Source organism: Nocardia sp. NPDC057455, from assembly GCF_042802775.1.
Taxonomy (GTDB): Bacteria; Actinomycetota; Actinomycetes; order Mycobacteriales; family Mycobacteriaceae; genus Nocardia.
In genome coordinates, this window is the sequence record NZ_JBHVDM010000021.1 from 1 (window position 1) to 55,851 (window position 55,851).

Below are 55,851 nucleotides of genomic sequence, written 5' to 3' on the forward strand. Positions count from 1 at the left end.
GTGGCGGTGGTCGTGGTCGCGCTGGCCGCCGCGGCGGCCGGATCTCTCGAACCGCTGCCCTGAAGGGCCGGCGGCCCAGCAAGGTTGGCCGAGACGACAGGAGGACGACAATGAGCACAGCGAGCGAGCCGAGCGGCTTCATCGTCGCGGAGCACGAGCGGGCGACCGCCGCACTGCCCTTCGCCGACACGGCCGATCCGGCCGACTCCGAGCGCGGTTTCATCGCCGCGCTGGAACCCGGCGTGGTCACCTCCGAAGACGGAACCGTCGTGTGGGACAACGACTCCTACTCGTTCCTGAGAGCCCCATGCCCGGCCTCGGTCCATCCGAGCCTGTGGCGGCAGTCGGGTCTCGCGATGCGACAAGGGTTGTTCGAGGTTTGCGAGGGCGTCTATCAGATCCGTGGTCTCGACATCTCCAATATGACGCTGGTCGAAGGCGAAACCGGCGTCCTCGTGATCGATCCGCTGATCTCGGCCGAGACCGCGGCGGCCGGTCTCGCGCTCTACCGCGCCCATCGGGGCGACCGGCCGGTGACCGGTCTGATCTACACGCATTCGCACATCGACCACTTCGGCGGAGCGTGCGGGGTCACGACCGCCGCGGCGGTCGAAGAAGGGCGCTGTCCGGTGCTCGCGCCCGTCGGTTTCCTGGAACACGCGGTGGCCGAGAACATCTACGCGGGCACGGCGATGGCGCGCCGCGCCGGGTACATGTACGGCGCGGTGCTGCCGCGCGGACCGCTGGGTGCGGTGGGCTCCGGGCTCGGTCAGACCACGTCGGTCGGCACGGTCACGCTGATCCCGCCGACCGTCGACATCACGGCCACCGGCCAAGAGGAGACGATCGACGGCATACGGATGGTCTTCCAGCTCACCCCCGGCACCGAAGCGCCCGCGGAGATGAACTTCTACTTCCCCGACCGCCGCGCCCTGTGCATGGCGGAGAACGCGACCCACACCCTGCACAACGTGCTCACGTTGCGCGGCGCGCTGGTCCGCGACGCACATATCTGGGCTCGATATCTGACCGAGGCGATCAACCTGTTCGCCCGCGATTCCGACGTCGTCTTCGCCTCGCACCATTGGCCGACCTGGGGCACCGCGCGCCTGGTGGAATTCCTCTCGCTGCAACGGGACCTGTACGGGTACCTGCACGACCAGACCGTTCGCCTGCTGAATCAGGGTTACGTGGGCGCGGAGATCGCCGAGCTGGTCACCCTCCCGCCTGCCATCGAGCAGGCCTGGCACGCGCGTGGATACTACGGTTCGGTCAGTCACAACGTGAAGGCCGTCTACCAGCGCTATATGGGCTGGTTCGACGGCAACCCCGCGCATCTCTGGGAGCACCCGCCGGTCGAATCGGCCCGTCGGCACGTGGAATTCATGGGCGGCGCCGACGAAGTAGTGCGCAAGGCCCGGGCTTCCTACGACGCCGGAGATTACCGTTGGGTGGCGCAGGTGCTCAATTACGTCATCTTCGCCGATCCGGACAACGATGCCGCGAAAGAATTGCAAGCCACCACGTTCGAGCAATTGGGCTATGGGGCGGAGAACGCGACCTGGCGCAATTTCTATCTCAGCGGAGCCTACGAGTTGCGCTACGGCTCGTTCGGCACGCCCACCAAGAGCGAATCGCCGACCATGGTGGCGGCACTGAGCATCGACCAGATCTTCGACGCCCTGGCGTTGCGCGTCGACGGCCCCAAGGCGTGGGACCATCGGCTCGTGACGGACTGGATCCTCACCGACCAGAACCGCACCCACCGGCTCGAACTACGCAACGGCCGCCTCACCCACTTCGACGTCGCGCCCGGCATGACCCTCCCGGAATCCGATGCCACCTTCACCCTGGCCAAGGCCACCCTGATCCGAGTGCTGCTGGCGGGCGACGACTTCGGGGTCGCGGCGGCCGCGGGGGACATCGTGATCGAGGGAGATGTCACCAAGCTCGCCGAACTGGTCGGCATCTTCGACGCTCCCGATCCCGATTTCGCGATCGTCACACCGTAACCCCGGCCTTTGCCGGGCACGGCCCAGTGGGTGGGCAAGCCTTCGGTCGGACCATCGGAAGATCGGCGCCGGAAGCGAACGGCTCGATCTCTGTGCGGCTGCGGCGCTGTCCGGGTCAGGCAGACGTCGGCAACGTCGCGAGATATCTGCCCGCGACGAAACGCTGGATCAGCCGTACCGCGGGTCCACCGAGGCGGGTGTACCAGGTCGCGGGGCGGGAAAACGCGACGATCAGTCCATAGACCGTGTCATCGACGGGGTCGTACTCGACGGCGAACAATTCTTCGCCGGACGCCGGATGTCCGGGCAGGGTTCCGTACGCGAACCCCAGCCGGTCCGGCTCGTCGAGTACATACACAACGCGGCAGGGAGCCGTGATCCCGAATGGCCCCACCCCGAGCCGCACTGTGAGGCGGGTCCCGGGTTCAGCCGTCGGGGTGTCGGCCGATCGAAAGATCCCGGTGCCCTTCTGCACCCGGTAGGCCAGGATCTCCGCGCCCGCGCGTCGGAACAGCGCGCGTCCCCGGCCGATGCGCCGCCGCAGCCGTAACCCGTGATATCCCTCCGGCAGCACCCCTCGGGTCGCCCCGACCTGGGAATATGTGAACGACGACCGCTCGAGCCCATCCGCCATGCCCTGAATCTTCGCCCCACCCCGCCCGCTCTCGCCACCTCGAACCGGCGACACGCCGGTCCCGATCGAACCGGATCCTCCGAATACGCGACCCGCTGCGTGACGACGCGGCCGCAGAGCCGCACGGTGCACGAACTCGTTCACCACGGCGTCGACGGCGGCAGGTCATCCCGTGGTGATCTCCGGGCGCACCGGTTTGAGCCGCAGGGGAGTGGCGTGGAGCAGTCCGAGGGGATCCAGATACTCGCGCGTGCGGCGTGGACCACCCTCGGCGCGGGCTCCCCAGTGCAGACAGGCCGTCACGCATCCCGGGTGCCCGGACTCGAGTGTTCCGAGCCGAGTGCCGCGGCCGACCCGCCTACCGACGGGAACCTCGGCGCGAACAGGCTCGTAAGTCGTGCGCAGCCCGCCGGGGTGATCGATGGACACGACCGGCTTGTCTGCCACCGTTCCGGCGAACACGACGATCCCTTCCCCCGCCGCGAGCACGGCTTGCCCCTCGGCGGCGGCCAGATCGACCCCGCGATGCCCCGGTAACCAGTTCTGCGCGGGTTTGTCGAAGTGTCGTACCACCTCGGGGCGCGGTTGCAGCGGCCAGCCGAACCGCCCCTCGGGTCCGGCTGTCGCGCTCGGCGCCGTCGCGACGATCACGGTGATTGCGAGAGCCAAGGCCGAAGGAAGATGCCGACGAGGCCACATAGCCTTCATCCTGGTCATTCGTGCCGGGTCGGAGGTTCGATCACGCCCCGCAGAGGGGTACGGGCGGTGCGCACAGCTCGCCACCGGAGGCGGAAGACGTATCGAGTCGGTCGTACCCGCCTGCACCGAGCCCGGATTGCCGGAACGGAAGTGGCGCGCGCCGTAGCAGGCCGGACAGAGATGGCAGGCAAACGGACCCCGTGCACGCCCCGAGCACGGGTTCCGCGGCAGGCGCCACGGCTCCGACCGGCGGCGCGGCCACGACGCCGAGCACGAAGAACAGCGGGACAAGCAAGATGGTCGCGGTGGAGAACGGTTTCATGCCTCCAGCCTTCCTCGGTTCCGGCGGCGCCGAGAGCTCGATCCGCGGAATGTGGATAACTCCCTCGCCTGTGGAAAGCTGACGTTCCAGCTGGTCAAGGCTTCGGATCGGACCGATTTAGGTCTGTGTGCCACGAGGCCGTAAACTGATCGGGCGGTCTGTGCCTGCATGGACCGACTTCGCGCGCCACCCGTGCTTGTTCATAGCGGCGCTGTTCGAATCGAACTCGACATTTTTCGAGTCCGCGGCAGCGTGTTCGGAACAGGGAATCGCCGGCTGGTCCCCACCTTCGTGGTCGGGTCCGACGATTCGGCGGCGCCAGGGCAGCGGATCACCGATTCGCTGCGTCAACCGGCAAACGAAAGAGAGATACGGGAGCTATGGCTGTCGTAACCATGAAGCAGCTGCTCGACAGCGGCGCACACTTCGGACACCAGACCCGGCGCTGGAACCCGAAGATGAAGCGGTTCATCTTCACCGACCGCAACGGCATCTACATCATCGACCTGCAGCAGACGCTGACCTACATCGACAAGGCCTACGAGTTCGTCAAGGAGACCGTCGCCCACGGTGGCACCGTCCTCTTCGTCGGCACCAAAAAGCAGGCCCAGGAGTCGATCGCGGCCGAGGCGACTCGCGTCGGGATGCCCTACGTCAACCAGCGCTGGCTGGGCGGCATGCTCACCAACTTCTCCACCGTGCACAAGCGTCTGCAGCGCCTCAAGGAGCTCGAGGCCATGGAGCAGACCGGTGGCTTCGAGGGTCGCACCAAGAAGGAAATCCTCATGCTGACGCGTGAGATGAACAAGCTGGAGCGCACCCTCGGCGGTATCCGCGACATGGCGAAGGTGCCCTCGGCCATCTGGGTCGTCGACACCAACAAGGAGCACATCGCCGTCGGCGAGGCGCGCAAGCTGAACATCCCGGTCATCGCGATTCTGGACACCAACTGCGACCCCGACCTGGTCGACTACCCGATCCCGGGTAACGACGACGCGATCCGCTCCGCCGCCCTGCTGACCAAGGTCGTCGCCTCCGCGGTGGCCGAGGGTGTGCAGGCGCGCGCCGGTGCGTCCTCGGGCGACGAGAAGCCGGAAGCGGGCGCGGGCGAGCCGCTGGCCGAGTGGGAGCAGGAGCTGCTCGCGCAGGCCGCCCCCGGTGCCGAGGCCGCCGAGACTTCGGCCGAGGCCTGAGACTCGTAACCACTGCGGCGTGAGCGGGGCCCCGGAGGCGGTAGCCTGCGTAAGCACGGAGGGGTCCGTAAACGCCGCAGTCAAGACACTGTTTCAGCGGCGATCACGAGCGAGTGCCATCGTGATCGCCGCTGCCAACACTCACACTTCTCCAAAGGAGGCTCGCCGAGAATGGCGAACTACACCGCTGCCGATGTGAAGCGGCTCCGGGAGCTGACCGGCTCCGGCATGATGGATTGCAAGAACGCGCTGGCCGAGACCGACGGTGACTTCGACAAGGCCGTCGAGCTGCTGCGCATCAAGGGCGCGAAGGACGTCGGCAAGCGTGCCGAGCGGACCACCGCCGAAGGCCTGGTCGCCGCCAAGGACGGCGTCATGGTCGAGATCAACTCCGAGACCGACTTCGTCGCGAAGAACGCGGAGTTCCAGGAGCTCGCCGAGCAGGTCGTCGCCGCGGCGGCCTCCGCCAAGCCCGGCGACCTGGAGACGCTGAAGGCGCTGGACCTGGGCGGCAAGACCGTCGACGAGGCCGTGCAGGCGCTCGCCGCGAAGATCGGCGAGAAGCTCGAGCTGCGTCGTGTCATCTCGCTGAACGGCCCGGTCGCCACCTACCTGCACAAGCGTGCCTCGGACCTGCCGCCCGCCGTCGGCGTGCTGGTCGAGTACACCGGTGAGGGCGACGCCGCGGCCGAGGCCGCCCGCGCCGCCGCCATGCAGGTCGCCGCGCTCAAGGCCAAGTACGTGACCCGCGACGAGGTTCCGGCCGACATCGTGGAGAACGAGCGCCGCATCGCCGAGCAGACCGCTCGCGAGGAGGGCAAGCCCGAGGCGGCCCTGCCGAAGATCACCGAGGGTCGCGTCAACGGCTTCTTCAAGGACGTCGTGCTGCTGGAGCAGTCGTCGGTCACCGATTCGAAGAAGACCGTCAAGGCGCTGCTGGACGAGGCCGGTGTCACCGTCACCCGCTTCGCCCGCTTCGAGGTCGGCGCGAACTGAGTCTCGCCGCACCCCCAGCGTGCAGGCCCCCCGCCGACCGAACGAATGCCGGTTGACGGGGGGCCTTCTGCTGCCGCTCCAACCGAATAAGGCAGGATGGATGCCGCTCTGCCTTGCTCTGCGTCACAGGCGCCTGCCGTGTGCAACGAATCGCCGGAACAACGACAATCCCTCGCCGAAGGAGACTGGAGACCCATGACGGACCCGGGGACCGATCGCCCAGGATATCGCCGGGTACTGCTGAAACTCGGCGGGGAGATGTTCGGCGGCGGGAAGGTCGGGCTGGACCCGGATGTCGTGCAGGCGGTGGCCGAGCAGATCGCCGAGGTGGTCGCCACCGGCATGCAGGTGGCCGTGGTGATCGGCGGCGGGAACTTCTTCCGGGGCGCCGAACTCGAGGAACGCGGCATGGAACGCGCGCGTTCGGACTACATGGGCATGCTCGGCACGGTGATGAACAGCCTTGCCCTGCAAGACTTCCTGCAGCAACAGGGTGTGGACACCCGGGTGCAGACCGCGATCACCATGGGCCAGGTCGCCGAGCCCTACCTCCCGCTGCGCGCCAAGCGGCACCTGGAGAAGGGCCGCGTGGTCATCTTCGGAGCGGGGATGGGCATGCCGTACTTCTCCACCGACACCACCGCAGCGCAGCGCGCACTGGAGATCGGCGCGGACGTGGTGTTGATGGCCAAAGCCGTCGACGGGGTGTTCACCGCCGACCCGCGCGTCGACGAGACCGCGACCATGTACTCCGAGATCACCCACAAAGAGGTCATCGAGCGCGACCTCAAGGTCGCGGACGCGACCGCCTTCAGCTTGTGCATGGACAACCAGATGCCGATTCTGGTGTTCAATTTGTTGACCAAGGGCAATATCGCCCGCGCGGTCGCCGGTGAGAAGATCGGCACACTGGTTCGGTCCTGATACCCGCGGACCGCGGATCATGCATGACGACGCTGTGGAGGAAACGGTCGTGATTGAAGAAGCGCTCTTCGACGCCGAGGAGAAGATGGAAAAGGCCGTCTCGGTGGCGAAGGACGATCTCGGAACCATTCGTACCGGCCGGGCGAATCCGGGCATGTTCTCCCGGGTCGTGGTCGACTACTACGGATCGCCGACCCCGATCACCCAGATGTCCAGCATCACGGTGCCGGAGCCGCGCATGGTCGTGATCAAGCCCTATGAGGCGGGCCAGCTCGGCGCGATCGAGACGGCGATCCGCAACTCGGATCTCGGGGTCAACCCCACCAACAACGGCGACATCATCCGGATCTCGGTGCCGCAGCTGACCGAGGAGCGCCGCCGTGAACTCGCCAAGCAGGCGAAGGGCAAGGGCGAAGACGCCAAGGTCGCCATCCGCAATGTCCGTCGCAAGGCGATGGACGAACTGTCTCGTATCCAGAAGGATGGCGAGGCGGGCGAGGACGAGGTCGGGCGCGCCGAGAAGGAACTCGACAAGACCACCGCCAAGTATGTCGGCCAGGTGGATGAATTGGTCAAGCACAAGGAAGCCGAACTGCTCGAGGTCTGACGCGGATCGGTCGGCAGGCGGGACGGGTCCGGAGGAGGCCAGGTCATCGCGAGTGCCGGCGGAACAGCGTCAAGGCCCGCCCGGGCGGGGGACGAACGGAACGACGAGTTGAGCGACGGGACAATCGTGGCCGAGAACGCCGCCGCGACCGGTGCGGCAGAGGAGCCGCCGGTGAACGGGACAGCCGATGCGATGCGACAGCACCCGCACGACGCTGGGGCGTCCGGCCATGAACCGTTAGGCAGCCCCACGGCGTCCGAGCCCGCTCCCGCGTCGAGTGGTTCGCGCGCGGGCCGGAATCTGCCCGCCGCGCTGAGCGTCGGCTTCGGTCTCGGGCTTTCGCTGATCGCGATCCTGCTGTTCGTGCCGAAAGTGTTCATCGGCGTCGCGGCGGCCGGGGTCGGCGTGGCCACCTGGGAGGTCGCCAAGCGGTTGCGTGAGGCCGACGTGCTCGTCCCGCGGGTGCCGCTGATCGCAGGCGGCCAAGCGGTCTTCTGGCTGGGCTGGCCGTACGGGGCCAGCGGCGTCGCAGGCGCGTTCGCCGCCACCACGCTGATCTGCATGGTGTGGCGGCTGTTCGATCACGGCTTGCGGACCGCGCCGCGAAACTTCCTGCGCGACACGGCCATCACGGTGTTCACGCTGGCCTGGATCCCCTTGCTCGCCTCGTTCGCCACGCTGCTGCTGCTCGAACCGGACGGCAACCTGCGGGTGCTGACCTTCATGATCCTGGTGGTCTGCTCCGATGTCGGCGGTTACGTGGCGGGCGTGCTATTCGGCAAGCACCCGATGGTGCCTTCGATCAGCCCGAAGAAGTCGTGGGAGGGTTTCGCCGGTTCGCTGGTGTTCAGCGTGATCGGCGGTCTGCTCACGGTGACGCTGTTGCTGGAGGCCAACTCGATGATCGGCGTCGTGCTCGGCGTCGGCCTTGTGCTCGTGGCCACCTGCGGCGATCTGATCGAATCGCAGATCAAGCGCGAACTCGGCATCAAGGACATGGGCACCTTGCTGCCCGGGCACGGGGGCATCATGGACCGCCTCGACTCCATGCTTCCTTCGGCGTTCGTCTCCTGGCTGGTGCTGTCGACGCTGCTGTGATCCGGCGCGTCAGCTCTTCTTGGCCGCGCGGCGCAGCTGCAGGATGCGCACGCCGCCCACGGAGGCCATGACGGCTGCGCCGCCGATCACCGACAGCAGCACGGTGACGCCGAGCGGCAGCGAGAAGTCCCAGAAGAAGAAGTGCACTTGAACCTGTTCGAGGTTCTGCAGGATGAAGATCAGCAACAGGATCAGGATCAGGATGCCCGTGACGAGCCCGGTCCAGGTATATCCGGCGCGTGAGGACAGTGACTTCGTGGTAGGCGCGGACTTCTCGACCGGGACGGGAGGCGGGGCGCCCGGCGGTGTCGTGCGTGGGCGCTGCGACAGGTCGGGGTCCGGCTCCGTCGGGTATTCGGGGTGCGTGGACATATCTCGATCATGGCCGACGGCTATCGCGGCCGCAGGTATTTCCCGCGATGAACCGGGCATGTCGGGCCGCCCGCCAGTGGTCGAGTGCCGGGGTAGTTCCGGCGGATGGGACAATGGAGCAACTATGACCGTCTCCCTGCCCCTGGTTTTCGACGCTCCGCGCCGTGGCATGCCGCCGCGGCATCTCGCCGACCTCGATGCCGAGGGCAGGCGGGCGGCCGTCGAGGAACTGGGCCTGCCGAAATTCCGCGCCGATCAGATCGCGCGTCAGTACTACGCGCGGTTGCAAGCCGATCCGGCGCGGATGACCGACCTGCCCGCCGCGGTGCGGGAGAAGATCGGCGAGGCGCTGTTCCCCCCGTTGCTGAGCGTGGTCAAGCACGTGGCGTGCGACGAAGGGGAGACCCGCAAGACATTGTGGCGCGCCGGCGACGGGACGTTGCTGGAAAGCGTTCTGATGCGCTACCCGGACCGCGCGACCCTGTGCATCTCCAGCCAGGCCGGTTGCGGCATGGCGTGCCCGTTCTGCGCCACCGGTCAGGGTGGGCTGAACCGCAACCTGTCCACCGCCGAGATCGTCGACCAAGTACGTGCCGCGGCCGCTGCGCTGCGCGACGGGGAAGTGGCGGGCGGGCCGGGCAGGCTGTCCAACATCGTCTTCATGGGCATGGGCGAGCCGCTGGCCAATTACAAGCGGGTGGTCGCCGCGGTCCGCCGGATCACCTCGCCCGCGCCGGACGGCCTCGGCATCTCCCAGCGCAACGTCGTGGTCTCGACCGTCGGGCTGGCTCCGGCCATCCGCAAGCTGGCCGACGAGGGACTGTCGGTCACGCTCGCGGTCTCTTTGCACACGCCCGACGACGAACTGCGCGACACCCTTGTCCCGGTGAACAATCGCTGGCCGGTCGCCGAGGTGCTCGACGCGGCCCGCTACTACGCCGACAAGACCGGCCGCCGTGTCTCGGTCGAGTACGCGCTCATCCGCGACATCAACGACCATCCGTGGCGCGCGGACATGCTCGGCGAGAAGCTGCACAAGGCCCTCGGTTCCCGCGTTCACGTCAACGTGATCCCACTCAACCCCACCCCGGGCTCCAAGTGGGACGCCAGCCCCAAGCCGGCCGAGCAGGAGTTCGTCCGCCGCGTCAACGCCAAGGGCGTGCCCTGCACGGTCCGCGACACGCGTGGCCAGGAAATCGCCGCCGCCTGCGGGCAATTGGCCGCGGAGAACTGAGGCGCGGAGACGCGCGCCGGACGATGTGATCGTGTGAGCGGCCGCGTCGGACAAGCCGCCCACGTTTCGGGTTGCCCGGTACGGGCGTTCGGAGTGTCCTCCTCGAGGGGGGCGTCGCTAGCCGCGGTTCTTCGCCGGGCGGTTGGTGGCTGCGCGGCGTTCGGCTTCTTTCGCCTTGATACGGGCGTCCTCCGCACGGACCGCGGCGTAGTTCTCGCGCTCGCGCACGAGCCATTCCGGCGGGTCGGTGAGCAGGGCGTCGATCTCGTCGGCGGTGAGGTGGTCGGAGACCTCGGCGCGGGTCAGGCCGGTATTGGAGACGCCGAGCTTGCGCGCCACCACATCGCGGGGGAAGGGGCCGGTGCGGCGCAGTTCGGTGAGCCATGCGGGGGGATCGTCGCGCAGCGCGTCCAGCTGAGCGCGAGAGATCGGCGTGTTGCGGAAATCATCGGGCGCGGCCGGAAGATAGATGCCGAGTTTGTTCGCCGCCGTCAGCGGCTTCATCGTCTGCGGTTTCTTGTCCGGGCTCACCGGAACAGCCTAACGGGCGCGGCGGGACGGTTTCGTCCGCAGCCCCGTCTCGGCTACGCGGAGGCGGGGCGGGCGCCGCGGATACGCGGTGCTCGAGCGGGGCGGCCGTCTATCCGGCGGCGCGAGCGGCCCACATCGCCCGGTGGCATACGCTTCCACGAATGAGCCGGTTGGAGTCGATCGATGTGGTGCTTCTGCGCTGGTTCGTCGCGGTCGCGCAGGAGTTGCACTTCGCGCGCGCGGCGAAATCGCTGAACATCTCGCGGCAGAAGCTGAGTCATACCGTCATCGACTTGGAGAACGAACTCGGCACCAAACTTTTCGTGCCCGGAGCGCAACCCACCCGGCTCACCGACGCCGGCCGGGAATTGCTGGAGCAGGCGCGCGAGATCATCGGCCGGGCCGAGTCGGCGGCGCAGCGGCAGCCGGAGGCTGCGCCCGTCCTGCGGGTGGGTTTCGTACCGGGCGTCACGGTGTCCAAATGGACCCGGGTCTGGTCCGAGCGGTTCCCGCACACCCCGCTCGAAGTGATCGCGCTGGCGCAGGCGGATCAGGAAGCGGCGGTGCGCGACGGACGCGTCGACATGTGCTTCGTCCGTCTGCCGATCGACCGCCGAGGCCTGAGCGCGATCCCGCTCTATCGGGAGGTTCCCGTCGTCGTGGTGCAGAAGGAACACCCGCTCTCGGTGTTCGACGAGGTGAGCAGGAACGACCTGGCCGACGAGCGTCTGCAGGACACCTCGGACGTCGACGCGGTCGGTGGTGCACTGGAACTCGTCGCGGCGGCCGGGGGTGCGGCGATCGTGCCGCACTCCCTCGCTCGTCTGCATCATCGCCGCGATCTGGTCTACCGCCCGCTGCTCGACGTTCCCGACACGGAAGTCGCGCTGGCCTGGCCCGCCGAGCGCACCACCGACCTGGTCGAGGATTTCATCGGCGTCGTACGGGGGCGTTCCGAGCGCAGCTCACGCGCGCCGGCCCGCGCCGAGAAGAACGAGCCGCGGAAGAAGTCACCGGCCGGGAAGACGGGTGGACGTCCGGCCCGTGCCGAGAAGAAGCCCACCCGGCGCCGTGGACGCTGACCGGTCGGTGCTCGGCGGCGCGAACCCGGCCGGTCCGCGCCGCTCGCGGGGTCAGCTGTGGCAGGCCCGGTTCAGTTCGTCGGTCGCGGCGTCCATGTTCGTGACCGTGTCATCGGTGAGGGCTTGGGCGTAGGCGGTGATGGCGGCCTTCTCCGCGCCTTCGGCCTGGATGGCCGAGAGCTCGGTGGCCAGCGACTGCTGCACGCTCGGGTCCAGATTGCCGCCCGACTCGTCGATGGCGGCATTGATCGCGTCGATGGCCGCGCCGCACGCCGGTGACTGGGCGTGCGCGGGCGCGGCGGGCAGCAACAGCAGCGAGCCGAACGCGCTCGCGGCGAGCAGGGCAGCGGAACAGGTCTTGATCATTGCGTCCTAAGGGTTGCGTGGACAGAGAACCGAGGTCCGCGACCCGGGTGGGACGCGGACCTCGGACGCACACGGTACCGGCTGTTGCCGCGCGGTACAGGACGAATGAAGTTGTGCGACAGGACTTTCCGAATGGAGGACTAGCGCGGCTTGCGCTGCAGCAGCGAGTCGCGGACGAGAATGCCCGCGATCAGGACGGCGAAGCCGACCAGGAAGATGTCCTCGATCTTGCCGCTGTGGTTGCCCACCAGCATGGCCAGCAGGATCAGCGCGACGATCCAGCCCGCGATCCGGAAGGTGCGACGCGACTCGCCGCTCCAACCCCACGCGGCGGAGGGAACTTCGGCGGGGTCCACGCGAGTGACGACGCGCTCGGTGTCGGCGTGTTCGAGTTCCGTGGCGGCCACGATCGCTCCTTAGCTGTTACTTGTACCGCGATTCCGGTACACACTCGATGAGCTGCTGCCGCATATCGTGACATACGACGGTGCGTCGTTGTAAGTCGGCCCGCGCCCGGTCGAACGCGTTCCGGGGGTAGGACACAATGAAGTCGTGTCCGACATCGTGAGAGTCCTGCTGCTGGGCAGCACCGGATCCATTGGCACCCAAGCGCTCGAGGTGATCGCCGCCAATCCCGACCGCTTCGAGGTGGTCGGACTCGCCGCGCGTGGTGGCAACACCGAGCTGCTCGCCGCCCAGATGGCCGCCACCGGCACGCGCAATGTCGCCGTCGCCGATCCGGCCGCGGCCCAGCGGCTGGATCTGCCGCTGGGCGGCCCGGGGGCGGTGACCGAGCTGGTGCGCCGCACCGAGGCGGACGTCGTGCTCAACGCTCTGGTCGGCTCGCTCGGATTGGAACCGACCCTGACCGCCCTCCAGTCGGGCACCCGTCTCGCGCTGGCCAACAAAGAATCGCTGGTCGCGGGCGGTTCCCTGGTCACACGCGCCGCGGCTCCCGGGCAGATCGTCCCGGTGGACTCGGAACATTCCGCGTTGGCGCAGTGCCTGCGCGGCGGGCGCGCCGACGAGGTCGACCGGCTGGTGCTGACCGCGTCGGGCGGCCCGTTCCGCGGCTGGACCGCCGATATGCTCGAGTCGGTCGAGCCCGCTGAGGCCAAAGCCCATCCCACCTGGTCGATGGGCTTGATGAACACCCTCAACTCGGCCTCGCTGGTGAACAAGGGGCTCGAGCTGATCGAGACCCACCTGCTGTTCGGGATTCCCTACGACCGCATCGACGTCACCGTGCATCCCCAATCGATCGTGCACTCGATGGTCACCTTCACCGACGGCTCCACGCTCGCCCAGGCCAGCCCGCCGGACATGAAGCTGCCCATCGCGCTGGCGCTCGGCTGGCCGGATCGGGTGCCGGGCGCGGCCGCTGCCTGTGATTTCGGCACCGCGTCCACCTGGACGTTCGAACCGGTCGACAACGACGTCTTCCCCGCGGTCGAGCTGGCCCGCGCGGCCGGGCAGGCGGGTGGCAGCGTCACCGCGGTCTACAACGCCGCCAACGAGGTCGCGGTGCAGGCTTTTCTGGACGGCGCCATCCGATTCCCGCAGATCGTCGGCACGGTGGCCGCCGCGGTGGAGGCCGCCGAGCAGTGGCGCGCCGAGCCGGGTTCGCTCGACGAGGTCCTCGCCGCGGACACCTGGGCGCGGGAGTTCGCCGCGGCCCTGGTACGCGGCTGACACCGTCCGGCGCCGGATCGGACGCGCGGGGCGACCGCGTCCTGGCACACTGAACACATAGGACAGGACTTCGTCCGGTTAGGGTGATCAGAGTGCTCGCGGCCAGGAGCGGACGCGTGCGTGCGGGATATTCGAGCTGCGCAAACGCAGGAGGGCTGTAGAGCAAATGGTGTTCGCGTTGGGATTCGTGCTGTTCGCGCTGGGCATCACCGTGTCGATCGCGCTGCACGAATGTGGGCACATGTGGACCGCTCAGGCGACCGGCATGAAGGTGCGACGGTATTTCATCGGATTCGGACCGAAGATCTTCTCGTTCCGCCGCGGTGAGACCGAATACGGCCTCAAGGCGCTTCCGCTCGGCGGTTTCTGCGACATCGCCGGCATGACGGCGCTCGACGAACTGCGCCCGGAAGAACTCGACCGCGCGATGTACCGCCAGGCCACTTGGAAGCGGCTGGTCGTGATGTCCGGCGGCATCGCGATGAACTTCGTCCTCGGCTTCATCCTGGTCGTGGTGCTCGCCATCGGCTGGGGTCTGCCGAACCTGAAGGAACCGCCCGCCACCGCGCTGGGCGAGATGAGCTGCGTGCCGCAGGGCAAGCCGGACGGCTCGAGTGAGCCGTGCACCGGCACCGGCCCAGCACAGCGCGCCGGATTGCAGCGCGGCGACATCGTCGAAGAGGTGAACGGCGTCAAGGTGGACACCTGGCGGCAGTTCCAGGCCGAGACGCAGAAGCAGACCGGCCCGTTCACCTACCTCGTCGAGCGCGACGGCCGCACCCTCAGCATTCCGGTCACTCCGGAACGGGTAGTCCGGTACCCGGAGGGCGGTGGCGCGGGCCGCGAAGTCGGCGCCATCGGTGTGGCGCCGGAACGCTACGAACCCGTGCAACACGACCTGCTGGGCGCCGTTCCCGCCGCTGCCGTGTTCACCGGGGACATGTTCGTGCGCACCGTGGACTCGCTCACCGAGATGCCGGCCAAGGTCTCCTCGCTGTGGGACGCCCTCACCGGAGGTGAGCGGGATCCGGAGACCCCGGTCAGCGTGTACGGCGCCAGCAAGATCGGTGGCGAGACCGCGGAACGCGGCCTGTGGAACATATTCATCCTGGTGCTGGCCAGCCTGAACTTCTTCCTCGGCATCTTCAACCTGCTGCCGTTGCTGCCGCTGGACGGTGGCCATATCGCGGTGGTGATCTACGAGAAGATCCGCAACACCATTCGCGGCTGGAAGGGGCTCGCGCCCGGTGCGCCGGTGAACTACTTGAAGTTGCTGCCCGCGACATACGTGGTCGTGGTGATCGGCGGCGCTTACATGCTGCTCACCCTGGCCGCCGACATCGTCAACCCGATCAAGCTGTTCTGACCCGGGGCCGCCGACCGGTCGGCGCGGTCGGCGACGTAGTCTGTCGCGGTCAACCGGGGAAGCCTTGTCGTTGCTGTCACAGGGTGGGCGTCGTGCGCCAAGGCTAGACTCGGCACCAACCGGCCGGACACGATGAAAGTAGGCAGCCGAAGGTGACCAGCACAATCGGATTGGGGATGCCGACCGCTCCCGCTGCGGTGCTCGCTCCCCGGCGTAAGACCCGCCAGTTGATGGTGGGCAATGTCGGGGTGGGCAGTGATCACCCGATCTCGGTGCAGTCCATGACCACGACCAAGACGCACGACGTGAACGCCACCCTGCAGCAGATCGCGGAACTCACCGCGTCGGGGTGCGACATCGTGCGGGTGGCCTGCCCGCGTCAGGAGGACGCGGACGCGCTGGCCACGATCGCGGCGAAATCGCAGATTCCGGTGATCGCCGACATCCACTTCCAGCCGCGCTACATCTTCGCGGCGATCGACGCCGGATGCGCGGCGGTGCGCGTCAACCCCGGCAACATCAAGGAGTTCGACGGCCGGGTCGCGGAGGTCGCCAAGGCCGCGGGCGCAGCGGGCATCCCGATCCGCATCGGCGTGAACGCCGGTTCGCTGGACAAGCGGATGATGGAGAAGTACGGCAAGGCCACCCCGGAGGCGCTGGTGGAGTCGGCGTTGTGGGAGGCGAGCCTGTTCGAGGAGCACGGGTTCGGCGACATCAAGATCTCGGTCAAGCACAACGACCCGGTGATCATGGTGGAGGCCTACCGTCAGCTGGCCGCACAGTGCGATTACCCGCTGCACCTCGGCGTCACCGAGGCGGGCCCGGCGTTCCAGGGCACGATCAAGTCGGCGGTCGCGTTCGGCGCGCTGTTGTCGGAGGGTATCGGCGACACGATCCGCGTTTCGCTGTCCGCGCCGCCCGCCGAGGAGGTCAAGGTCGGCGGGCAGATCCTGCAATCGCTGAATCTGCGTCCGCGCAAGCTGGAGATCGTGTCGTGCCCCTCCTGCGGCCGCGCGCAGGTCGACGTGTACACCCTGGCCAACGAGGTGACCGCGGGCCTGGAGGGCATGGAGGTGCCGTTGCGGGTGGCCGTCATGGGATGCGTCGTGAACGGGCCCGGCGAGGCGCGCGAGGCCGATCTCGGTGTGGCCTCCGGCAACGGCAAGGGCCAGATCTTCGTCAAGGGTGAGGTCATCAAGACCGTCCCGGAGGCGCAGATCGTCGAGACGCTCATCGAAGAGGCGATGCGCATCGCCGAGGAGATGGGCGAGGACGCGGGCACCGGCGAACCGGTCGTCACCGTCCGCTGAGCAGCCGCTCACCAGCGCTTTCGGCGTAGCGATACCGCATCGCGCCGGTTCGTGGCAGGCTGTCATCGTGCGGAGTCTGCTGGAGCCGGCGCGAAGGGCCAAATACGCCCCTGCGCGGCAGCTCGCCAATCGTGACCTTGCTCAGGTGCTGCGTGTGCTGGATGCGGATCCGGTGGCCTCGTGCATGGTCGCCGCCCGGTTGCAGGAGTTCGGCCTGGACAGCCGGTGTGGGCAGGGTGAGCTCTGGAGCAGAGGCGGTCCCGCGGAGTCGCTGTGTTTCTCGGGTGCCAACCTGGTGCCGTTGCTGGGGGATCGTGACGCATTGCGCGCGTTCGCCGATCGGGCGATCCGCTGGCCTCGGATCTGTTCCTCGGTGGTGGGGCGCAGGGAATTGGCCCTGCCGCTGTGGGAGATGCTGTCCGGTCACTGGGGGCCGGAGCGGGAGCTACGCGGGGAACAGCCGCTGCTGGCGCTGTCCCAGCCGCCGCTGTCCACGCCCGACCAAGAGGTCCGCCGGGTGCGCCGCGATGAACTCGATCGCTACCTCTCGGCCGCGATCGCCATGTTCATCGAGGAGGTCGGTGTCGATCCGCGCGCGGGTGACGGCGGACGCGGCTATCGTCGCCGTATTCAGAGCTTGATCGAATCCGGCCGTGCCTGGGCCCGTTTCGAGGACGGGGAAGTGGTTTTCAAAGCCGAGGTCGGATCGCTGTCCCGGCGCACGGGCCAGATTCAAGGGGTCTGGGTGCATCCGGATCATCGGGGGAAGGGCCGTGGCACCGCGGGCACCTCGGCGGTCGCCAACGCGGTGGTCGCTTCCGGCCGCACCGCGAGCTTGTACGTGAACGATTACAACGCGATCGCCCGCCGCGCCTACAGCCGGGTCGGGTTCCGCCAGATCGCGACCTTCGCCACCGTCCTGGTCGACTGAGCGCGCCCGCGGGCACGATGAATCCCGGAGTGCCGCAGGCATTTGCCCGTCAGTGACTATTACGATCGGTGCCGATGTCGACTCGGATGCTCCTCTCGCTCGCCGTCGCGGCCTGCACGGTGGCCGCCGCCGGCTGTGCAAGCGAGCCGCAGGGGCCTGTCCCCGTCGCGGACGCCTTCGTCAAAGCGTTCGCCGAGCACCGGGTGACCACTGCCGCCGAACTCACCAACCTGCCGGAGAAGGCGAGTGACGCACTGCGTTCGGCGTGGGATCAGCTCCAAGCCGAACAACTCACCGCGCGTACCGGTGCGGCGCGCGTAACCGGTGACACCGCGACCGTCGATTACACCTACGAGTGGCGGTTGCCCAAGAACCGGATGTGGAAGTACTCGGGCCAGCTGCAGATGGGGCGCAGCAACGGGCGTTGGATGGTCCGCTGGACCTCTTCCGACATCCACCCCAGACTCGGCGACACCCAGACCATGGCGTTGCGGGCCAACCCGCCGCCGCGGGCACGGGTGAACGAGCAGTCCGGTAGCGACGTCATGGTGCCGGGCAAGGTTTCCCGGGTCACGTTCGTCGCGGCCGACGCCGCCGATCCCGCGTCCGTGGCCACCGTGCTGGCCGCCGCGCTGCACCGCTTCGACAGGTCGCTGACACCGCAGTCGATCCTGGACGCGGCGAACGCGGCCCGGGGCGCTTACACGGTCGCGCTGCTCAACGAGACCGAATCCGGTCAGGTGACCACCGATCTCATCGGGCTGCCCGGCGTCACGCTGACCCAGCAGTGGGATCTGGTCGCCACCGATCGGGAGTTCGCGCCCGATCTGCTCACCCAGGTACGCAAGACGGTCATCGCGGAGGTGGACGGCAAGGCGGGGTGGAGCGTGGTCACCATGAACTCCAACGGCGCCGACACCGATGTGCTGATGGAAGTGCCCTCCCAACCCGCGCCGTCGTTCTCGCTCAGCATCGACCGCAACGTGCAGAACGCCGCCCAGCTCGCCGTGCAGCCGCGTGCCGAGCAGACCATGATGGTCGTGCTGCGCCCGTCCACCGGCGCGATTCTGGCGGTCGCGCAGAACAAGGCCGCCGACCGGGAAGGCCCCCTCGCGACGATCGGCCAGTACCCGCCCGGTTCGGTGTTCAAGACGGTGACCGCGGCCGCGGCCATGTCGAACGGCCTCGCGACTCCGGATACGGTGCTGCCGTGTCCGAGCCGGATCGTCATCGGCGAGCGGACCATCCCCAACTACAACCTGTTCACCGTCGGGAATGTGCCGATGTCCACGGCCTACGAGCGCTCCTGCAACACCTCGTTCGCCGAACTCGCCAGTGAGCTGCCCGGCCCCGCGCTGCACGAGGCCGCGGCGAAGCTCGGTGTCGGACCCGCCTATTCGGTGGTGGGGCTGCCGACCGCCTCCGGCTCGGTGCCGCCCTCCGACGATCTGATCCAGCGCACCGAAGACGGTATCGGTCAGGGCAGAGTGGTGGTCAGTCCGTTCGGCATGGCGCTCATGGCGGCGACCATCGCGCGCGGCTCGGTGCCCGTGCCGTACCTGATCGCCGGGCGCCTCACGCAGATCGAAGGTGACCGTCCGGCGCTGGCTCCCGACGTCACCGACGGGCTGCGCGTGATGATGCGCAAGGTGGTCCTCGGCGGCACGGCCGAGCGCATCGCCGATCAGGGCGAGGTCTACGGCAAGACCGGCGAGGCGGAAGTGGACGGCGGGTCGCACTCCTGGTTCGTCGGCTACCGTGGCGACATCGCCTTCGCCACGCTGCTGGTCAAAGGCGGCAGGTCCGACAATGCCGTCGCCGTGACACGGGACATGTTGGCGGCATTGCCCGCCGGCTACTGACCGGTCTCCGCTCCCATGCCGGGAGGACCCAGAACGAGAATGCAGGGGGCCGCGGCACGGGAGATCGGACCGCCCGAATCACTGTCGACCGACGGTTCAACGGTGTCCTCCTGTCTCGTGCTCGGAAAGGAACCCGCCGCAGGTGCGGGAGCCGACGCGGCCCCGGCGCCCGGACAGAAACGATCGGGACTGTCCGGGGCGACGGGTATGCGCACCTTCCTTTCCGCGCTAAGCGATCAGCAAATGCTCCAAACTGGTCGTCCGGTCCGAATATTCGTCGACGCCGATGACCGCGACGAATTCCCGCTCCCCGACGCGGTGCTGGAGGGAAAGCCACGAGTTGGCGAGATACCAGCCCGCTCCGGCGGTGCCGCGTGGCCGCAAGCCGCCGCAATAGATCCAGTAACGATCGGGATGCTGATCCGCGCTCGGTCGTACTCGCGCGACGATGCCGATGTTGCGGTCGTCGTTCGAGTCGTACCGGCTTCCGTCGGTCAACTCCAGACGCACCGCCGCGATGCCGTCCTCGGTGCCGCTGTCGTGGATGGTGAACAGCGGATTGTCGACGGTGTGCGGATACAACCGGGTGCAGTTGTTGCCGCTCAGCCCGAAGCTGATGTACGGGCGGTCGTGATGGGTGACCATGTAGCGGTCGCTGCGGACCTCGGCCCGAATGCTGGTGTGGCGCTGGAGCAAGGAGAACATGTACAGCAGCCCCCGAAAATCGTTCTCCGCCACTACAGAGGGGATATCGACGGGACGATCCGGGAAACCGCCCTCCTGCTTCCCGAATATTCGCCGCCGGGAGATCCCCGCCGCCCGCAGAGCGTCCACGGACGACCTGGTCAGCTCGAACGACGGGTACACCAGAGTGGTCCCCCTGGTGCTCGTCTCCATTCCGAGAAAAGCCTCGAGCCGGACATCGGTGCCGGAATAACCCGGCCCGAGCGATCCCGTGCCGTCCGGTGTCGAGTTGGCCATCTGGAACAATCCTTCAACCGTCCAGCCGGGAAACATCCGCTCGAGCACCCGGCAGTGATAGTCGCGCGGAAGACCGATCATGCGACCGGACAACCACTGGTAGTACTGCGCTTTCGCCGGCCCATGCCCTGGGGGAATGGGCGGGTCCAGCTGCGCCGCGCATCGGTCGTACGCGACAAGAAAATCTGGATGACTTTTGAGATGCCGCTCCGCTAGCAGCATCTTCAGTACGGTCGCCAACGAAAACCCCCTTACCCCTGCAGCCTCCGTCGACGGTGACGGAGACTCTGTGTATTGGCTCGACCGCAACGAAACTGGGCCGCCGGCAAAAGCCTGCCGACGGCCCAGCCGCATCAGCCGTCAGATGTAGATGAATGGGAGACCATTACTGGTTCCTCCGGAGCTGGTTGCGGTGATTTGCACTGTTCCCGTTCCGGCGGGAGTGACGGCGGTGATCTGTGTTGCGGAATCGACGGTGAACGAAGTAGCCGGTGTGCCCCCGAAGTCGAGGGAGGTCGTGCCTGTCAGGTTCGTCCCGGTGAGGACGACTGTCGTTCCACCGGCCGCCGGTCCTACATTCGGAAGTACGACCGCGAGGGCCGGAACCGCGATGTAGGTGTAGGCGAGGCCGTTGCTGGTTCCGCCGGAGGTGGTGGCGGTGACTTGCACCGTACCGGTCCCGGCGGGTGCCACGGCGGTGATCTGAGTTGGTGAGTTGATCGTGAACGAGGTCGCCGGCGTGCCGCCGAAGTCGACCGCCGTGGTGCCGGTCAGATCCGTCCCGGTGATGACGACAACGGTTCCGCCCGCTTCCAAACCGACGTTCGGAAGCAATACGGTCAGACTGGGCACCGCGATGTAGGTGTAGGCGACGCCGTTGCTGGTTCCGCCGGAGGTGGTGGCGGTGACCTGCACGATTCCGGTTCCCGCGGGCGCTACCGCGGTGATCTGGGTGGCGGAGTCGACGGTGAACGAGGTCGCCGGTGTGGCACCGAAGTTCACCGCTGTCGTTCCGGTCAGGTTCGTTCCGGTGAGAACGACCGTAGTGCCGCCCGAAGCCGGTCCTACGCTCGGCACCGAGGTGACGAGGGTGGGAAGCGCGACGTAGGTGTAGGCCACGCCGTTACTTGTCCCGCCCGCGGTGGTGGCCGTGACTTGCACAGTCCCGGTCCCCGCCGGGGCGACGGCGGTGATCTGGGTGGCGGAGTCGACGGTGAACGAAGTCGCCGGTGTACCACCGAAGTCGACCGCGGTGACTCCGGTCAGCCCGGTGCCGGTGAGGACGACAGTTGTCCCGCCCGCTACCGAGCCGACATTCGGCACCGCCGTGGTCAGGGTGGGAACCGCGACGTAGGTGTAGAGCACGCCGTTGGTGGTCCCGCCCGGAGTGGTGGCGGTGATCTGCACGATGCCGGTCCCCGCCGGGGCGACGGCGGTGATCTGGGTGGCGGAGTCGACGGTGAACGAGGTCGCCGGTGTGGCGCCGAAGTTGACCGCCGTGGTGCCGCTCAGATTTGTTCCGGTGAGGACGACGGTCGTGCCGCCGGAGACCGAGCCCAGATTCGGCAGCGCGGTGGTGAAGGTGGGAAGCGCGACGTAGGTGTAGGCCACGCCGTTACTTGTCCCGCCCGCGGTGATCGCCGTGACTTGCACGGTCCCGGTCCCCGCCGGGGCGACGGCCGTGATCTGCGTGTCGGAACCGACGATGAACGAGGTCGCCGGTGTGGCACCGAAGTTCACCGCGGAAGCGGTGGACAGACCCGTCCCGGTGAGGACGACGATCGTCCCTCCCGACACCGGGCCGACATTCGGCACATCCGTGGTGAGCGTGGGTACCGGGATGTAGGTGTAGGCGAGACCGTTGCTGGTTCCGCCGGCCGTTGTCGCCGTGACCTGCACCGTTCCGGTTCCCGCCGGGGCGACGGCGGTGATCTGGGTGGCCGAGTCGACGGTGAACGAGGTCGCCGGTGTGGCGCCGAAGTTCACCGCGGTTGTTCCGGTCAGTCCCGTGCCGGTGAGGACGACTGTCGTGCCGCCCAATTCCGTGCCCACATTCGGCAGCGCCGTGACGAGCGTGGGCACCGGAATGTAGGTGTAGGCGACGCCGCTGCTGGTTCCGCCCGGGGTGGTGACGGTGAGCTGGACGGTCCCGGTTCCCGCCGGTGCGATGGCGGTGATCTGGGTAGCCGAGTTGACGATGAACGAGGTCGCCGGTGTGGCGCCGAAGTTCACCGCGGTGGCTCCGGTGAGTCCGGTTCCGGTGATGACGACCGTCGTGCCGCCTGCTTCCACGCCTGCGTTCGGCACCACCGCGGTAACCGTGGGCAGTACGACGTAGGTGTAGGCGACGCTATTACTGGTTCCGCCCCCGGTGGTGACAGTTACCCCCACGGTCCCGGTCCCGGCGGGAGCGACAGCGATGACCTGGGTGTCGGAGACGACGACGAACGAGGTCGCCGGTGTGGCACCGAAGTTCACCGCGGTCGCTCCGGTGAATCCGGTTCCGGTGATGACGACCGTCGTTCCGCCGGTGACCGGTCCTACGCTCGGAACCACCGTGGTGATGGCGGGCACCGCGACGTAGGTGTAGGCGACGCCGTTACTGGTTCCACCCGCGGTCGTGACGGTGACTTGCACGGTCCCGGTTCCGGCCGGTGCTACCGCCGTGATCTGGGTAGCCGAGTTGACGGTGAACGAGGCTGCCGGTGTGGCGCCGAAGTTCACCGCGGTCGCTCCGGTGAGTCCGGTTCCGGTGATGACGACCGTTGTCCCGCCGGTGACCGGTCCTATGTTCGGAACCACCGTGGTGATGGCGGGCACCGGGATGTAGATGTAGGCAAGGCCGTTGCTGGTTCCGCCGGGTGTCGTGACGGTGACTTGCACGGTCCCGGTCCCGGCCGGTGCTACCGCCGTGATCTGGGTAGCCGAGTTGACGGTGAACGAGGTCGCCGGTGTGGCGCCGAAGTTGACCGCCGTCGCTCCGGTCAAATTCGTTCCGGTGATCACGACCGTTGTCCCGCCGGTGACCGGACCGGTATTCGGCACCAACGTGGTGATGGCGGGTACCGCTACATAGGTGAAGGGAAGGCCGTTGCTGGTTCCGCCGGGTGTCGTGACGGTGACTTGCACGGTCCCCGTTCCGGCCGGTGCGACGGCGGTGATCTGGGTATCGGAGTTGATGGTGAACGAGGTCGCCGGTGTGCCGCCGAAGCTGACCGAGGTGGCAGTCGACAGGCCCGTTCCGGTGATGACGACCGTGGTTCCGCCGGTTGTCGGGCCGGTGTTGGGTGCCAGGCTGGTCAGCGCGGGGACACCGGCATAGGTGTAGGTGACGCCGTTGCTGGTTCCGCCCGAGCCGGTGACCGTGACCTGTACGCTTCCCGTTCCGGGCGGTGCGACGGCGGTGATCTGCGTGGGGGAGTTGACTGTGAAAATGGTTGCGGTGTTGCCGAACCGGACAGTCAGTGGACCGGTGAATCCCGTGCCGGTGATGGTGACGGTGTTGCCACCCGAGGCGGGCCCGGCGGTCGGCGAGATGGCGGTGATGGTGGGTACGACCACGTAGATGAAGGGCACCGCACCGCTGGTGCCGCCAGGGCCGGTCACCGTGACCGGCACGATTCCCGTTCCGGCGGGTGTGACAGCCGTGATCTGCGTGTCGGAGTTGACGGTGAACGAAGTCGCCGGTGTGCTACCGAAGTTGACCGCGGTGGCGCCGGTGAAACCCGACCCGGTGAGGGTGACCGTCGTCCCGCCCCCGGTTGATCCCTGATTGGGATTGATGCTGTTCAGCGCGGGGACCGGAACGTAGGTGTAGGCAACCCCATTGCTGGTTCCGCCCGCGTTGGTCACGGTGACCTGCACCGTACCTACCGAACCGGCGGGTGCTATCGCCGTGATCTGGGTGGGGGAATCGAGGGTGAAAGTGGTCGCGGTGTTGCCGAACCGGACGGTCGTGGGGCCGGTGAACCCGGTACCCGTGATCGTGACGTGGGTTCCCCCCGTGGTTGGTCCTGAAGTCGGGGAGAGGGAAGTGATGGTAGGCATGGCACTGCCTCCTTGTCGCCGTGGTGATGTTCCTCTGCACCGGGGGGCGCCCGCCGCTGTTCAGCAGCCCGGCTATCTCCATTAACTCCTTTGGGTCGTTGCCTGGCAACATGTCTGACGATCCGTTTTGGTCCGTTTTCGGATTGGCAACGGCGCGTCGCGTTGTGACGTGAACGTCCTGGCAGGCGTTGTGGCAGCGTTGTTTTGGACAGGGCTTCGCCACCGCCACCGGAGGGCGCGCCAACGGTGAGCCCGCCGAGAGACGCGTTGCTGGCGAACGATTGGCGACCAACCGGAATGCCCGTCAGCGTTCCGCCCGAAAAGCGGCTTCTCGCGTCACAGGAACAGTTCCGGTGGGTCGTCGAATTCAATGCCCGCCTGCCGTGCCCGGCTCACCATCTTCCGGTCCCACTCGCGGTGCACGCGCAGCGCCATGCGGAACTCACCCATCTGCTCGGACATCTGCTGTGTCTGCGAAATGGCGAGATCGCTCAATACTTTCGCGGCGTCGGCCTTCGTCTTCGTCATGGTGGCGTCGACGTCCCCGCGCTTGAACCACGCCGTGACGGCCGCCGACAGCACCGACGAGCTGGCGATGAGCACGAGTGCCGCGAAGATCGGCGACTGCTGGATGATGTTCATGGCGCCTCCCTCATCCGCACTGCGTGCAGCATCCGGACGTCCTGCAGCACCTGTCGGCGCTTCCACAGGAACGCGACCCCCAGCGCGATGGGCAGCGGACCCCCGAGAACCGTAGCCGGACCGATGGTTCGGTGCTGGATCTGCAACAGCAGCAGTTGCGCACCGAAGGCCACCAGTGACCAGCCGAGCGCGCCCAGGCCGACCTGCTCGATCAGATAGCCCCAGACGCGCCGGGCGAACAGGCCGACCAGCGTCGCCGCGCAGCCGATCAACATCAGGACGAGCCACAGCGTGCGGAATCCGGATGGCATGGCCGCGGTCGCCGAAGCCGGCGGCGGGCCGTAGATGCACTGCAACAGCATCGAGACACCGAAGACGGCGCACAGCACCACCTCGAAGGGGTCGTGGCGGGTCTTGTCCTTCGGGGTTCTCATGCTGGGTCACCGCTGTCCGGTGGCGCCGGGCTGACCCGGTGGCGCGCCGACTCGACCGCGGGCAGGCCCAGCGCCGCCGCGACGATGGCGAGGACGAACCCGGAGAGGTCGGACGAGACGACGCCCCTGGTGACCCCGTACCCGATCAGGGCCGCCAGCAGCGGGTACAGCAAGGCGCGGACGGGCTCACTGCGCAGGATGGTGATTACCTTGTTCATCGGTTCTTCCCTTTCTTTCTTGTTGCGGCACCGACGGTGCCGTCGGCCGATCTCGGATTCCGCCGTTTCGAAAGCTGTGTGTTCGCGAAGTGCGCTCGGATGGGGCCCGGTCCGGGAGTTCGGATCGTGTGGTCGAAGGCTCACCCGAGCCGTGAAAACTCAGTTGAACCCGTGTGCGGTGGAGGAGGGTTCGTGGTGTGGCGCGTCGGCCCGTATCGAAGCGGTGCCGTCCATGGGAATGCCGGTTGTCGCCGTGACCCGAGGCCCCTGTGAGTTCTGTCCCGAGGGCGGGGAGAGGAATGTAGGCATAACGCTGCCTCTCTGTTTGCTGGTTCCTCTGTGCCGGGGTGCCCGACGCTAGTGGTGGACCGGCTAACTCCGTTATGCCCCAGGATTTGCGGGTCGGCAACGCATCGGAGCATCCGTTTTTGTCCGTTTTCCAGATTGTTGCCACGTATTGACCAGCGCCGGACTTCAGCGCGTGTGCATCGTGCGGCCTTGCCGCAGCGACGTTCTCGTCGGTGTGGCCGGCCGGGGCGGGTGCTCGAGGCTTCGGCTGCCGAAACCGAAAGCGAAATACCCTCGCGCGCAATGTATGTTGTCGATATGCCGGTCTTCTCCACTCGGCAATGGATTGCGTCCGCTCTGCGTCGCCGGCACGTAGGGAGACCCGAACGATGCTGGTCGGTCGGTTCTATTTCGGACGCGAGAGCGTAGAAGCTGGTCGGAGATATTCGGACCCAACGCGATCGGGCCGTCGCCGGAAGTCCGGCGACGGCCCGTGAGCTTTCTCGATCAGATGTAGGTGTAGGTGAGGCCGTTACTGGCGCCGCCGGAACCGGTGACGGTCACCTGGACCGCTCCCGCCGCGTGAGCCGGGGCGACGGCGGTGATCTGCGTCGACGAGTCGATCGTGAAGGTCGTCGCGGTGCTGCCGAACTGCACGGTCAGCGGACCGGTGAATCCGGTCCCGGAAATCGTGACGCTGTTCCCGCCCGAGGTGGGGCCCGAAGCCGGGGCAATCGCCGTAATGGTCGGCACCACGACATAGATGAAGGGAATCCCGTTGCTGGTGCCACCCGGAGCGGTGACGGTGACCGCCACGATGCCCGTGCCCGCCGGAGCGACGGCCGTGATCTGCGTGTCCGAGTCGACGGTGAACGAAGTCGCCGGCGTGGTACCGAAAGTGACCGCGGTGGCTCCCGTCAGTCCCGAGCCGGTGAGGGTGACCGTCGTCCCGGTGGGTCCTTGGCCGGGAGCGATGGAGCTCGAGGCCGGGACAGCGAGATAGGTGTAGGTGACTCCGTTGCTGGTTCCACCCGAGTCGCTGACCGTCACTTGCACCGGACCGGCCGACCCCGCGGGTGCGACGGCCGTGATCTGTGTCGCGGAGTCGATGGTGAAAGTTGTTGCGGTGGAGCCGAAACTCACCGTCAGCGGGCCGGTGAATCCCGTACCGGCAATCGTGACGCTGGTGCCGCCCGTGGTGGGGCCCGAGGTCGGGGTGATGGAAGTGATAGTGGGCACGGCGATGCCTCCTGATTCCGTGAAGATTGATCCTCTGCACCGGGCGGTGCCCCGACTCATCCGACGGCCCGACACTTTCCATTAGCGCCCCGCCACGGCCGACTCGGCAATGAGTCACCACTCCGTTTTTGTCCGGTTTGTTTCCGACGTCGAGCGGGCATGGCTCAGCGGTGTTCTCGTGGATACGGTGTGAAACGCCAGGTGCTCGAGGAACATCCGCAGGTCGAGATGTGGGATGTCCACTACGCGATGCTCCGGCGTAGACCGTGACCGACCGATCGGACGTCGGAATCCATCGGCAACTGCTCGTTCATGGCAGTCGCCACATGTCACGGCGCGTCGTAGATCTCCCATATCGCGAGTTCGGCGTCCTGAGACGGGGTGCCGTCCCACGGATGCGCTGGGAAGTCGTGGTCGACCAGATATGACCGGTACTTCATCTTGGCGGCACCGGTGTCGGCGATGTACAGCGTGCCTGTGCGGATCCCGAGTTCACTGCGCTTCAGAGCACGGGCGACGATGGTTGCCGCAGGACGAAGCCCGTCTGGATTGCTCGACGCTGGTACACAGAGATGAACCAAGACGACGTCCCTACCCCGCTTGTCGGTGGAGATTCCGAAATTCACATCGAACAAGTTGACCTCAGGCGGGAGCCGAAGACTGTCGGCGAAGTCCGCCAGGTCGGGTTCTTCGATCTTCTGCATCGGCAGGCAGCTGGAGATCTTGGCAGGGGACGTCGACGAAGCCGCGGTGCTGGTCGTCACCGGGGTGATTTCGGTGTCAGGCGTGGACCCGCAGCCGACCAGCAGCGAAGCTGTGGCTGTCACTGAAACAGCCGTAGCACGCGAGAAGTATCGCCGCGTGGTGCGGCTTATGGGATCGCCTGATCCTGCGGACATGAACGTTCGTCGGCTCGATCGCCCCATACCGGTGCCCTTCCACTATTTATCTCGCGAGGTCTTCGGCCTCAGGGTGGCCGCGCCCCGGCCATTTCCCCCAACCAGTGATCAGCCCTTCAACGTGCGGATCATGTTCACCAGTGCTTGCGCGGCCTCTCGTGTCGGTTTGTCATCTCGCGTAGTTTGGTCTTCGGTGGCTCTGAAGTGGAGTTCGCCCTTCCAGCCGTCGATCGTGGCGGTGAGGTCGACGTCGAGCAGCGTGGTGGCGTGATCACCCCCCTTGGGCAGTGGCTCGGTAGCTACCTTGACGGTCGCGCCGTCCACGGTCAGGACCTTGGTCGGGTAGTTCTCTGTCGACGCGGGCGGTGTGGACAGGGTGTGACCACTGGTGACGACGCGAAACAGGGATACGTATCCGAGGTAGGGCCACGCGGACCCGTCGGCCTTCTCATAGGAGCACCCGTTGCCGCCGCCGATCTCATCGGTCAGCGCTTTTCCGCCAGCGCCGGCGTCGATCTTCATATTTTCGGTACCAGCTCGGGTGACGAAAAAAGGTTTCGTAGAGTCGCACAACTCCTGGATGGTGTGGTTACTCGCCGGTATCTCGTACCTGTCGGGATGAGTGCGCGAAAACAGATCGCAGGCCGAAAGTAGCACCGCCAGCGTCGAAATCGTCAGTAGCTTTCGCACGTTCATGTCGCCTGCCATTCAGAGCTGGAAGAGTTGGTGTCGAAGTCGTCGGAAGGCTCACGCGGCCAACGATCGTTTGGAAGAAGTTCGCCCGCTCACCGGCGTACCTGCCTCGCCATGCGTCGCGCCACCCGATAGAAACCAATCCAACTCGATCACCGTCATGCCGAAGGCGAAGCGAAAGCTCGGGGCTAAGCCTTTGGCACTTTCCTGGTCAGCTCGATGAGGAACTGGGCAGCGGTCTGTATGTCCTTATCCGTTAGATGCAGGAGGCCATTTGCCGTTCGGGTTTCGGATTCAGTGATTCTGAGTTGGCCATTCCACTCGCCGATTCGGGTGGCCAAAACGACTTCGGTACCGGGGCTTTTTGTATCTGTGCGCGTATCATGAATCCAAATCGGATCATCCAGTCCGGTCATCTTTGTAAACCCTATGACACCCTCAGTCGGGTCCAGGGCCGTCGGGGCATTCCGTAACGATACCCAGCCGTTCGTTCTCTGGCTCTCACTGTTGACGGCAGTGCAATTCCGCTGGGTGAGATTGTTTCATCAACGTCGAAGAGCGGCGCCGAGGTCAAGCCAACTGCGCCCAGCTGGCTACCGAAGAAAGTCAGCAGCGAATCGCACAAGTCGCCCTGTGTCATGGCAGCCGGCGGCTCCGAGGGCGGTGGGGAAGGCGAAGGCGAAGTTGAGCACCCGGTCGTTATTGCCGCAGCGATTACAGCTATCGTCATGATTCGAGCGATCCCAGTCACAGCTGAAGCCTCCAATCAGATTTGTCGCCATCGTTCACCGAGGCGACGCGAAGCACCTCGCGGCGGTTGGCGGTGAGTGCTATGGACCTAATCGTCTGATCTGAAATCGCGGTCACTCCCCCTCGTCCGTCTTACCCTGCCGTCGCCCGGCCTCATGGCACGTCGTAGATCTCCCATACCGTGAGTTCTGCGTCCTGGGGCGGAGTCCCGTGTAAGGGATGCACTGGGATTTCCTCAGCTCTTCAAAGCGCGAATCATATCGATGAGCACTCGTGCGCCCGCCTGCGTGCCCTGTTCATCACCGTTCTTGAACTCGAGTCGGCCCTCCCATTTGCCGATAGTGGCGGTAAGTTCGTAGTACGGCCGCGCAGTGGCGGGGTCGAGATACTCCGGTATGGGCTGCACAATCTCCGCGACGGCCACGTCGTCAACCCTCAGGATGCGCGACGGGCGATTCTCGGATGTCGGTGCCGTCGCAGCCTCATGGACGCGAAACAGCGAAACGTTCCCGAGGTACTCCTTCCGTCCGGGGGTTTGATAGCTGCAGCCGTTGCCGCCACCAATTTTCGCGCTCATCGGCCTGGTCGCGTCGATGCTGACTACCAACTCCGGTGCGTCATACCGAGTTGAGAAGAACTTCTTCGCAAAATCACAAAGTTCCTGGAGAGTGTGATTGCTCTCGACTACCGTCGACTGCTCGGTATCGGTGCCTGGCAGCAGCCCGCAACCCGACAGGAGGAGCGCGATCGCCAGGATGGGCGCGTGCCGTGAATTCACATCGCCGCCCATTTGGGTCCTGGGGCGTCGGTGTCGAAATCGTTGGAAGGGCTCTGCGGCCAACGGTTGTTGAGGAATCCCTTCGGATTATCGGTGGAGTCTGTCATTTTAGTTATATTCTGTCTTTTTGCGCTGAGGGCTTTGACCAGTCGGTCTCCGTAAACGACGGCCTTCTTGATAATATCGGCAAGGGCCTCGATCGCGTCCGAGATCCCCCAGGGAGCTGAGATTCCGGCAGCGATCTTTGTCAGAGCAGCGCTGAAGTCCGCTAGAAATCCGACGATGTCTTGGATAATGCCGGAGTAAAAATCCCAAGCTGAATTCGATATCGCGGCGAGGCTGTCACTCAGCTTATCGCAGGCTGTCTTGGCCGAATCCAGCGCAGTGTCCTGTAATTGACGTGAAGTTCCGTATCGAAGAGCTGCCGCGCCTTGCCAGTAACCTAGCGTGGAACCCTTGTTCACTTCGTTGTTCTGGGCTTCTCCGATCTTCGATTTCAGATTCAGCCATTCCTCGCTTGTTTGCAGAAAGGCGATAGGCGCCCGCAGTCCTTGGAGGCCGTCGTGCAGCTTGTTCAAAAGCTCGCGAATATTACTTTTGATCCTTTCCTTGTGTTCTTGCATGTAGCCGGTGAAATCATCGTGGGTAATCGCCCCGTAAGCGGCTCCGACGGCTCCGCCTATCGTACCGAACAGTGGTCCCCCAAAACCTTCTCCTTCCAGTGCGGCCATCGCTATTGCGGCCTTGTCGAACGCCTCCTCTACTTTGTCTGGCTGATTCCGTATCTCCTGAACTTTGTCCGCGAACTCGTCGAGTACTCTGTTGAGCTCGTCGAGAGACTTGGTGGCGACCATGCTATCCTTCATCCAATTTTATCAGTACGTTTTCAAAGCTTTGGTCTTGTTCCATGTATACTTTGGCGACATGTGAGAGAACATCAGCAATCGATTGCGTCTCATCCCGTCCTTCGATCAGCCGGTCGTGCATATACTGCGCCGCTGCAACCTGAGCGTCCCAGGCTTCTTGAAAAAGCGCCCAGATCACATCCCTGTTGCTGTATTGGATGCTGCTCGCATTATGTGCAGCGTCGGCGAGGTGACCAGACGCGCGATCCCAGGCTCGCGAGGCAGATAGGAGCTGGTTGAGGTCAACCGAGAAATCGGTCATGATGAAGTCCTCATCAGATAGTTCTTGTATTCCATGAGTTCGTACTCGAGTTCGTCGTCGGAGCGGTGCGCCCAGGTTCCGATTTCATGAAAGTGCGGTCGCTGTTGGCGGATCTGATTCGCTGTGTCGATGAGGTCGTGAGCTATGTATGCCGGGCTCGTCGTCGCCGCCCACGCTGGATCGATGCTGATACTGCCTATGCGAGAGATGCTTGCTGTGACAGTGACCGAGGGTGCGCCGAAGTCGGTCGTGGGCCTTGTCCAGTGAACTTGTCCCGTCCACCGAGCGCCCGTTCGACTGACTCGAACTCGGCGAGTGACCGAGTATCGAGGAGCGTGATCAACTGGGCACGGCGGGACGGGGAAGCGCTGAGCGCGCTGAATTCCCCTTCAGTGATAATCGGCGCATCGTGGCGCCAGAGCGCCAGATGGTAGCCGGTCATTGCCGCTGCGGAGAACTCCGGTGGATCCAAGCGGCTGTGAAGGTTTCTGCTTACGTCGACCTCTATCGGCAGTCGACCGTCATCGAGACTCATTGTGAAAAGCCCTATCCCGACAAATCGGGTGAACTCGCTCATTCAATTCCTCTATCAGTCGATACGACTCGCGGTGCCTGTTCTATCGTCTGTCTGTCACGGCAGTGGCCTGCCTACTGAGTTGGACGTCGGGCGAGTGGGTCCGGTTCCACTGGATTGGCTACCAGTTTTCGGGGCGGGTGGCTTCGAGGTGTTGGAGGGCCTGGTCGATCCAGGTGGTGAAGTGGGTGGTCAGGTCGGTGGGGGTGGTGGGGCGGATGGTGATGTGGTCGGTGCGGTGTTCGGTGTAGCGGCCGTCGGTGGAGATGTCGTGCCATTGGAGAACTTTGGTTGGTTTCGTGCGGGTGTGTAGCGGAGCGGTGAGGAGGACGGCGGTGCCGCCGCCGTCGATGGGGCGGCCGAGGAGGCGCTGGTATTGCTCGCGCGGAGTGTTGCGGGCGTTGTCCTGGAGGTAGGTGTCGCGGCGGGGGGACAGGTCGTGGGGGTGGAAGGTGGCTGGTCGCTCGGCTCCGGGGGTGCAGGGAGGGATGGCGTTCACGAGGCGTGCCGGGAGTTGTTCGGCGGGGAACATGCGTGCGCGGATCGGGCCGTGCTCGGTCTGATTGCCCGCTTGGCTGAGGACGACGGCGCGGTAGCTGTCGCGTGCGCCGAGGACTCGGTACTCGCGGATGTCGTGGGGACCGGTGCTGTTCTTGTGCTTGCAGGTGCCGCCGAGGATCTCGATGCGGAGTGTCGAGGCGCCCAAGGTGTGGAAGGCTGCGGCGATATCCTCGCGCTCATCGGCGGAGTAGCGCTGCCACACGGCGGTGCGGTGGGCGGCGAAGTCGTCGCGGAAGGCGAAACGGCTGGTATAGCGCAAGGGGCCGGGGATGCGATCATGTGCGTCGCCGTACCAGAGAGCGGCGAAATCGTCCGGATCCCAGGTCCATTCAGCCATGTGAGGTCCAATCCGGCCGCGTGGAAGCGGCCACTGTCCACCCGCCCGCGCCGGTGGGGACGCGGGCGGGTGCCGAGTTCAGAAGGGTGTGGCGCGATCAGTCGGGTGTGCCGCCGATGACGCCGCCGGGCAGCGTCCTCGGGACCTCGCCGAGCAGCTCGTCGGTGTTCTCCTGAGTGATCAGGTAATCCGGTGTCTTGTGCTCGGATTCGTCGTCCTTGCCGCCGCCGCGAGCGCCAGGCGCCATCATGCCCGGCGTACCGCTCGTACCGCGCACGCCGGTGGTTGTCGCCGCGGCCGGATTCGCCGATGTGCTCGGCGTGCCCGGTACGCCCGCGATGCTGCGTCCCGGTTGCGGCTGGTTCGTTGTGCTAGGAGTCCCGGGACTGCCCGGGGTGCTCGGGCTGTGCGGAGTCGGAGTTCCGGCCGGCACGGTTTTGGTCGGGTCCGTGGTACTGGCGGGAGTCGTCGACGAGGGGTCCACTCCTGCGGGGGTGGTCGAGGTGTCGGTCGCCGTCGTGTCGGAGGATTTCTGGTCCTGCGTCGACTCGTCGGTGGGCTGTGGCTCCTCGGTACTCGTCTGGTCGGGATTGCCGTCGCCGTCCTCATCGCCCGGAGTGCCGGAATCGGTGGCGGTAGGGCTGGTGCCGGGGTCGTTGGAAGTAGGCCCGCCGCTGGCATCGCTTTGGTATCCGCCCGGCGGGGGCGCTGGAATGTCCACCGACGCAGTCGGACCGACCGGAGTGGGCAGCACCGGAATCTTCCCGTCCATCTCGCTGAAGGGCTGTACGTAGAATTCCTTCATCGCGACCCGCGCGGATTGCTCGGCCTCGGACCGTTCGCCCGACAGGCTCCAGCGCGTCGGATGGAAAATGCGCTCCCCGACGGAGAAATCGATGAGATCCGGGAGTGCCTTCTTCGTGTCGGCGATCGCGGTGGCGGCGTCGCGGACCCGGTAGTACAGCTCCTCCAGGGAGGTCGTCAGATTCTGCGCGTCGCCGGTGTACTTTGCGATGGCGCTCTTGGACTGCTCCGCTGCGGGGCCGGACCAGGCTTGGGCTATGGAGGTCTGGATGGAGCGCGCGAAGGTTTCGACGCCGCGCTCCCACTCGTTGCGAGCTTGCCAGTACGTGTCGGCTTGAGTGAACGCGTTAGCGGGATCGAGCGGCTCGAACGTGTCGTTGATCCGCGAGTGTTCCCAGCTGTCGGCGTGCTCGCCACCGTTCGGGATGCGCTTGTTTTCGTAGCCGCTCATTTGGTCGTTCCATTCGGGAGCCTTGGCGCTGAGAATTGGACTCCGACGGGTGGGCGCTCCGGCAGGGTGGTATTCAGCCTGTTGAACTCTGCGGCAAAAATACTGTCGGCCTGCATCATCCGATCCCGTGCGAGCCGGTGCACTTCCTGGATGTCCTCGACGATGCGATAATGGTCTTCCATGATTTGATGGACGCTGTTGAGGTCTTCCGCTCCGCGAGCCTTTGCCTTGAATCTATCGACCAAGGTCTTGCCCGAGACCATACCGTCGTTGCTCTCGCCTAAGCCCCATCGTTCCTGCCGCGAAACGAGCTCCATATATCTTTGAATCTTTCGAATCGCATCTTTGAAATACTGGCAGTCACGGTCTATGTAGACAAAGTCCTCTGCGGACATTTGGATACCTAGCTGGCCCTCCCTTGCCGCGTTCAAAATGTTACCCATCGGCCGAGGCGGCTGTGCGTTGTCGTCACCCATTTTCAACTCCCTCCCGGTGCATTCGATCGCTTCAGCATATTTCAAGCAGAGGAAGGCATCGTTGCTACCACCTTCTCGGCCAAAGTCTTTGCGAGCGCGCAGGTGTCGAGTTGGCCGGTCTTTCGATTCGAGGGAGGATTACTGAGGAAGAATTCGAGGCTTCCGCCCTTCATTTCCACGTTGATCGTGCACACGGCGTCGGGGTGCTCCTCAACCTGCCGCGTAGAGATCGCACGGCGTCCGTTGATGGCATATTCGCGGGTATCTGCGAACTTCTTGTCCCGCACCATGTCGACGGTGATGTTGGTCGTGGTGATAGCGGGTGCGTATCCGTCGGTCTGGACCCATCCGCAACCACGCCACTTGACTCCCCCCGACGCGTTCGAGTCTTGCTTGTCTTTGCCGCGCAGGTTCTCGGAGTCGAGGACGCTCTGCGGGATGTCGGTGCACGGGTCGTAGCCGGTAGGTACGTCAGGGGCGATGGTTGGGCTGGGGGAGGGAACTCCGCTCGGCGCGGCATCATCACCTGAGGAATCGCAGCCTGTCATAACGAGTGCGGTGCCAACGGCAAGGATTGTCAGTCGCCGCGAATTCCACCCTGATGTCATTGATTCCCCTTGCACACCGGTGAGTGTCCCTGGCTCTTCGAGGCCGGACCGGCTCCTCCGCCCCCCGCAGCAAATGTCGACGCTACCGGCGGGTTTCGTCGGGTGCAAGCGGTCCGGCGGGCAAACCGATGTGCGGGGAGTCGTGGGGTTGTGCAAGCAGCCCCGGAACCCTCTGGTGAGAGAGATCCCGGGGTCGCGGATAGAAGCCTGCTCAGGACTGCGACTGGTCGAGTCCGCCACTTATGATGCGGGCAGTGAACGAGTGCCACTCGTCCGCTGGGAACACGAGTGCCGGGCCTGCGGGGTCTTTGGAGTCGCGTACACCCACCGCGCCAGCGCCCAGGAACGCGACCTCGACGCAGTCTTTCTCAGCACTGCTATAACTGCTCTTGAACCAGATGAACTCGGATAGGTCGGTGCTCACGCGGCGTACTCCTTCGCGATCTTGTAGATGAGAGCTCGGCTTCGCTCCTGATCAAGTGCCGATCGCTGAATATCGGCGTACGTCTGGCGATATCGCCGGATCTCGTCGGGCCTCTCAAGATACAGGTCGCCCGTAAGTCCCTGCATGTAGACAACTGGCGGCTCGGTGAGATGGGCGATCGGATGCTTCGGGAAGTCGAGCATCACAAACGCCCCAGCGCCCAACCCCGCGTACGCCTCCGCTGCCAGGGGAACCACTCGCACTGAAACATGTTCTTGTTCGCCTACTCTCGCCAGATGTCTGAGCTGCCGATCCATCACTGACGGACCGCCGATCGCGCGGCGCAGTGCGGACTCATCGATGACAGCTTCCAGGAGAACGGGGTCCGCGTCGTCCAAGCGGGCCTTTCGCTGCCTGAACATCTCGATCCTTCGCTCGACTTCATGTCCGGGTATTGCGGGAAGGTCGACCCAGATGAGCGCACGTCGATACTCATCGGTTTGCAGGATTCCGGGTAGCAGGGTGGTCTGATAGGAAACAAGACGCTTGGCTACCGCCTCCAGTTCCACGAAGAGGCTGAACTCTTCGGCGATGGTGTCTCCGTAGGCATGCCACCACCCGGGGTGCTTGGTTTCCTCGACCAGATTGAGCAGGACGGCGGTCCGTTCCTCCGACGCCCCGTACACCTTGCACAACCGCTCGATGAACAGCGGATTCAGCCGGATCGGCTGTCCGGTCTCGATCCGCCAGAGGGTCTGTTTGCTCACGTTGATCGCGTCCCGCGCGTACTCGGCGCTGACGCCCGTGCTGACCCGCAGCTCACGCAGCTGCCGCCCCAGCATCCGACGGGGCAGGGTGGATCCGGTTGAACTCACGACGAATTCCCTTTCGTAGCCTAAGTATTGGCCGGGTACCTAACTGGAACCGTGTGGCGGGGGGCCTTGGAACCTGGGCGGTTTTCGCCCGATTCCACCACTGAGAACGTTCCCGCCCAGCAATGTCCGGTGCTCTACTGATCGCGACCGGTCCGAATCGAAGAAGTGCTGAAACCTTAACTGCCACAACGGTTACAGGTCCAGCGGCCGGCATATTTCGCGTACCGAACCAGGTGAATAGAGGATGGCGAATGGATCTTGCGGCATTCCAGGACACCCCCGCGTCCCGCTGCGCGTTTTACCGCCGCACCTGCGGGCTGCCCGCCGGGATACATCCGGAGATCGGCCGGATCGTGGTGAAGGCGGGCGTGGTGGGCGGGATAACGATGCCCGACCGGCTGGGGCAGTGCGTGCGCGACGACATGCTTTTCCGTGGCAGGCCGCTCGGCCCGGTCGTCGCGCATATTCGTTCCCGCCGCTGGACTTTCCTGTGCCGTCCGGATCTACCCGACGACGTGCGGCTGTTCGCGGCCTTGTTTCGGCTCGATGTCTCGATCGTGCCGTTCGGTGGCGAAATCGCGCTGCCGTCACCGGCCGACGCGAACGGCGTATTCCGCCGATGGGTGGTGGCGCCGCGTGACACGTTCCGCCCGTCCGGCATGGTGATCGCGAATTGCGTGCTGGCGCGCGCGGGCGGGAAAGGCGCGCCGTGAGCGAGGGCTTGCCGACGCGAAATGAGCTGCTGCAAGCCTGCCGGGAGGGCGCACCGCCGCCGGGACATCCGGTACTGCTGCGGGCGCGCACTCTCGCGGAGTTGCACATGCGCCGGCTTCGCGCGGGCGAGGCAGGCGTGTGCGATATCGATGAGCGCCGGGCCCGGTTGATGCGGGACGTCGATCGTTGGGTCGAGGTTCGGTTGCCCGCGGCGCGTGGCGGGGCCTATCTGCACACCGAGTCGGTCGGCTCGGTAGTCGACCGCCTCGCCCGGCTGAGCGCGTGCGCGTACGCGGCCATGGCCGACGACCAGGAGTGGGACCTGTGGTTCGCCTGGGAGCGACTCGCCGAGCTGGCGATCGCCTACGAGGACCTGGTCACCGAGTTGAACAGTGGACGGCGCCGGTTGCCGAGCGCTTTCTGACAAGCGCTGGGGGCCGGTTCAATTGCGCAGCAGGGTGGCGGCGAGATGATGTTGCAGTGGTTCGCCGACCGCCGCCATCCGGAGTGTGTAGTCGATGGTGTCGCCGGACAGGCGCAGCGACCGGCCGAGGGCGGTGACAAGTTTCGCGGTGCTGCTGCGCCCGATGCCGGTGGAGTCCAATTCCAGGCGCAGCGTGCCGTCCTCGACCGCGAGCGAGCCCTCGCAGATTTCGGTGATACCGGTGGGATGGGCGAGGATCAATTCGACGCGGTCCGGGCGCGGGCAACGCAGATAGCCGGTTTCGGCGTGCAGCGGCCGGCCGTCGTCGGTGGCGCGGGTCTTCTGCCGGTAGGTGAGGAAGGGGCGGCCGAGATGGCCGAACCGAATTTCCTCGACATAGCCGAACGGCTGAATGGTCGGGTATTCCCCCTGCCCGTTGCCGCGCCATGTGCCGAGCAGTGGAGCGAGCGGAGCGATATCGGGATGCAGGGCAATAGCAGGCTGGGGTTCGACCACGGCGAACAGCCTAAACCCGTCCCCGTTCAACCGTTCGGGTACTCCCGAAAATGCTCCACGCTAAGGTTAGCTTCGCCTTATCACCAATGTGGTGTGGTCGGAAAGGAAACAAGAAGTTGAACGGACGTTGGAATGAGTCGCACCGTGGCGGTCTGCCTCGGTCGCGGACCCGGAGTGGTCTGCTGCGCGCGTCGGCGCTCGGTGTCGCGTTGATCGTGGCGGCGGGCTGCTCGGACTCGAAGTCGGACGACGTGCCCGCGCTCGACGGCAACAAATACGTCCAGACCAATCTCGCGGCCAACAACGCGGAGTACAAGGCGCAGTTCACATTTCCCGACCTGGTGAACGCCTGGGGGCTGGCCGACCGCCCCAAAGGCGCCGGTGGGCACTTCTGGGTCGGTGCGGGCGGCAAATCGTTCCAGTTCGTCGGTGACGTGACCAAATCGCCGGACGGGAAGGTGCAGAAGCTCTTCCAGGACGACCTGAAGATCGTCACCATCCCCGGCACCGACGCCGACACCTCGGACAAGAGCGTGGGCAAGGTCACCGGCGTGGTGTTCAATCCGGCGCCGATCACCTCCGATCTGTTCGTCGTCCACGACCAGCCGGTGGAGGCGGAGGGCGGGCCGCTGAACGGTTCGGCGCGGTTCATCTTCGCCACCGACTCCGGCAAGATCTCGGCCTGGACCGAGCTGGGCTTCGAAGGCCGGATCGTGCGCCACGACGGGCCCGCCAACCTGGTCTTCGACGGCCAGCCGCAGGGAATGCAATTCTTCGGCATCGCGCTCGCCCCGTCCGGTGACAAGCTGCTGGCCGCCGACTTCGGTGCCGACCCGCAGGTCCGGACGTTCGACCGCAACTGGCAGCTGATTCCGACCACCGGCTTCGCCAACCCGTTCGCCACCGGCGACGAGATCGATCCGGCCGCCCCGGAGAAAGGCAAGAAGGCCAAGCCTGGCGATCCCGCGCCGTTCAACGTCTCGACCATCGGTAACCGGGTGTTCGTCGCCTACGCCACCACGCAGCCGGACGAGAAGGACGCGACCGCGTTCGACGCAGGCGAAGAGGATTCGCTGGACAAGGACGAAGAGCGGGACGCGAGCGGCAAACCGGACAAGGGCAAGCTCGCCGAGTTCGATGCCAACGGCAAGCTGGTGCGCATCATCGACGACGGCAAGCGCCTCAACGCACCCTGGGCGGTGACGATCGCGCCGGACGGGTTCGGTCCGCTCAGCGGCAAACTGCTGGTCGGCAACTTCGGCGGCGCCGGGCACGTGCTGGCCTACGACGACACCACCGGCAAGTTCGCCGATTATCTGCGCGATGCCGACGGCAAGCCGGTCGCCATCGAAGGACTGTGGGCGCTGATGTTCGGCAACGGCGAGAGCCTCGGTGACGCGGACTCGCTGTACTTCACCGCCGGACCCGATGACGAGAAGGACGGCCTGTTCGGCAAGCTTCGCTTGAAGTGAGCCCGTTCCCGAACAGCCCGCACCGATGAGGTGCGGGCTGCTCGCGCGTTACGGGCGACCGGTCGGCGCCGAGGCGCGGCGTTCGGTGTGCCGCTCGCGGATCGCCGACTCGACTTCGTCGACCGCCGTGCGGATCGTCGCCCCGTAGCCGTCGTCGGCGAGCGTGTGCAGACGTGCGCGGGCGGCGTCGATTTCGCGCTGTGCGGCGTCGAACGAGCTGAGTCTGCGGTAGTCGTCGGCGAGGTTGAGGTGCAGGGACGGGTAGAACGCGGCAACACGCAGCGATCCGTCGTAGTCCCGCGCGCGATCGTCGGAAAGGCTGTCGGCGGCATCCAGCGCGCGGATGTCCCAGGCGAGCGCCTCGGCGGCGTCGTCGTGCAGGTCGGCGAGATAGTGGGCGAGCGTGCACCGGTGCAGCGGGTCGCCTTGCGGGCCGAGCGAGGCCCACACGGCGAGCAGAGCGTCCCGCGCGTCGTCCGGACGGCCTTCGCGGCCGAGTGCGACAGCGCTGGTGATGGCGTCCATGGTGGGGTCGGATGCTGCGTTCATGAGGGTCTCCTTCGGGGGCAGTGTGTGTATGGATGAAGTGGCGCTCGTGGGCGCGTCGGGACGGCCGACCCGAATGCGGGTTGGGACGGCAATCGAAGTCGATGGGCGCGGCCGCGAATTGGGTGCTCGGAGCGGCTGACCGAGGAGTCGGGCGGACGATCGGAGGTAGCCGTGCCGGCGACCGCGAGGTGGGTAGACGGGTTGCGGCGCCGGCCGACAAGAGGTGGTGCAGTTGCGCGAGGCAGGCTGAGGGATATGCGCGCGTGATGGTCGTCCGCGCGACTATTTCGAGGTGTTGTGGCCGGAGGGTCGGACCGGCATAGCCAGGGTGGTCAGGTCTCCGTCGGTCGCGGAACGCAGGATCACGGGCTGATCGGCCGCGATGATGTCGAGCATGAGATCGGGGCCGAGCGCGGTGCGGGCGGCGGGCAGCAATGTCGCGGGGTCGAACGACAGGGCTACGGCGCAACCGGTGACCGTCGCGGGCAGGCGATGCGCTTCGTCAAGTGTAGACGCCACGATCCCGGTCGGTTCGATCGCGAATCGTACTGTGGCATAGGATTTTTCAAGTATCTCCAGCATCATGTCCCGGGCGACGATCGCCCTGGTACGGACCGGCCCCAGTCCCGACAGCACGGCACGGTGATCCGGGAAGGGCTCATCGATGACAGCCGACCGGTGTATTACGCCGTCTCCGGTCAGCATCAGTCCATCATCGATTGGTGCGGCGACGACCTCGCCCATGCCGCGCAACCGCTCGGTGATCGACTCGAGGCCGTTCGAATCGAGCACCACGGACCACTCGCCGCCGTGCTGCCGGTTCGCGACCACGGTGCGGGTGGACAGACGGTAGCGGTCGGTCGCCGTGAGGGTGACGGTATTCGCGCTCGCCTCCAGCAGAACGCCCGCCAGCACAGGAATCTCGCGCGTGCGGGCCGCGGCGGGGCGGACCTGCTCGAGCGCCTCCGTCAGCACCGCCGCATCGACCACCACATGAGCGCCGAGGGACTGTGCGACCATCGCGGCGACGCGTGCGGCCTCGTGCGCTCTGCGCGTCAGTTCCGCCACGTGACGGTCGAGCAGGCAGCGTGCCCGCTCGGCGTCGCCGGCGAGAATCTCCGCGATCGCCTCCAGCGGCAGATCGATCGCCCGTAGCTGCCGGATGAGTGTCGCCCGCTCCCGCTGCGCCTCGGTGTAGTAGCGGTATCCGGTCAGCGGGTCGACCCGAGCTGGGACGAGCAGGCCGCAGTCGTCGTAGAACCGCAGCGCGCTCGCCGTGAGCCCGCTGGCCCGCGCCAGCACTCCGATCGTGATCAACCCTTGGGGCTCCGAACTCGTCACCCGGCCATCATGGGGCCTCAACCAACTCGAAGGTCAACCCCGACCTCTCGGTGCAACTCGCCAGCTCACACACTTCACCGAAAAGTCTCGAGCTCGAATGCGGGCAAGCTGCCGGCGCTGTCCGCACGGGCCCGGAGCCGATGGGCAGGGCCATGTCCGTTCGCGCGGTTCGTGGGGTGCGACTCGATGGATGCCTTCACGGGCGGCCGATGAACCGAGTCCTTCGGTGCGGATCACGCCGGGCCGTAGAGCGGCCGACGTTCGAGCGCGAGCCGTGGAGAGGTCGGAGCGTGGCAAGCGACGCTCCGCTGATTCGACCCCACAATCGCACTGATGGGTGGACATCACGCAGGCGCGGGCACCGAGCGTGAGCCGGTCAGTCGGTGCCGGAGTCGATGGAGGTCACGCGCCAGCGGCGCGACCAGTCCCAGACCGGTCCCAGCGCTGTGCCGAGTTCGGCGCCCGCGGTGGTCAATTCATAGGATTTGTCGGGATTCTTCGCGATCAGGCCCGCCGACTGCAGGTGTTGCAAGCGCACCGACAGCATGCTGGAGGAGCAGTTGCCCATGCGCCTGCGCAGTTCGAGGAAGCCGAGGCGGTCGAGCTCCAGTTCCCACAGGATGCGCAGGATCCAGCGCTGCCCGAGCAGGTCCATCGTGGCCAGCAGCGGCGCGTTCGCCGGGTCGTCCCGGCCGCGCGGCGGCTTGGGCAAGTTTGCACTTCTCATTTAGAACCAGCATAGTGATTCTGAATTAGAAGCACTGGCCCGGGTCTCCGGGCGGACCGAGAGGGTGGACGGTGGACGACACGACCGGACGGCGAATCGTTCTGATCACGGGCGCCTCTCGCGGTATCGGCGCGGAGACCGCTCGGGTGCTCGCGGCACGGGGTGACCACGTGGTGATCAACTATCGGGAGAAGGCCAAGCGGGCCGACACGCTGGCGGAGGCGATCCGGCAGGCGGGCGGCAGTGCGTCCACGGCGGGCGCCGATATCGCCGACCCGGATTCGGCACGCGACCTGGTCGCCGGGGTCGTCGAGGAGTTCGGCCGGTTGGATGTGCTGATCCTCAACGCCTCCGGTGGGCTGGAGCGCAACGCCTCGTCCGGATATGCGATGGCCCTCAATCGTGACGCGCAGGAACGGCTCGTGCGATTCGCCGTACCGCATATGCCTTCCGGCTCGCGGATCGTGTTCGTGACCAGCCATCAGGCGCACTTCCACGGCCGCAAACCGGTACCCGCCGACTACGAACCCATCGCCGCCAGCAAGCGCGCGGGCGAGGACGTACTGCGCGCCATGATCCCGGAACTCACCGCCGAGGGCATCGCCTTGCACGTCGTCTCCGGGGACATGATCGATGGCACGATCATCGTCCAACTGCTGGAGCGCCGAAATCCCGGCGCCGTCACCGCACGTCGCGACCAGGGCGCCTTGCCCACCGTCGCGGAGTTCGCCACCGCCGTCGCGCTGGCCACCACCGCACCCGCCGATCCGGGCCACACCACATACATCGGCGGTCAGGACTACCTCGACGCCTACGAGACCACTTCCTGAGCCGAGGGGTGCTCCGCTGGGGGTAATTCGGTGGCGGGTCGTGGGTACGGCTCGGATTATGGGGCGATGGTGAATTACTCGGGCACCGCGTTGCGGACCGGATGGGCCGAGGTGCCGCAGCCGGTGCGGCTGGAAGTGGAGCGCCTGCTCGGGGATGGCGTGTGCGCGGCCGTGGATCAGCGCGGCGGGTTCAGCCACGGCGTAGCGGTGCGCGTGCGCACCGCCGGGGGTGGGTCGGCCTTCGTGAAAGCGATCGAGGCAGGAGACGGACTCGCGCCGGTGTATAGGCAGGAGGCGCGCATCGCGTCGCGCCTGCCCGTGACGACGTCCGCGCCGCGATGCCGGTTCGTGAGCGAGATCGCGGGATGGTTCGTCGCGGGGTTCGACGATGTCGAGGGAGCGTTTCCGCGACTCGACGATCCGGGAGAGTTGCAGGACACCCTCGACTTGGTGACGCGGTTGGCGACGGAGCTGACACCGAGCCCGCTGTCGGACGTGCCGACCGTGGTGGACGCCTATGGGCCGGAACTGGTCGGCTGGCGGACGTTCGTCACCGCGGGGCCGCCTGCGGACCTGGACAGCTGGTCGGTTCGTCACCTGACGGAATTGGCCGACCTGGAAGCGACCTGGATGGTGGCCGCGGCGGGAGACACACTGCTGCACACCGATCTCCGGCCGGACAACATGCTGCGGCGAGCGGATGGCACGGTGCTGGCGGTGGATTGGGCGTGGGCTTGCCGGGGCGCCGCGTGGCTCGACCTCGTCGCTCTCGCTCCGTCGATCGCTGCGGCGGGGGTCGACCCCGAACCGATCATCGCCACCCATCCGGTGACCCGCGACGTCGACCCCGCGGCTGTCGACGCCTTCGTCTGCGCGCTCGCCGGCTATTGGGCCGCGGCCTGCCGTAAGCCGGGGCCGCCGCGTTCGCCCTTTTTGCGCGAGCATCAACGTACGTTTGCTCGACTCACTCGCGAGTGGCTGGCGTGTCGGCTCGGCGCGCAATAATCCCAGGAAAGACAGCTCTATCCTTGAAAAGTCTGAGGTCACTGAATGTTTGCCACAGATGGAGGATGGGCGGAGTCCGCAAAATCCGGTCGATGGGCGTGTCGTGTGAGCGGAACTCGTTGAATCCCGCGCGGCAGACGCCACTCTCGGTCACGCTGGGCACATGTGGATGTTCGGGCAGTGCCGGGACACCGGCGAGGCAAGGCATCGAGGACGTGGCCGAGACACGTCCACCCTGGTCGGAAGGGGGGTCCCGGAAATGGATCAAGCATCCGAGGCGCGGGTGATCCCCGGCAAAGAACTCCTGCTGGCCGCCTTCCGGGGCTTGCCGCACATGGATCATCCGATGCTGGAGGCGGCCGGCGAACTGGCTCAGCTGCATCAGACGCGCGAACGCACGCCCGCGAGCGGGTGCGACAAACTCGACCGTCGCCGGGCGCAACTCGTGCGCGGCATCGACCGCTGGGTCACCCTGGCGACGCCGATCCCGCCGCCCGCCGCGCCCGAGCACGCCGAGACCGTCGGCCGCGTGGTGGACCGGCTGGCCATGCTGGCCGGCCAGGCGTTCGTGGCGCTGGCGCACGCGCCGGAATCGGTCTTCTACGACGCGTGGATCCGGATCGACGAATTGGCGGACGGCTACCAGGATCTCGTCGATGATCTGCGGGCCGGGGCGAGGCGACTACCTGAGGGGCGCTACGACCGCTGGTAGCTATCCGTTACGCCCGAACAGCCGGAACGACCGCCTGCGCCGGCGCGGCAGGGTCGAGTACACCATGGTCATGTCGGCGAAGACCTCCGCTTCCCGTTCGCGATCGGCGCCGAAGTCGGCACGGCCGAGCACGTGTTCGATCGAGTGCGGCGAAATCGAGGGCAGGATGGCGGCCAGAGAAGGCGGCAACGGATCGGCGCGTTCCTGGTCGTTGTGGTGACCCAACAGCATGTGACCGACCTCGTGCAGGATGACGTGATCGGCGTTGCGGCCGGTCGCCGCGGCGTCGTACACGATGATGTCGTCGTGCTTGCGTGCCACCCACAGTCCGCCTCCGCCGCAGCCCAGGTCGGCCAACATCGCCTTCGGCACCGGGTGCAGGCTGATCGAGCGTCCGCGATGGGCGGCCACCGCAGCCAGATAAGCGGTCAGATTCCACGGGTTGGGGAGGGGCACGGTCCGGGTGGCATCCCCGAAACGGGATTCCATGCTGGTCATCGGCGCCCACCTTACCTATCGGGCGGCGACTAGTCATCTATGGATTTCCGGACACACGAGGGAGGTGATCCGCTGCGGGACAAGCCGACTGGTCACTCCGCGGGTGGGCCGCTGTCCAGCGGTTGTGTCCGCATGGAGCGGATGGCCAGGTAGTTCAGGCCCCACAGCGCGACCCCGATGGCCAGCAGCACGCCTGCGATGGCGTACTGCGCCGGGTTGCGGTCGGTGAGCGGTGTGACCAGAAAACCACAGGTGAGCGCGCCCAGTACGGGCAGCGGCGTGGGTGTCTTGAAGTGCTTGTGCGGCACCGGGTCCCGGCGCAGCACCAGCACGGCGACATTGACCACGGTGAACACCGCGAGCAGCAGCAGCGCCGTGGTGCCGCCGAGTTCGGGAACTTCGCCGACGAACAGGATCAGCCCGAGCGCGAGCAGTGTCGTGAAGACGATGGCGTTGTAGGGCGTCCGGCGCCGCTCGTGTACTCGGCCGAACGGCCGGGGCAATACCCCTTGCCGGGCCATGCCGTAGATCAGGCGGCTGGCCATCAGCATGTTGATCAACGCCGAATTGGCGACGGCGAACATGGTGATGTAGGCGAAGACGTGGGTCGGGAAGCTCGGCGCGCCCGCCTCGATCACCTTCAGCAGGGGCGTGTCGCCTTCGCCGAGCTGGTCGGCGGGGACGAGCGCGACCGCGCTGATCGACACCAGCACGTAGATCAGCCCGGTGATGAGCAGCCCGGCGAGCAGGACCTTCGGGAAGATGCGGGTGGGCTCCTTGCACTCCTCGGCCATGTTCACCGAGTCCTCGAAACCGACCATCGCGTAGAACGCGAGCGTGGTGGCCACGATGACGCCGCCGACCGCGTTGCGCTCGCCGGTGTCGAACTCGACGATGCGCGAGAAGTCACCGTCGCCGACGCCCAATGCCCAGCAGCCGATCGCGATGACGATCAGCAGACCGGTCAGTTCCACGCAGGTGAGCACCACATTGAGCTTCACACCCTCGCTCACACCACGTAGGTTGATCGCCGCCACCGCGGCCATGAACAGCAGCGCGATGACCGTCACCGCGATTCCGCTGCCGAGATCGAGGTCGAAGGCTTCGGCGAAGTTGGCCGCGAAGGCACGCGAGGCGGTGGAGGCGGAGGTGATACCCGAACTCATCACCGCGAAAGCGACCATGAAGGTGAGGAAGTGGATACCGAATGCCTTGTGCGTGTACAGGGCGGCGCCCGCGGCGTGCGGATATTTGGTGACCAGCTCCAGATAGCTGAAACCGGTGATGAGCGCGACCAGGAACGCCACGAGGAACGGTACCCACACCGCCCCGCCGACCTCGTTGGCGACCTTGCCGGTCAGCGCGTAGATGCCGGTGCCGAGGATGTCGCCGACCACGAACAGCAAGAGCAGCCCCGGCCCCATCACCCGTTTGAGTTCGGGCCCGGATTCTGATGTCGGATTCTCGGCTACTTCGGACATGCGTCCTCCCCTCGGCAGTAAGCGCGAGGGTACCCACTCGGGCGCGGAATAGTCGTTCTCCCGCGCCTAATTCACCATAATTTCGCACGCGACCAGCGGAATGGGCGGTGCGGGTATCCGCTGGGCAACCGGTCGGGGCGACCTTCGGACCATGCGGGTGGGGCGGACCGGTTCCGGCCGCGGCTAGTCTTCCCGGTCCATCCCGAGCGCGGCATCCGCGATCATCGCCGCGGAGTCGCGTGGGCTCAGCGCCATGGCGCGCAGCTGATCGAAAATGACTCCGAAACGTCGGATTTCGGTATGGCCTTCGATCAACTCGTCACCCGCCATGCCCTCCACGTAGACCAGTTCGGGGTCGGCGGGATCGTGGAAATCCAGCAGGGTGAACGAGCCGGCCATGCCGGGGTGGGCACCCGCGTCGAACGGCAGGATTTGCAGAATCACGTTCTTACGCTTGATCTCTTGCAGCAGCCGGTCGAGCTGACCCCGCATCACCGCGGGACCGCCGACGGTACGACGGATCGCGGCCTCGTCCAGGACCACCCACAGTTCGAGCGGGTCCTCCCTGGTCAGGTTGACGGCGCGGTCCATCCTGGCCTTCGCCCTGCTCTCCATGACCGCCGCCTCCAGCTTCGGCATCGAGGTGTCGATCACCGCCGTCGCGTACTCGTAGGTCTGCAAAAGCCCCGGGATGAAGGAGGTTTGGTAGTGCCGGGCCGACAACGCCTCGGACTCGAAGTTGATGTAGGCGGCGTAGACCTCCGACACGCTGCCCTCGTAGGCGCGCGACATGCCCGGCTTCAGCGCGTCGGACAGGAGCTCCAGGGCATCCTCGCGCTGCTCGTCGGCGATGCGGTAGAGGTCGAGCATCGCCATGAGGGTGCGTCGCTGCGGACGGGCCTGGGCGGTCTCGATCCGGTACAGCGTGGTGACGTTGATGCCGGTCTTCGCGCTGACCTCTTCCTTGCTGAGCTGGGCATTCTCGCGCATTTCGTGCAGCATCGCGGCCAGCCGTCGCAACCGGACGGTCAGTACGGTGCGCTTGCCTGCCATCAGTACAACCCCTTCGGTCTACGCACTTGCTGGAACGTGTTATGACGTTCGCCCTCGAATGCGGCCTATGTGCAGCGGATCTGTGCCGTGTGTGGGCACAGCAACAGAGACTACCTCCAGTGATCCACGTTATGGTCAGTGTTTTCGCGGGCATTGTGTTCGGCGGCCGAGATCGAGGGGCTAACCGAACCGGCTACTCGGTTGAGGCGGTGTGCGGAGACTCGCGGACCCGCTCGGCGTCGCCGTGCGGTCGGCGGGACGGCCGTGCCGCCGAAAAGCGACCGCCGGATGCCGCCGCCGCGTCCGCTTCGTCTGCTGCCGGAAGCGGGCGGTCGCCGGTGTCCTGCCATGCCGGGAGGGGGCGCATACGCAGCCCCAGCCTTCGGCGCGATCTCCTATTGCAGGTTAATTGCTATCTAATTCATGCGTATTCTATATAGGTCATCTACCCCGGTAGATACCGCTTTATGTTGGATGCGGAGAGTTTGCCACAATTTGATTTCATCTCGTGTTCCGGTCCGTGGCCCGCGGACGCCGATGGATAATGACCGCGTGACGAGGATGGATGACCTCGCGCTGAGAAGCGCCTCCGCGATAGCGAGCGTCATCGCGGGCACGCCGCAGAGCGTGGGCAGCTTCCGCTTCTGGTTCGAGGATCAGCGTTGGGAATGGTCGGATGAAGCGGCCGCGATATACGGCTACACCGAGCGGGACGCTCAACCCACTACAGAGTCGCTGCTGGCGCACAAGCACCCCGACGACCGCGCGCTGGTCGCTCAGTCCATCGCCACGGCGGTGCGGACCGGCGAGCCGTTCTGTGGCCGCCACCGCGTCATCGACACCGCCGGGCGGACCCACCACGTCATCGTGGTCGCCGATCGCATGCTCGACGACCGGGGGCTGGTGGTCGGCACCACCGGTTACTTCATCGACGTGTCCGGCACCCTCGAGGAGAACCGGCAGGAGATCCTCGACGGCACCCTGCCCGAACTGGTCGAAACACGAGCGGTGATCGAGCAGGCCAAGGGCGTGCTGATGGTCGTGTACGGCATCAACGCCGAACAGGCGTTCCGGGTCTTGCAGTGGCGCTCGCAGGAAACCAACATCAAGTTGCGGACGCTGGCGCGGCAACTGGTCGGCGAGGTCCCCGCGATGGGCGGCGGTCCGGCCTCGCAACGGGCCTGCTTCGACCATCTGCTACTGACTATGCACGACGTTCTGGCGGCGAAGTGAGCGCCGGGTTCGGTGACCGATCGCCGATGAGTCGAGCGTAGGTCGCGCGCCGGTTGACACCGGTCCGTGCCACGCGTCCGGAACGAGCCGCTTGCCTGCATGCGCCACCGCGACCCTCCCGCCGCGGGCCGAACTCGCCGTTCGCCGCGGCGTCGCCGTGGAATGCCCGGCGTCCCAACGTCATACGCGGCGCGGGTGGTGCGTGATCTTCGCCCCTTCGACCGATCCCACTCCCGATAAGTCGGAGACAATTCATCAGAAGTAACCATAGTGGGAGGGAGTCCGTTGTGGTCAGTGAGTACACATCGGCACTCGAGCGGGAGATCGTCGGCATGCGCGGGCAACACGAGGTGTTGCTGCGAACGGCGCGGCAGTGGTCGTTGCGCGCGATGTTCGGCACACCCGACTGGGACATCGTCGATTACTGCCGCGACTTCCGGCCCAACCGGTTCGGCGAGCAAGCGTGTGCGGAGGTGGAACGCTTCTGCCGCGAGCACGGCATCTGGCTCGAGCCCGCCGGACCGCACTACAACAGCATGACGCCCTACCTGCAACCCGGCGCCGTCAGCGCCGAGCGGATGACGATCATCGGTCTCTACAACGCGATTCTGTTCTGGCTCAACGACACCGTCGGCCGGGAGAAGTTCGGGCACCTCGGCGACGACGAACAGCGCTCGGCGCGCGTGGCGATCGACCGGCTGTGCGTGCTCCTGCGCACGCGCTCGGCTCCCGAGGACGCCACCCCACTGGAGACGTCGACGTCGTCGTTGCTCGCGATGCTGTCCGCCCTCGCGGACCCGGCCTGGCTCGACCGGTTCGTCGAAGCCACCATCGAGCACCTGCGGCCGGCGATCCAGGATCAGAACGCCCGGGCTCGCGGCGGGTTGCTCAGCGTCGCGGAGTACATCGATCTGCGGGCCCAGGTGTCGGGCATGTACCCGGCGATCGCGCTGTGCGAGTTCGGCCGCGACGACTACCTGCCGTGGGAACGCATCCGGCACGCCGGGCTGGACGGCGATCTCCACCGGCTGCGGACGCTGACCGCGGAGATCGGCGCGCTGATGAATGACGTGTTCTCGTTCGAGAAGGAGTGCATCGTCGATCTCGCGGATTTCAATTTGATCCCGGCGGTCCTGTTGAACCATCCCGGATGGTCGCTGGAGGACGCCGTACAGGGCGCCACCGAGATAGTGCGCGCCCGGCTCATCGAGTTCCGTGAGCTGGGCGCGGTGGCCGCGCAACGATGTGAACGCCTGGCCGCGCAGGACGCCGCCACGGCGGCCACCGTTTCGACCCATCTCGCCGATCTGGTCGCGTGCGTCCAGGCGACCTGGGTCTGGCAGGTCAAGACTCTGCGGTACAAAGGTGCGTCGATATTCAGGGAGAACGGGTTGCAATAGTCCCGCTATCTCACCAGTGCTGGGGATGCTTCCAGGCGGCAGTACTCGACGGTCTCGAACATCTGTGGATACGATGCGTCGGGGGCTATCTCCGGCCTGAATGGTGAGGGGGTTGCGGTGGAACAGATCGAACTCGCCAGGATGGCGAACTTGTGGTGGCGCGCCCTGCAGGCCGTCGCCGGTGGGTCCGCGTCTGTACCGGACCCCGAATTCGTGCTGCTCGGGATGATCGAGGAGTTGGTCTCCGGTCTGGAGGCAGAGCCGTTCGACGCGGGCGCCGGTCTCCGCGTGGGTGCGGCGCTGGTCTCCGCGGGGCTGGTCGGCCCGGCCGTGCCCAGTACATCCGCCCAGGTCCTGTACGGATTGGCCGAGCACCGGACAGCTCCGGAGACCGGACGGCGGCTCGCGGCGCTGCTCGCGGCGGTCGGGCAGGGATACGAGGCACAGGCGCGCTCGCACGAGGAAGCGGTGCGTGAGGCACGCCGATCCGACGACGCGCGCTTCCGGGTGGTCTTCGACAACGCGGCGATCGCGATCGCCATCGGGGACACCGACGGTACGTTGCTCGACGTCAATCGCGGCTTGGCCGAGATGATCGGAATCCCGGCGGAAGCCCTGCGCGGGGTGTCCGTCTACGACTTCGCGCACCCCAGCGATCGCGAGGGCATCCGCACGCTGGTGTACGAGAAGCTGGTTCCGGCCGAGCAAGGCACGGTGCGCCTGGAACAGCGGATCCGTCGCGCCGACGACAGCTACGGGTGGGCGTCGTTCGCCATCACCTTTGTCAAGGGTGCGGACGGGCAGAGCGATTATCTGCTCGCGGTCGGCGAGGACGTCACCGAGCAGCACCGGATGCGCGAGGAGTTGCACCGCCAGGCCCGCCACGACCCGTTGACCGGACTGCCGAACCGGCGCCATCTCATCGAACGGATCGACGCGATGATCGCCGAGGCCCGCAACGGGGATCGCGCGGGATTGTGTTTCGTCGACATCGACCGCTTCAAACACATCAACGATCGCTACGGTCACGGAACCGGTGACCAGATCTTGACCGCGGTCGCCGGGCGCCTGCAGGACAGTGTGCGCGGATCGGGGTGCCTGGTGGCCCGCATCGGCGGTGACGAGTTCGTCGCGCTGATCCCGCCGCCTGCCAGCGACCACCGAGTGGCTACCGTGGCGAACAGCCTGCTCGAGGCGCTGGTCGATCCCATCACGGCCGGTGACCGGCGACTACGCATGTCGATCAGCATCGGCGCGGTCGTCACGGCGGTCGCGGGCGCGGACGCCGAATCGCTGCTCGACGCCGCCGACACCGGCCTCTACCGGGCCAAGGCCGACGGTAAGGGCCGGTGGGTGTTGCACATTTTGGACACCGACACCTCACGCGGTCCGCAACCGGTGTTGTGAGCCGAGGAAACGGTCGGTCGCTCGGCCCCACGGGATCTTCGCGCGAGCCGAATCCGGTCGGTGATGTTCCGTGGACGCGAGGCCGGGACGCGCAAACGTGGTCGGAGTGACCGCCGTGGAGTTCCGGTAGCCGTTCGCGAGAAGTTTCAGCGCGCCAGCAACCTGTGCAGGAATCTCGGCGGGACCATCGGCCGTTCGTCGTCCCAACGCCCTTCGCGCAGGTCGTAGTCCAAGCTGTGCAACAGCGACATGATCCAGGGCCCCTCGTCGAGCAACGGCCGGATGAGCCCGGCGTCGGCGTACCGGATCACTACCTGGACCAACTCGTCCTTCGCCGATTCGGTCTTTCCCGCCGCGGCGAGGCAGGAGGCGAGCAGCAGTGACGCCTGCGCCGCGGCCCGGGGGCGTCGATCGGCGTCGATCGAATCCCGCAACTGCCGGGCGCGCGCGGACGCGGCGGCAACGCGCTTGAGCGCTCCGGAACGCAGCAGCATCCGGATCGCGGAATCCTCGCGTAGTTCCGCGGTCATCGTGGCGATACCGCTTTCCCCGGCAGGCGGCTCGGTGACGTAGGTGGCCGTCAGGCCGAGCCTGACCTGCTCGTTGGCGATGCGGGTGGCCAGCCGCGGCAGCTTGAGGGCGCGCGCCACCTCGGCGCCTTCGTCCAGCCTGCGCGCGGCGGCGGCCAGGTCACCGCGCAGGGCCTTGATCCGGGCGCCGGTGGCGTAGTTGGCCATCAGGAAGTCGACCGGGCCGCCCTCGGTGCCGAGCCGCCCTGCTTCGTCCAGCAGGCGCTCGGCCGCGGCGAGCTGGTCGCGTTCGTAGAGCAACTCACCGAGCATGGCGCCTGCCAAGCGAGTGGCGTAGGACCGCGGGCCCGAGGACTTGGCGACGTCGAGCGCGGTTTGGAAGCTGCGCTCCGCCTCGCCCATATCGAGCTGTTCCCGCGCCGCGACGCCGACCAGACTGTGGCTGTACATCAAGATGAACGTGCTGCGGGTCTGCCGGTAGAACGGTGTGGCCCAGTCGTGCCATTCCCGCGCCCGCACGTAGTCGAACCGGCTGAACGCGGTGAACGCGGCAAGATTCGCGGCTTCGCACAGTACCCACGGACCCAATGTGTCGGCCCGGCCCAGGCATTTGCTCACCACGGCGTCCACGCCTTCCGGATGGTCGGCGAACGCGCGCTCCACACACTCGATGAGATCGGCTTCGAGCGCCAGATCGGGATCGGCCTCCGGAGCCTTGTCCAGCGCCGCCCGCACCAGCCGTAACGCGGCGTGCGATTCGGTGGGCCTGCGTAGCAGCGCGTGGGCCCAGGCGATCGCGATCTGCAACCGAGGGCGCGCGGCGGCGGCCGCGGGCGGAAGTTTGGCGACCAGTCCGAGAAAAGTCGCCAGTTGCGCGTCTTCGACCAGCGCACGGGCTTTCGCCTCGAGGATGTCGACGGCCATCTCCCCGTTGTTGCCGGCCAGCGCGTGGTCGATGGCCTCGCTGAGCATCCCGTGATCGCCGAACCAGGCGGCCGCCGCGCGGTGGAGTTCGGGAACTCGCTCGGGATGGTCTCGTTCGAGTCGCCTGCGCAGGAACTCCGCGAACAGATGGTGGTAGCGGAACCAATCGCCGCTCTCGTCGACGCGGCGCAGGAACAGATTGCGGCGTTCGAGGTTCTCCAACAGGTCCTGCCCCTGCGGCCGTCCGGTGAGGGCCGTGGCCAGGCTGCCGGAGACCCGGGCCGGCAGCGAGGTTTTGAGCAGCACGTCGAGTAGCTCGGGCTCGACGGTGTCGAGCACGTTCTCGGCCAAGTACTCGGCGATGGCATGATCACGCCCCGACAGGTGGGCGATCAGCGAAGCGGGATCGGGGTGCTCGCGTAGTGACAGCGACGCCAGCTGCAATGCCGCCGCCCAGCCTTCGGTGTAGTCGCGCAGCTCGGCGCTCTCGGTGTCGGCCAGGGTGAGCCCGGTCTGCTCGGCCAGGAACGCCCGCGCCTCGTCGGCATCGAAACGCAATGCGGCGGCGTCGATTTCGACCAACTCGTGGCGCACGCGCATGGTCCCGAGCGGCAGACCCTCGAGCGATCGGCTGGTCAGGATGACCTGCAAGTGCTGCGGACCCTCCTCGATCAGATAGTGCAGGGCATCGACGGCGGCGGGATCGGTGATCCGATCCCAGTCGTCGATCACCAAGGCGAACCGCTCGTCGCGTTTGTCGATGGCGTCGACCAGTGTGGTGAGTACGTAGCGTGCGGCGGCCGCGTCGCCCTCTTCCAGGACCGGTGCCAGGTCGGGAGCCAGCGCCGGGCTCACGCGGTTGATCGCCTCGATCAGATGCGTCAGCAACCAGACGACGTTGTTGTCGTCACGGTCGACGTTCAACCAGGCCACCGCCACTTTCTCGGTTTCGGCGAGGCGCTTGGCCCACTGGGCCGCCAGCGTGCTCTTGCCGAATCCGGCCGGGGCATGGATGACGGCCAGGCGCGGGCGCGGCTCGGTCTGCAACGCGTTGATCAGGCGCTCGCGCTGGACCAGCGGCCGAGTGGACATCGCCGGGCGGAATTTGGTCTCGGGTGTCGGCGGTGTCTTGGGGTGCGGAGTGGGGAACCGCGCGGTGGCGGTCAACGGGCGCGTGCTGAGGTCTTCGGGCGCGGGTCGATCGCCGGTGGGCAGCGTCATCTGCTGGACCGGCATGTCGTTGCCGCGCTGGATATCGCGTAGCAGGTCGCCGAACGCGGCGGCCGAGGCCGGACGGTCGGCGGGGTTGTGCGCCATGCTGACCTCGATGGCGGTGGCCACCTCGTCGGGGATGCCGTCGAGCCGCAGATTCGGCAGCGGGTCGGCGGCGATGCGCAGGAACTGCGCGACGATCTGCTCGCCGGAGCGGCGCTCGTACGCCGCGTGACCGGTGACCATGGCGAACAGCGTCGCACCGAGCCCGTAGATGTCCGAGGCGACCGACGGCACGCCGGAACGCAGCACCTCCGGCGCGGTGAACGCGGGCGAGCCGGTCACCACTCCCGTGGTGGTCTCGAATCCGCCTTCCACCCGGGCGATCCCGAAATCGGTGAGCTGCGGCTCGCCGTAATCGGTCAGCAGGACATTCCCCGGTTTGATATCGCGATGCAGGATGCCGGCACGGTGCGCGGTCTCCAAGGCGCCTGCCAGTTTCACGGTGATCCCGATCGCCTCGGGCACGGGCAGGAGACCTTCCCGGCGGATCCGGTCCTCCAGCGAACCGTGCGAGTGATACGGCATCACCAGGTAGGGCCGCCCGCTGCGGGTGGTTCCCACTTGCAGGATCGGCACGATATTCGGGTGGCCGGACAGCGCACCCATAGCCTGTTGCTCGCGCAGGAATCGTTCGACGTTCTCCGGTTCCAGCTCCGGCCGTGCGGTGAGGACCTTGACCGCGACGCTGCGATTCAACGCCCGCTGCCGGCATCGGTAAACCACACCGAATCCGCCCTTGCCGATCACTTCGGGGTCGTCGAGACCCGCGCCCTCCAGTTCCCGCTCGATACCTGGAGGCCGATCGTGCTGTGTGGCGAACGGGTCCGAACCGGCCATGGCCCTGCTCTGCGTCGGATGTCTTAGTCCTGCGGTAGATACCCAGTTTATGCCCAGCGAACCAGGCCACTGACTATTACGCTTGATATAGAAGAACAGGTGAGGTGGGCGCTGCGCTGCTGGATGCCCGAGGGCGCAGGATTCGCGCCTCGGCATGGCTACATGCCTCGGAGGCGCGGAAGCAGCTGTCCGGCGGCCTCTGTCACCAGGTAGACCGCGCGGAGCGGATGCCGTCGCAGGGGTGTCGAGCAGCTATGACGTATGTCAGAATCCGCGCATGACCATCGACGTCTGGGCGCAACATCCGACGCGGCGATTTCTCGCCCACGACATGTTCGCCTCGCTACGGCGGTGGACCGGAGCCGTGATACCGACCGACGAAATCCCGCTCGAGGTCACCCTCGACGCGATGGACGCCGCAGGCGTCGACCGAGCCCTCATCTCGG

The 55,851-nt window shown here is 66.4% G+C and carries 56 protein-coding genes (1 of these 56 only partly in view); 23 read left to right on the forward strand and 33 right to left on the reverse strand.

Annotation, left to right across the window (positions count from 1 at the left end; translation table 11 throughout):
* Positions 1-110: 110 nt before the first annotated feature.
* Positions 111-2,012: an alkyl/aryl-sulfatase gene (locus ACFU5M_RS11325; RefSeq protein WP_379047543.1), complete on the forward strand. Its 1,902-nt coding sequence runs from the start codon at positions 111-113 to the stop codon at positions 2,010-2,012.
* A gap of 115 nt (positions 2,013-2,127) precedes the next feature.
* Here ACFU5M_RS11325 and ACFU5M_RS11330 read toward each other — a convergent pair whose 3' ends face one another.
* From ACFU5M_RS11330 to ACFU5M_RS11340, 3 genes are all read right to left on the reverse strand, one after another.
* Positions 2,128-2,646 carry a DUF1990 family protein gene (locus tag ACFU5M_RS11330; RefSeq protein ID WP_379047546.1) on the reverse strand — a complete coding sequence of 173 codons (519 nt, stop codon included), beginning with the start codon at positions 2,644-2,646 and terminating at the stop codon, positions 2,128-2,130.
* Between the two features lie 165 nt (positions 2,647-2,811).
* Complete coding sequence (locus tag ACFU5M_RS11335; protein ID WP_379047549.1) at positions 2,812-3,363, reverse strand: M23 family metallopeptidase; 552 nt, start codon at positions 3,361-3,363, stop codon at positions 2,812-2,814.
* A gap of 22 nt (positions 3,364-3,385) precedes the next feature.
* Positions 3,386-3,667 (reverse strand): hypothetical protein, encoded by a 282-nt coding sequence (locus ACFU5M_RS11340; protein WP_379047551.1) that lies wholly within the window; start codon positions 3,665-3,667, stop codon positions 3,386-3,388.
* 380 nt (positions 3,668-4,047) lie between these two features.
* On the opposite strand from ACFU5M_RS11340, the gene rpsB reads away from it, so the two are divergent.
* From rpsB to ACFU5M_RS11365, 5 genes are all read left to right on the forward strand, one after another.
* Positions 4,048-4,860 carry a 30S ribosomal protein S2 gene (gene rpsB / locus ACFU5M_RS11345; RefSeq protein ID WP_379047554.1) on the forward strand — a complete coding sequence of 271 codons (813 nt, stop codon included), beginning with the start codon at positions 4,048-4,050 and terminating at the stop codon, positions 4,858-4,860.
* A 171-nt stretch (positions 4,861-5,031) separates the two neighbouring features.
* Positions 5,032-5,856: a translation elongation factor Ts gene (tsf, locus tag ACFU5M_RS11350; protein WP_379047558.1), complete on the forward strand. Its 825-nt coding sequence runs from the start codon at positions 5,032-5,034 to the stop codon at positions 5,854-5,856.
* 195 nt (positions 5,857-6,051) lie between these two features.
* Positions 6,052-6,780, forward strand: coding sequence for a UMP kinase (pyrH, locus tag ACFU5M_RS11355; protein ID WP_379047561.1), 729 nt, complete (start codon positions 6,052-6,054; stop codon positions 6,778-6,780).
* Positions 6,781-6,829: 49 nt separating this feature from the next.
* Positions 6,830-7,387 (forward strand): ribosome recycling factor, encoded by a 558-nt coding sequence (gene frr, locus ACFU5M_RS11360; protein WP_223512670.1) that lies wholly within the window; start codon positions 6,830-6,832, stop codon positions 7,385-7,387.
* A gap of 192 nt (positions 7,388-7,579) precedes the next feature.
* The gene (locus ACFU5M_RS11365) at positions 7,580-8,485 is read left to right on the forward strand and encodes a phosphatidate cytidylyltransferase (protein WP_379047791.1); all 906 of its coding nucleotides are present in this window, start codon (positions 7,580-7,582) and stop codon (positions 8,483-8,485) included.
* 9 nt (positions 8,486-8,494) lie between these two features.
* Here the strand turns inward: ACFU5M_RS11365 and ACFU5M_RS11370 are convergent, their stop codons facing one another.
* The gene (locus ACFU5M_RS11370) at positions 8,495-8,857 is read right to left on the reverse strand and encodes a lipopolysaccharide assembly LapA domain-containing protein (protein WP_379047565.1); all 363 of its coding nucleotides are present in this window, start codon (positions 8,855-8,857) and stop codon (positions 8,495-8,497) included.
* 124 nt (positions 8,858-8,981) lie between these two features.
* Between ACFU5M_RS11370 and rlmN the strand changes: the two genes are divergently transcribed.
* Positions 8,982-10,091, forward strand: a complete 1,110-nt coding sequence (gene rlmN / locus ACFU5M_RS11375; protein ID WP_379047568.1) for a 23S rRNA (adenine(2503)-C(2))-methyltransferase RlmN — start codon at positions 8,982-8,984, stop codon at positions 10,089-10,091.
* 117 nt (positions 10,092-10,208) lie between these two features.
* On the opposite strand, the gene ACFU5M_RS11380 is transcribed toward rlmN, so the two are convergent.
* Positions 10,209-10,622 (reverse strand): DUF5997 family protein, encoded by a 414-nt coding sequence (locus ACFU5M_RS11380; RefSeq protein WP_379047571.1) that lies wholly within the window; start codon positions 10,620-10,622, stop codon positions 10,209-10,211.
* Between the two features lie 161 nt (positions 10,623-10,783).
* Here ACFU5M_RS11380 and ACFU5M_RS11385 point away from each other — a divergent pair, with 161 nt between their 5' ends.
* Positions 10,784-11,704: a LysR family transcriptional regulator gene (locus tag ACFU5M_RS11385; RefSeq protein ID WP_379047574.1), complete on the forward strand. Its 921-nt coding sequence runs from the start codon at positions 10,784-10,786 to the stop codon at positions 11,702-11,704.
* A 51-nt stretch (positions 11,705-11,755) separates the two neighbouring features.
* Here ACFU5M_RS11385 and ACFU5M_RS11390 read toward each other — a convergent pair whose 3' ends face one another.
* Together ACFU5M_RS11390 and ACFU5M_RS11395 are read right to left on the reverse strand one after the other, a co-directional pair.
* Entirely contained in the window at positions 11,756-12,070 is a 315-nt protein-coding gene (locus ACFU5M_RS11390; RefSeq protein WP_379047577.1) for a hypothetical protein, read from the reverse strand.
* A 140-nt stretch (positions 12,071-12,210) separates the two neighbouring features.
* Positions 12,211-12,477, reverse strand: coding sequence for a DUF2631 domain-containing protein (locus tag ACFU5M_RS11395; RefSeq protein WP_379047580.1), 267 nt, complete (start codon positions 12,475-12,477; stop codon positions 12,211-12,213).
* Between the two features lie 145 nt (positions 12,478-12,622).
* On the opposite strand from ACFU5M_RS11395, the gene dxr reads away from it, so the two are divergent.
* From dxr to ACFU5M_RS11420, 5 genes are all read left to right on the forward strand, one after another.
* Positions 12,623-13,762, forward strand: a complete 1,140-nt coding sequence (gene dxr / locus ACFU5M_RS11400) for a 1-deoxy-D-xylulose-5-phosphate reductoisomerase (protein WP_379047583.1) — start codon at positions 12,623-12,625, stop codon at positions 13,760-13,762.
* 166 nt (positions 13,763-13,928) lie between these two features.
* Positions 13,929-15,128 carry a M50 family metallopeptidase gene (locus tag ACFU5M_RS11405; RefSeq protein WP_379047586.1) on the forward strand — a complete coding sequence of 400 codons (1,200 nt, stop codon included), beginning with the start codon at positions 13,929-13,931 and terminating at the stop codon, positions 15,126-15,128.
* A gap of 152 nt (positions 15,129-15,280) precedes the next feature.
* Entirely contained in the window at positions 15,281-16,438 is a 1,158-nt protein-coding gene (ispG, locus tag ACFU5M_RS11410; protein WP_379047589.1) for a flavodoxin-dependent (E)-4-hydroxy-3-methylbut-2-enyl-diphosphate synthase, read from the forward strand.
* A 67-nt stretch (positions 16,439-16,505) separates the two neighbouring features.
* Positions 16,506-17,369, forward strand: coding sequence for a GNAT family N-acetyltransferase (locus ACFU5M_RS11415; protein ID WP_379047592.1), 864 nt, complete (start codon positions 16,506-16,508; stop codon positions 17,367-17,369).
* Positions 17,370-17,443: 74 nt separating this feature from the next.
* Positions 17,444-19,231 (forward strand): penicillin-binding transpeptidase domain-containing protein, encoded by a 1,788-nt coding sequence (locus ACFU5M_RS11420; RefSeq protein ID WP_379047595.1) that lies wholly within the window; start codon positions 17,444-17,446, stop codon positions 19,229-19,231.
* A gap of 228 nt (positions 19,232-19,459) precedes the next feature.
* Here ACFU5M_RS11420 and ACFU5M_RS11425 read toward each other — a convergent pair whose 3' ends face one another.
* The 18 genes from ACFU5M_RS11425 to ACFU5M_RS11510 form a co-directional block, all read right to left on the reverse strand.
* Entirely contained in the window at positions 19,460-20,452 is a 993-nt protein-coding gene (locus ACFU5M_RS11425) for a hypothetical protein (RefSeq protein WP_379047598.1), read from the reverse strand.
* A gap of 120 nt (positions 20,453-20,572) precedes the next feature.
* Positions 20,573-24,259 carry a beta strand repeat-containing protein gene (locus ACFU5M_RS11430; protein ID WP_379047601.1) on the reverse strand — a complete coding sequence of 1,229 codons (3,687 nt, stop codon included), beginning with the start codon at positions 24,257-24,259 and terminating at the stop codon, positions 20,573-20,575.
* A gap of 336 nt (positions 24,260-24,595) precedes the next feature.
* Positions 24,596-24,901, reverse strand: a complete 306-nt coding sequence (locus tag ACFU5M_RS11435; protein ID WP_379047604.1) for a hypothetical protein — start codon at positions 24,899-24,901, stop codon at positions 24,596-24,598.
* Positions 24,898-25,335, reverse strand: a complete 438-nt coding sequence (locus ACFU5M_RS11440; protein WP_379047608.1) for a hypothetical protein — start codon at positions 25,333-25,335, stop codon at positions 24,898-24,900. Before ACFU5M_RS11440 ends, ACFU5M_RS11435 begins: the two co-directional genes overlap by 4 nt.
* Positions 25,332-25,553 carry a hypothetical protein gene (locus ACFU5M_RS11445; RefSeq protein WP_379047611.1) on the reverse strand — a complete coding sequence of 74 codons (222 nt, stop codon included), beginning with the start codon at positions 25,551-25,553 and terminating at the stop codon, positions 25,332-25,334. The genes ACFU5M_RS11440 and ACFU5M_RS11445 overlap by 4 nt, the downstream gene beginning before the upstream one ends.
* Before the next feature lie 795 nt (positions 25,554-26,348).
* Positions 26,349-27,080: an IPT/TIG domain-containing protein gene (locus ACFU5M_RS11450; protein ID WP_379047613.1), complete on the reverse strand. Its 732-nt coding sequence runs from the start codon at positions 27,078-27,080 to the stop codon at positions 26,349-26,351.
* A 329-nt stretch (positions 27,081-27,409) separates the two neighbouring features.
* Positions 27,410-27,907 (reverse strand): hypothetical protein, encoded by a 498-nt coding sequence (locus ACFU5M_RS11455; protein WP_379047616.1) that lies wholly within the window; start codon positions 27,905-27,907, stop codon positions 27,410-27,412.
* A 180-nt stretch (positions 27,908-28,087) separates the two neighbouring features.
* Positions 28,088-28,687, reverse strand: a complete 600-nt coding sequence (locus ACFU5M_RS11460; RefSeq protein WP_379047619.1) for a hypothetical protein — start codon at positions 28,685-28,687, stop codon at positions 28,088-28,090.
* A gap of 173 nt (positions 28,688-28,860) precedes the next feature.
* A complete protein-coding gene (locus ACFU5M_RS11465) occupies positions 28,861-29,088 on the reverse strand; it encodes a hypothetical protein (RefSeq protein WP_379047622.1) in 228 nt (75 codons plus the stop codon).
* 569 nt (positions 29,089-29,657) lie between these two features.
* Complete coding sequence (locus ACFU5M_RS11470) at positions 29,658-30,212, reverse strand: hypothetical protein (RefSeq protein ID WP_379047625.1); 555 nt, start codon at positions 30,210-30,212, stop codon at positions 29,658-29,660.
* Positions 30,197-31,054 (reverse strand): hypothetical protein, encoded by an 858-nt coding sequence (locus ACFU5M_RS11475; protein ID WP_379047628.1) that lies wholly within the window; start codon positions 31,052-31,054, stop codon positions 30,197-30,199. Before ACFU5M_RS11475 ends, ACFU5M_RS11470 begins: the two co-directional genes overlap by 16 nt.
* A gap of 1 nt (position 31,055) precedes the next feature.
* Positions 31,056-31,367 (reverse strand): hypothetical protein, encoded by a 312-nt coding sequence (locus ACFU5M_RS11480; protein ID WP_379047631.1) that lies wholly within the window; start codon positions 31,365-31,367, stop codon positions 31,056-31,058.
* 695 nt (positions 31,368-32,062) lie between these two features.
* Positions 32,063-32,839 carry an ESX secretion-associated protein EspG gene (locus ACFU5M_RS11485; RefSeq protein WP_379047634.1) on the reverse strand — a complete coding sequence of 259 codons (777 nt, stop codon included), beginning with the start codon at positions 32,837-32,839 and terminating at the stop codon, positions 32,063-32,065.
* Positions 32,840-32,936: 97 nt separating this feature from the next.
* Positions 32,937-34,094 carry a hypothetical protein gene (locus ACFU5M_RS11490; protein ID WP_379047636.1) on the reverse strand — a complete coding sequence of 386 codons (1,158 nt, stop codon included), beginning with the start codon at positions 34,092-34,094 and terminating at the stop codon, positions 32,937-32,939.
* Positions 34,091-34,570 (reverse strand): hypothetical protein, encoded by a 480-nt coding sequence (locus ACFU5M_RS11495; RefSeq protein WP_379047639.1) that lies wholly within the window; start codon positions 34,568-34,570, stop codon positions 34,091-34,093. Before ACFU5M_RS11495 ends, ACFU5M_RS11490 begins: the two co-directional genes overlap by 4 nt.
* A gap of 41 nt (positions 34,571-34,611) precedes the next feature.
* Positions 34,612-35,178, reverse strand: a complete 567-nt coding sequence (locus tag ACFU5M_RS11500; RefSeq protein ID WP_379047642.1) for a DUF3558 domain-containing protein — start codon at positions 35,176-35,178, stop codon at positions 34,612-34,614.
* 211 nt (positions 35,179-35,389) lie between these two features.
* The gene (locus tag ACFU5M_RS11505; RefSeq protein WP_379047645.1) at positions 35,390-35,602 is read right to left on the reverse strand and encodes a DUF397 domain-containing protein; all 213 of its coding nucleotides are present in this window, start codon (positions 35,600-35,602) and stop codon (positions 35,390-35,392) included.
* A complete protein-coding gene (locus ACFU5M_RS11510; protein WP_379047648.1) occupies positions 35,599-36,477 on the reverse strand; it encodes a helix-turn-helix domain-containing protein in 879 nt (292 codons plus the stop codon). Before ACFU5M_RS11510 ends, ACFU5M_RS11505 begins: the two co-directional genes overlap by 4 nt.
* 251 nt (positions 36,478-36,728) lie before the next feature.
* On the opposite strand from ACFU5M_RS11510, the gene ACFU5M_RS11515 reads away from it, so the two are divergent.
* Positions 36,729-37,190 carry a DNA-directed RNA polymerase subunit beta gene (locus ACFU5M_RS11515; RefSeq protein WP_379047651.1) on the forward strand — a complete coding sequence of 154 codons (462 nt, stop codon included), beginning with the start codon at positions 36,729-36,731 and terminating at the stop codon, positions 37,188-37,190.
* Positions 37,187-37,615, forward strand: a complete 429-nt coding sequence (locus ACFU5M_RS11520; protein ID WP_379047654.1) for a DUF4254 domain-containing protein — start codon at positions 37,187-37,189, stop codon at positions 37,613-37,615. The genes ACFU5M_RS11515 and ACFU5M_RS11520 overlap by 4 nt, the downstream gene beginning before the upstream one ends.
* A gap of 18 nt (positions 37,616-37,633) precedes the next feature.
* Here ACFU5M_RS11520 and ACFU5M_RS11525 read toward each other — a convergent pair whose 3' ends face one another.
* Complete coding sequence (locus ACFU5M_RS11525; protein ID WP_379047657.1) at positions 37,634-38,131, reverse strand: peroxynitrite isomerase; 498 nt, start codon at positions 38,129-38,131, stop codon at positions 37,634-37,636.
* Positions 38,132-38,247: 116 nt separating this feature from the next.
* Here ACFU5M_RS11525 and ACFU5M_RS11530 point away from each other — a divergent pair, with 116 nt between their 5' ends.
* Entirely contained in the window at positions 38,248-39,603 is a 1,356-nt protein-coding gene (locus ACFU5M_RS11530) for a TIGR03118 family protein (RefSeq protein ID WP_379047660.1), read from the forward strand.
* Positions 39,604-39,651: 48 nt separating this feature from the next.
* Here ACFU5M_RS11530 and ACFU5M_RS11535 read toward each other — a convergent pair whose 3' ends face one another.
* The 3 genes from ACFU5M_RS11535 to ACFU5M_RS11545 all read right to left on the reverse strand — a co-directional run bounded on the left by ACFU5M_RS11535 (position 39,652) and on the right by ACFU5M_RS11545 (position 42,220).
* The gene (locus ACFU5M_RS11535; protein WP_379047664.1) at positions 39,652-40,152 is read right to left on the reverse strand and encodes a hypothetical protein; all 501 of its coding nucleotides are present in this window, start codon (positions 40,150-40,152) and stop codon (positions 39,652-39,654) included.
* A 282-nt stretch (positions 40,153-40,434) separates the two neighbouring features.
* Positions 40,435-41,493: a MerR family transcriptional regulator gene (locus tag ACFU5M_RS11540; protein ID WP_379047667.1), complete on the reverse strand. Its 1,059-nt coding sequence runs from the start codon at positions 41,491-41,493 to the stop codon at positions 40,435-40,437.
* Between the two features lie 376 nt (positions 41,494-41,869).
* A complete protein-coding gene (locus ACFU5M_RS11545) occupies positions 41,870-42,220 on the reverse strand; it encodes a winged helix-turn-helix transcriptional regulator (protein ID WP_379047670.1) in 351 nt (116 codons plus the stop codon).
* A 71-nt stretch (positions 42,221-42,291) separates the two neighbouring features.
* Here ACFU5M_RS11545 and ACFU5M_RS11550 point away from each other — a divergent pair, with 71 nt between their 5' ends.
* From ACFU5M_RS11550 to ACFU5M_RS11560, 3 genes are all read left to right on the forward strand, one after another.
* Entirely contained in the window at positions 42,292-43,050 is a 759-nt protein-coding gene (locus tag ACFU5M_RS11550) for an SDR family oxidoreductase (RefSeq protein WP_379047673.1), read from the forward strand.
* Between the two features lie 66 nt (positions 43,051-43,116).
* Positions 43,117-44,055, forward strand: a complete 939-nt coding sequence (locus ACFU5M_RS11555; RefSeq protein WP_379047676.1) for a phosphotransferase family protein — start codon at positions 43,117-43,119, stop codon at positions 44,053-44,055.
* 259 nt (positions 44,056-44,314) lie between these two features.
* Entirely contained in the window at positions 44,315-44,767 is a 453-nt protein-coding gene (locus tag ACFU5M_RS11560) for a DUF4254 domain-containing protein (protein WP_379047679.1), read from the forward strand.
* Here ACFU5M_RS11560 and ACFU5M_RS11565 read toward each other — a convergent pair whose 3' ends face one another.
* From ACFU5M_RS11565 to ACFU5M_RS11575, 3 genes are all read right to left on the reverse strand, one after another.
* Entirely contained in the window at positions 44,768-45,265 is a 498-nt protein-coding gene (locus ACFU5M_RS11565) for a hypothetical protein (RefSeq protein ID WP_379047682.1), read from the reverse strand.
* Positions 45,266-45,357: 92 nt separating this feature from the next.
* Complete coding sequence (locus ACFU5M_RS11570; RefSeq protein WP_379047685.1) at positions 45,358-46,746, reverse strand: APC family permease; 1,389 nt, start codon at positions 46,744-46,746, stop codon at positions 45,358-45,360.
* 183 nt (positions 46,747-46,929) lie between these two features.
* Positions 46,930-47,799 (reverse strand): helix-turn-helix domain-containing protein, encoded by an 870-nt coding sequence (locus ACFU5M_RS11575; RefSeq protein WP_379047688.1) that lies wholly within the window; start codon positions 47,797-47,799, stop codon positions 46,930-46,932.
* A gap of 561 nt (positions 47,800-48,360) precedes the next feature.
* On the opposite strand from ACFU5M_RS11575, the gene ACFU5M_RS11580 reads away from it, so the two are divergent.
* The 3 genes from ACFU5M_RS11580 to ACFU5M_RS11590 all read left to right on the forward strand — a co-directional run bounded on the left by ACFU5M_RS11580 (position 48,361) and on the right by ACFU5M_RS11590 (position 51,839).
* Positions 48,361-49,032, forward strand: a complete 672-nt coding sequence (locus tag ACFU5M_RS11580; protein WP_379047794.1) for a PAS and ANTAR domain-containing protein — start codon at positions 48,361-48,363, stop codon at positions 49,030-49,032.
* A gap of 287 nt (positions 49,033-49,319) precedes the next feature.
* Complete coding sequence (locus ACFU5M_RS11585; RefSeq protein WP_379047691.1) at positions 49,320-50,432, forward strand: terpene synthase family protein; 1,113 nt, start codon at positions 49,320-49,322, stop codon at positions 50,430-50,432.
* A gap of 117 nt (positions 50,433-50,549) precedes the next feature.
* Entirely contained in the window at positions 50,550-51,839 is a 1,290-nt protein-coding gene (locus tag ACFU5M_RS11590) for a diguanylate cyclase domain-containing protein (protein WP_379047694.1), read from the forward strand.
* A 146-nt stretch (positions 51,840-51,985) separates the two neighbouring features.
* Here the strand turns inward: ACFU5M_RS11590 and ACFU5M_RS11595 are convergent, their stop codons facing one another.
* Positions 51,986-55,405: a protein kinase gene (locus tag ACFU5M_RS11595; protein ID WP_379047697.1), complete on the reverse strand. Its 3,420-nt coding sequence runs from the start codon at positions 55,403-55,405 to the stop codon at positions 51,986-51,988.
* A 277-nt stretch (positions 55,406-55,682) separates the two neighbouring features.
* Here ACFU5M_RS11595 and ACFU5M_RS11600 point away from each other — a divergent pair, with 277 nt between their 5' ends.
* A protein-coding gene (locus ACFU5M_RS11600; protein WP_379047700.1) for an amidohydrolase family protein crosses the window boundary here: on the forward strand, positions 55,683-55,851 show its beginning. 647 nt of this gene lie beyond the right edge of the window; the window shows 169 of its 816 coding nt (coding positions 1-169); it begins with the start codon at positions 55,683-55,685; the stop codon falls past the right edge of the window.

Coding starts and splice junctions, on each gene's coding strand:
- ACFU5M_RS11340 (WP_379047551.1), bottom strand. CDS start 3,667: ATGAAACCGTTCTCCACCGCGACCATCTTGCTTGTCCCGCTGTTCTTC.
- ACFU5M_RS11515 (WP_379047651.1), top strand. CDS start 36,729: ATGGATCTTGCGGCATTCCAGGACACCCCCGCGTCCCGCTGCGCGTTT.
- ACFU5M_RS11500 (WP_379047642.1), bottom strand. CDS start 35,178: ATGACATCAGGGTGGAATTCGCGGCGACTGACAATCCTTGCCGTTGGC.
- ACFU5M_RS11485 (WP_379047634.1), bottom strand. CDS start 32,839: ATGGCTGAATGGACCTGGGATCCGGACGATTTCGCCGCTCTCTGGTAC.
- ACFU5M_RS11595 (WP_379047697.1), bottom strand. CDS start 55,405: ATGGCCGGTTCGGACCCGTTCGCCACACAGCACGATCGGCCTCCAGGT.
- ACFU5M_RS11495 (WP_379047639.1), bottom strand. CDS start 34,570: ATGGGTGACGACAACGCACAGCCGCCTCGGCCGATGGGTAACATTTTG.
- ACFU5M_RS11445 (WP_379047611.1), bottom strand. CDS start 25,553: ATGAACAAGGTAATCACCATCCTGCGCAGTGAGCCCGTCCGCGCCTTG.
- ACFU5M_RS11480 (WP_379047631.1), bottom strand. CDS start 31,367: ATGACCGATTTCTCGGTTGACCTCAACCAGCTCCTATCTGCCTCGCGA.
- ACFU5M_RS11575 (WP_379047688.1), bottom strand. CDS start 47,799: ATGGCAGGCAAGCGCACCGTACTGACCGTCCGGTTGCGACGGCTGGCC.
- ACFU5M_RS11440 (WP_379047608.1), bottom strand. CDS start 25,335: ATGAGAACCCCGAAGGACAAGACCCGCCACGACCCCTTCGAGGTGGTG.
- ACFU5M_RS11565 (WP_379047682.1), bottom strand. CDS start 45,265: ATGACCAGCATGGAATCCCGTTTCGGGGATGCCACCCGGACCGTGCCC.
- pyrH (WP_379047561.1), top strand. CDS start 6,052: ATGACGGACCCGGGGACCGATCGCCCAGGATATCGCCGGGTACTGCTG.
- ACFU5M_RS11580 (WP_379047794.1), top strand. CDS start 48,361: ATGGATGACCTCGCGCTGAGAAGCGCCTCCGCGATAGCGAGCGTCATC.
- tsf (WP_379047558.1), top strand. CDS start 5,032: ATGGCGAACTACACCGCTGCCGATGTGAAGCGGCTCCGGGAGCTGACC.
- ACFU5M_RS11365 (WP_379047791.1), top strand. CDS start 7,580: ATGCGACAGCACCCGCACGACGCTGGGGCGTCCGGCCATGAACCGTTA.
- ACFU5M_RS11470 (WP_379047625.1), bottom strand. CDS start 30,212: ATGGGCGGCGATGTGAATTCACGGCACGCGCCCATCCTGGCGATCGCG.
- ACFU5M_RS11370 (WP_379047565.1), bottom strand. CDS start 8,857: ATGTCCACGCACCCCGAATACCCGACGGAGCCGGACCCCGACCTGTCG.
- ACFU5M_RS11430 (WP_379047601.1), bottom strand. CDS start 24,259: ATGCCTACCATCACTTCCCTCTCCCCGACTTCAGGACCAACCACGGGG.
- ACFU5M_RS11330 (WP_379047546.1), bottom strand. CDS start 2,646: ATGGCGGATGGGCTCGAGCGGTCGTCGTTCACATATTCCCAGGTCGGG.
- ACFU5M_RS11560 (WP_379047679.1), top strand. CDS start 44,315: ATGGATCAAGCATCCGAGGCGCGGGTGATCCCCGGCAAAGAACTCCTG.
- ACFU5M_RS11420 (WP_379047595.1), top strand. CDS start 17,444: ATGTCGACTCGGATGCTCCTCTCGCTCGCCGTCGCGGCCTGCACGGTG.
- ACFU5M_RS11465 (WP_379047622.1), bottom strand. CDS start 29,088: ATGACCGGACTGGATGATCCGATTTGGATTCATGATACGCGCACAGAT.
- ACFU5M_RS11555 (WP_379047676.1), top strand. CDS start 43,117: ATGGTGAATTACTCGGGCACCGCGTTGCGGACCGGATGGGCCGAGGTG.
- ACFU5M_RS11475 (WP_379047628.1), bottom strand. CDS start 31,054: ATGGTCGCCACCAAGTCTCTCGACGAGCTCAACAGAGTACTCGACGAG.
- ACFU5M_RS11385 (WP_379047574.1), top strand. CDS start 10,784: ATGAGCCGGTTGGAGTCGATCGATGTGGTGCTTCTGCGCTGGTTCGTC.
- ACFU5M_RS11535 (WP_379047664.1), bottom strand. CDS start 40,152: ATGAACGCAGCATCCGACCCCACCATGGACGCCATCACCAGCGCTGTC.
- ACFU5M_RS11335 (WP_379047549.1), bottom strand. CDS start 3,363: ATGACCAGGATGAAGGCTATGTGGCCTCGTCGGCATCTTCCTTCGGCC.
- ACFU5M_RS11325 (WP_379047543.1), top strand. CDS start 111: ATGAGCACAGCGAGCGAGCCGAGCGGCTTCATCGTCGCGGAGCACGAG.
- ACFU5M_RS11460 (WP_379047619.1), bottom strand. CDS start 28,687: ATGGCAGGCGACATGAACGTGCGAAAGCTACTGACGATTTCGACGCTG.
- rpsB (WP_379047554.1), top strand. CDS start 4,048: ATGGCTGTCGTAACCATGAAGCAGCTGCTCGACAGCGGCGCACACTTC.
- ACFU5M_RS11435 (WP_379047604.1), bottom strand. CDS start 24,901: ATGAACATCATCCAGCAGTCGCCGATCTTCGCGGCACTCGTGCTCATC.
- ACFU5M_RS11545 (WP_379047670.1), bottom strand. CDS start 42,220: ATGAGAAGTGCAAACTTGCCCAAGCCGCCGCGCGGCCGGGACGACCCG.
- ACFU5M_RS11405 (WP_379047586.1), top strand. CDS start 13,929: ATGGTGTTCGCGTTGGGATTCGTGCTGTTCGCGCTGGGCATCACCGTG.
- rlmN (WP_379047568.1), top strand. CDS start 8,982: ATGACCGTCTCCCTGCCCCTGGTTTTCGACGCTCCGCGCCGTGGCATG.
- ACFU5M_RS11390 (WP_379047577.1), bottom strand. CDS start 12,070: ATGATCAAGACCTGTTCCGCTGCCCTGCTCGCCGCGAGCGCGTTCGGC.
- ACFU5M_RS11570 (WP_379047685.1), bottom strand. CDS start 46,746: ATGTCCGAAGTAGCCGAGAATCCGACATCAGAATCCGGGCCCGAACTC.
- ACFU5M_RS11490 (WP_379047636.1), bottom strand. CDS start 34,094: ATGAGCGGCTACGAAAACAAGCGCATCCCGAACGGTGGCGAGCACGCC.